This is a genomic window from Actinoplanes sp. NPDC026623 (assembly GCF_040638275.1).
Classification (GTDB): Bacteria; Actinomycetota; Actinomycetes; order Mycobacteriales; family Micromonosporaceae; genus Actinoplanes.
In genome coordinates, this window is sequence record NZ_JBEZXZ010000052.1 from 1 (window position 1) to 48257 (window position 48257).

39 protein-coding genes are annotated in these 48257 nt (G+C 71.3%); 14 read left to right on the top strand and 25 right to left on the bottom strand.

Annotated features, from left to right (window positions below; all coding sequences use genetic code 11):
- The 7 genes from AB0F10_RS17690 to AB0F10_RS17720 form a co-directional block, all read right to left on the bottom strand.
- A partial coding sequence (locus AB0F10_RS17690; RefSeq protein WP_360625551.1) for a helix-turn-helix domain-containing protein occupies positions 1-396 on the bottom strand: 396 nt, incomplete at its 3' end.
- 202 nt (positions 397-598) lie between these two features.
- Positions 599-1705 carry a sugar-binding protein gene (locus tag AB0F10_RS17695; RefSeq protein ID WP_360625441.1) on the bottom strand — a complete coding sequence of 369 codons (1107 nt, stop codon included), beginning with the start codon at positions 1703-1705 and terminating at the stop codon, positions 599-601.
- 72 nt (positions 1706-1777) lie between these two features.
- On the bottom strand, positions 1778-3076 hold the full coding sequence (gene mmsB / locus AB0F10_RS17700) for a multiple monosaccharide ABC transporter permease (RefSeq protein ID WP_360625444.1): 1299 nt from the start codon (positions 3074-3076) through the stop codon (positions 1778-1780).
- The gene (mmsA, locus tag AB0F10_RS17705; protein WP_360625447.1) at positions 3073-4620 is read right to left on the bottom strand and encodes a multiple monosaccharide ABC transporter ATP-binding protein; all 1548 of its coding nucleotides are present in this window, start codon (positions 4618-4620) and stop codon (positions 3073-3075) included. The genes mmsB and mmsA overlap by 4 nt, the downstream gene beginning before the upstream one ends.
- A 186-nt stretch (positions 4621-4806) precedes the next feature.
- Positions 4807-6990: an MMPL family transporter gene (locus AB0F10_RS17710; protein ID WP_360625450.1), complete on the bottom strand. Its 2184-nt coding sequence runs from the start codon at positions 6988-6990 to the stop codon at positions 4807-4809.
- 1 nt (position 6991) lies between these two features.
- The gene (locus AB0F10_RS17715; RefSeq protein WP_360625453.1) at positions 6992-7531 is read right to left on the bottom strand and encodes a helix-turn-helix domain-containing protein; all 540 of its coding nucleotides are present in this window, start codon (positions 7529-7531) and stop codon (positions 6992-6994) included.
- Positions 7532-7605: 74 nt separating this feature from the next.
- A complete protein-coding gene (locus tag AB0F10_RS17720) occupies positions 7606-8022 on the bottom strand; it encodes a MarR family transcriptional regulator (RefSeq protein ID WP_360625456.1) in 417 nt (138 codons plus the stop codon).
- A 172-nt stretch (positions 8023-8194) separates the two neighbouring features.
- Between AB0F10_RS17720 and AB0F10_RS17725 the strand changes: the two genes are divergently transcribed.
- The 3 genes from AB0F10_RS17725 (at position 8195) to AB0F10_RS17735 (ending at position 10919) form a co-directional block, all read left to right on the top strand.
- Entirely contained in the window at positions 8195-9904 is a 1710-nt protein-coding gene (locus AB0F10_RS17725; protein WP_360625553.1) for an ABC transporter ATP-binding protein, read from the top strand.
- Positions 9905-10012: 108 nt separating this feature from the next.
- Positions 10013-10336, top strand: coding sequence for a hypothetical protein (locus AB0F10_RS17730; protein ID WP_360625459.1), 324 nt, complete (start codon positions 10013-10015; stop codon positions 10334-10336).
- A 10-nt stretch (positions 10337-10346) separates the two neighbouring features.
- The gene (locus tag AB0F10_RS17735; protein WP_360625462.1) at positions 10347-10919 is read left to right on the top strand and encodes a nucleotidyl transferase AbiEii/AbiGii toxin family protein; all 573 of its coding nucleotides are present in this window, start codon (positions 10347-10349) and stop codon (positions 10917-10919) included.
- A gap of 137 nt (positions 10920-11056) precedes the next feature.
- Here AB0F10_RS17735 and AB0F10_RS17740 read toward each other — a convergent pair whose 3' ends face one another.
- From AB0F10_RS17740 to AB0F10_RS17770, 7 genes are all read right to left on the bottom strand, one after another.
- A complete protein-coding gene (locus AB0F10_RS17740; RefSeq protein ID WP_360625465.1) occupies positions 11057-12409 on the bottom strand; it encodes an NAD(P)/FAD-dependent oxidoreductase in 1353 nt (450 codons plus the stop codon).
- 22 nt (positions 12410-12431) lie between these two features.
- Entirely contained in the window at positions 12432-14309 is a 1878-nt protein-coding gene (locus AB0F10_RS17745) for a propionyl-CoA synthetase (RefSeq protein WP_360625468.1), read from the bottom strand.
- A 49-nt stretch (positions 14310-14358) separates the two neighbouring features.
- Positions 14359-19737 carry a pullulanase-type alpha-1,6-glucosidase gene (pulA, locus tag AB0F10_RS17750; RefSeq protein WP_360625471.1) on the bottom strand — a complete coding sequence of 1793 codons (5379 nt, stop codon included), beginning with the start codon at positions 19735-19737 and terminating at the stop codon, positions 14359-14361.
- Positions 19738-19911: 174 nt separating this feature from the next.
- Positions 19912-21171, bottom strand: coding sequence for a Gfo/Idh/MocA family oxidoreductase (locus AB0F10_RS17755; protein WP_360625474.1), 1260 nt, complete (start codon positions 21169-21171; stop codon positions 19912-19914).
- Positions 21172-21219: 48 nt separating this feature from the next.
- Complete coding sequence (locus AB0F10_RS17760) at positions 21220-22071, bottom strand: class II fructose-bisphosphate aldolase (protein WP_360625477.1); 852 nt, start codon at positions 22069-22071, stop codon at positions 21220-21222.
- Between the two features lie 10 nt (positions 22072-22081).
- Positions 22082-23002 (bottom strand): 1-phosphofructokinase family hexose kinase, encoded by a 921-nt coding sequence (locus AB0F10_RS17765; RefSeq protein ID WP_360625480.1) that lies wholly within the window; start codon positions 23000-23002, stop codon positions 22082-22084.
- Positions 23003-23006: 4 nt separating this feature from the next.
- A complete protein-coding gene (locus tag AB0F10_RS17770; protein ID WP_360625483.1) occupies positions 23007-23822 on the bottom strand; it encodes an endo alpha-1,4 polygalactosaminidase in 816 nt (271 codons plus the stop codon).
- 245 nt (positions 23823-24067) lie between these two features.
- Here AB0F10_RS17770 and AB0F10_RS17775 point away from each other — a divergent pair, with 245 nt between their 5' ends.
- Together AB0F10_RS17775 and AB0F10_RS17780 are read left to right on the top strand one after the other, a co-directional pair.
- Entirely contained in the window at positions 24068-24979 is a 912-nt protein-coding gene (locus AB0F10_RS17775) for a sugar kinase (RefSeq protein ID WP_360625486.1), read from the top strand.
- 408 nt (positions 24980-25387) lie between these two features.
- Entirely contained in the window at positions 25388-25819 is a 432-nt protein-coding gene (locus tag AB0F10_RS17780; RefSeq protein WP_360625489.1) for a DUF6232 family protein, read from the top strand.
- Between the two features lie 53 nt (positions 25820-25872).
- Here the strand turns inward: AB0F10_RS17780 and AB0F10_RS17785 are convergent, their stop codons facing one another.
- The 7 genes from AB0F10_RS17785 to AB0F10_RS17815 all read right to left on the bottom strand — a co-directional run bounded on the left by AB0F10_RS17785 (position 25873) and on the right by AB0F10_RS17815 (position 32669).
- Positions 25873-26076: a DUF397 domain-containing protein gene (locus AB0F10_RS17785; protein WP_360625492.1), complete on the bottom strand. Its 204-nt coding sequence runs from the start codon at positions 26074-26076 to the stop codon at positions 25873-25875.
- Between the two features lie 58 nt (positions 26077-26134).
- Positions 26135-27136, bottom strand: a complete 1002-nt coding sequence (locus AB0F10_RS17790) for a helix-turn-helix transcriptional regulator (RefSeq protein WP_360625495.1) — start codon at positions 27134-27136, stop codon at positions 26135-26137.
- Positions 27137-27298: 162 nt separating this feature from the next.
- Positions 27299-28117 carry a carbohydrate ABC transporter permease gene (locus tag AB0F10_RS17795; protein ID WP_360625498.1) on the bottom strand — a complete coding sequence of 273 codons (819 nt, stop codon included), beginning with the start codon at positions 28115-28117 and terminating at the stop codon, positions 27299-27301.
- A complete protein-coding gene (locus tag AB0F10_RS17800) occupies positions 28117-29061 on the bottom strand; it encodes a sugar ABC transporter permease (protein ID WP_360625501.1) in 945 nt (314 codons plus the stop codon). The genes AB0F10_RS17795 and AB0F10_RS17800 overlap by 1 nt, the downstream gene beginning before the upstream one ends.
- Positions 29061-30380 carry an ABC transporter substrate-binding protein gene (locus AB0F10_RS17805; protein ID WP_360625504.1) on the bottom strand — a complete coding sequence of 440 codons (1320 nt, stop codon included), beginning with the start codon at positions 30378-30380 and terminating at the stop codon, positions 29061-29063. The genes AB0F10_RS17800 and AB0F10_RS17805 overlap by 1 nt, the downstream gene beginning before the upstream one ends.
- A gap of 34 nt (positions 30381-30414) precedes the next feature.
- Complete coding sequence (locus AB0F10_RS17810) at positions 30415-31302, bottom strand: sugar isomerase (protein WP_360625507.1); 888 nt, start codon at positions 31300-31302, stop codon at positions 30415-30417.
- A 74-nt stretch (positions 31303-31376) separates the two neighbouring features.
- Positions 31377-32669 (bottom strand): alpha-glucosidase/alpha-galactosidase, encoded by a 1293-nt coding sequence (locus AB0F10_RS17815; protein ID WP_360625510.1) that lies wholly within the window; start codon positions 32667-32669, stop codon positions 31377-31379.
- Between the two features lie 126 nt (positions 32670-32795).
- Between AB0F10_RS17815 and AB0F10_RS17820 the strand changes: the two genes are divergently transcribed.
- A complete protein-coding gene (locus AB0F10_RS17820) occupies positions 32796-33572 on the top strand; it encodes a DeoR/GlpR family DNA-binding transcription regulator (protein ID WP_360625513.1) in 777 nt (258 codons plus the stop codon).
- Here AB0F10_RS17820 and AB0F10_RS17825 read toward each other — a convergent pair.
- Complete coding sequence (locus AB0F10_RS17825; protein ID WP_360625516.1) at positions 33559-34398, bottom strand: siderophore-interacting protein; 840 nt, start codon at positions 34396-34398, stop codon at positions 33559-33561. The genes AB0F10_RS17820 and AB0F10_RS17825 overlap by 14 nt on opposite strands.
- A 43-nt stretch (positions 34399-34441) precedes the next feature.
- Positions 34442-36541: a glutaminase domain-containing protein gene (locus AB0F10_RS17830; RefSeq protein ID WP_360625519.1), complete on the bottom strand. Its 2100-nt coding sequence runs from the start codon at positions 36539-36541 to the stop codon at positions 34442-34444.
- Between the two features lie 175 nt (positions 36542-36716).
- Here AB0F10_RS17830 and AB0F10_RS17835 point away from each other — a divergent pair, with 175 nt between their 5' ends.
- Both AB0F10_RS17835 and AB0F10_RS17840 read left to right on the top strand, forming a co-directional pair.
- Positions 36717-37955 carry an FAD-dependent oxidoreductase gene (locus tag AB0F10_RS17835; protein WP_360625522.1) on the top strand — a complete coding sequence of 413 codons (1239 nt, stop codon included), beginning with the start codon at positions 36717-36719 and terminating at the stop codon, positions 37953-37955.
- A complete protein-coding gene (locus AB0F10_RS17840; protein WP_360625525.1) occupies positions 37952-38143 on the top strand; it encodes a hypothetical protein in 192 nt (63 codons plus the stop codon). The genes AB0F10_RS17835 and AB0F10_RS17840 overlap by 4 nt, the downstream gene beginning before the upstream one ends.
- A 5-nt stretch (positions 38144-38148) precedes the next feature.
- On the opposite strand, the gene AB0F10_RS17845 is transcribed toward AB0F10_RS17840, so the two are convergent.
- Positions 38149-40488, bottom strand: a complete 2340-nt coding sequence (locus AB0F10_RS17845; protein ID WP_360625528.1) for an FdhF/YdeP family oxidoreductase — start codon at positions 40486-40488, stop codon at positions 38149-38151.
- Between the two features lie 167 nt (positions 40489-40655).
- Between AB0F10_RS17845 and AB0F10_RS17850 the strand changes: the two genes are divergently transcribed.
- Both AB0F10_RS17850 and gabT read left to right on the top strand, forming a co-directional pair.
- On the top strand, positions 40656-42092 hold the full coding sequence (locus tag AB0F10_RS17850; RefSeq protein WP_360625531.1) for a gamma-aminobutyraldehyde dehydrogenase: 1437 nt from the start codon (positions 40656-40658) through the stop codon (positions 42090-42092).
- A gap of 2 nt (positions 42093-42094) precedes the next feature.
- Positions 42095-43378: a 4-aminobutyrate--2-oxoglutarate transaminase gene (gene gabT / locus AB0F10_RS17855; protein WP_360625534.1), complete on the top strand. Its 1284-nt coding sequence runs from the start codon at positions 42095-42097 to the stop codon at positions 43376-43378.
- Here gabT and AB0F10_RS17860 read toward each other — a convergent pair.
- The gene (locus tag AB0F10_RS17860) at positions 43352-44557 is read right to left on the bottom strand and encodes a saccharopine dehydrogenase C-terminal domain-containing protein (protein ID WP_360625539.1); all 1206 of its coding nucleotides are present in this window, start codon (positions 44555-44557) and stop codon (positions 43352-43354) included. The genes gabT and AB0F10_RS17860 overlap by 27 nt on opposite strands.
- Positions 44558-44792: 235 nt before the next feature.
- Here AB0F10_RS17860 and AB0F10_RS17865 point away from each other — a divergent pair, with 235 nt between their 5' ends.
- Genes AB0F10_RS17865 through AB0F10_RS17880 form a run of 4 tightly spaced genes read left to right on the top strand, consistent with a single transcriptional unit; the run spans position 44793 to position 48220 of the window.
- A complete protein-coding gene (locus tag AB0F10_RS17865; protein WP_360625542.1) occupies positions 44793-45248 on the top strand; it encodes an Lrp/AsnC family transcriptional regulator in 456 nt (151 codons plus the stop codon).
- Positions 45245-46630: an aspartate aminotransferase family protein gene (locus AB0F10_RS17870; RefSeq protein ID WP_360625545.1), complete on the top strand. Its 1386-nt coding sequence runs from the start codon at positions 45245-45247 to the stop codon at positions 46628-46630. Before AB0F10_RS17865 ends, AB0F10_RS17870 begins: the two co-directional genes overlap by 4 nt.
- Positions 46627-47988, top strand: a complete 1362-nt coding sequence (locus AB0F10_RS17875) for an FAD-dependent oxidoreductase (RefSeq protein ID WP_360625556.1) — start codon at positions 46627-46629, stop codon at positions 47986-47988. Before AB0F10_RS17870 ends, AB0F10_RS17875 begins: the two co-directional genes overlap by 4 nt.
- A 22-nt stretch (positions 47989-48010) precedes the next feature.
- Positions 48011-48220 carry a hypothetical protein gene (locus tag AB0F10_RS17880; protein ID WP_360625548.1) on the top strand — a complete coding sequence of 70 codons (210 nt, stop codon included), beginning with the start codon at positions 48011-48013 and terminating at the stop codon, positions 48218-48220.
- Positions 48221-48257 lie beyond the last annotated feature (37 nt).

The following is a 48257-nucleotide window of genomic DNA, read 5'->3' on the forward strand; positions in this document are numbered from 1 at the left end:
GCGGGCCAGCGGGCCGACGGCGTCGGCGGACGACAACCCCGGCGGGCGGCCGACCTCGCGCAGGTCCAGGACGCGGCCGCCGAGGCCGATGCAGGCGGCGCGGAGCCGGTCGGCCTCGATGCTCAGCGCCTGCGCGTAGACGCCGCCGGCGCGGGGGCTGACCACCAGCGAGGGCCGGCCGGCCCGGCGCGCGGTGGTCGGCGCCTCCTCGGTCACCAGCCCGGTGGCCGTCAGGTCGGCGGCGAGCGCCCCGATGGTGCTGCGGTTGAGCCCGAGCCGGATGGTCAGTTCGGCGCGGGAGGTCGGGCCGTGCAGGTGGACGTAGCGCAGCACGGCGCCGAGGTTCTGGCGGCGGATCTCCTCCTGGCCGGCGCCGGGCGCCGCGGGCGCGGGGATCTCCGGGTCGTGGCCGGCCGGGTGCGGGCCGGACCGCGCGGGTGTCGACACGGTCAGAACCTGCCTTCCGGATCGGTGCGGCGGGACGGGCCCGCGTGGTAAGTCGGGGTTCGCGGCGAATGCGCCGGTGCTCTCAACGACGAAGGGTCCCCGGAGACCTGCTCCGGGGACCCAAGGGTCGTCAGTGACTACCCTGCGTTAATTACTTGGCGGCGGTGAGCGGCGCGAGCTTCGGGTCGTTCGCGTACGCCTCGGCCGCGTTCGCCTTGGTGACGGCGACCGGGGGGAGCAGGTACGTGTCGACGACCTTGCTGCCGTTGTTGTACGACTTGGTGTCGTTCACCTGCGGGGTGCCACCGGTCTGGAGCGCCTTGACCATGTTGATCGACTCGGCGACCAGGTTGCGGGTGTCCTTGTTGATGGTCATGTACTGCTCGCCAGCCATGATCGACTTGACCGACTCAACCTCGGAGTCCTGGCCGGTGACGACCGGGACCTTCTTGCCGGCACCCTTGATCGAGGTGATGATCGCGCGGGCCAGCGTGTCGTTCGGGGAGAGGACGCCGTCCAGCTCCTTGTTGCCGTAGGTCGAGGTCAGCAGCTGGTCCATGCGGGCCTGCGCACCCTCGGCCTTCCAGCCCTGGATGGCGGTCTGCTTGACGTCGGTCTGCTTCGAGGCGACGACCAGGTTGCCCTTCTCGATCTCCGGCTTGAGGACGTCCATCGCACCGTTGAAGAAGACACCGGCGTTGTTGTCGTCCGGCGAGCCCGAGAAGAGCTCGATGTTGTACGGGCCGGCCGGCTTCTTGGCCTTCAGTCCGTCCAGCAGGGCCTGGCCCTGGAGCTGGCCGACCTTGAAGTTGTCGAACGCGACGTAGTAGTCGAGGTCCGGCGTGTTGGTGATGAGGCGGTCGTACGCGATGACCTTCGCGCCGGCGGCGTGCGCCGCGGCGACCTGGGTCGAGAGCTGCGCGGCGTCGGTCGCGCCGATGATGATGACCTTGGCACCCTTGGTCACCATGGCGGTGATCTGGGCCTGCTGGTCGGCAACCGTGGTCGACGCGCCGGCGTACTGCACGTCGCTCTGGAAGCCGGCCTCCTTCAGGCCGTTGGTGAACAGGTCACCGGCGAGAACCCAGTTCTCCGAGGTCTTGGCCGGGAGGGCCACACCGATGAGGGAGTTGGCCGCGAAGCCCTTGGCCGGGGCGTCCGAGCCGGACTTCTCGTCGTCACGGCCGCTGCCGCAGGCCGTCAGGGCCAGCATCGAGATGGCGCCGATGGCGACCGTCTTGGCGAAGAAAGTACGCATGAGGGGGTGATGCCCTTCTTAGAGAGGTAAAACGGGGTGATGGGTGGTGCGGGTGAGAGGGATCGGTGACCGTCAGCCGGACACCGTCGTCGTGGCGGGCTCGCGGTCCGCGTCGGACGATGTTGCCGGTTTGGCAGGTGCCTCCCGGCGGAATGGGCGCGTGATGCTTCCGATGACGGAGAAGCGCCCCTGGCTCTTGTTGTAGACGTCGAGCGCGACGGCCAACAGCAGGACCAGGCCCTTGATGATCTGGACGCGGTCGGTGCCGACGCCCAGGAGTTGCAGGCCGTTGTTGAGCACGGCCATGACGAGACCACCGACGATCGAGCCGCTGATGGTGCCGATTCCGCCGGAGACCGCCGCGCCACCGATGAAGACGGCCGCGATGGCGTCGAGCTCCCAGCCGTTGCCGTCCTGCGGGCCGGAGGCCGCCGAACGCGCCACGAAGATCATGCCGGCCAGTGCGGCCAGGACGGACATGTTCATCATGACGTAGAAGTTGACCCGCCGGAGTTTGACACCGGACAGCTCTGCCGCCCGCGAGTTGCCGCCGACCGCGTAGATGTGGCGGCCGCCTGCGGTGTTACGGGTGTAGAACGAGTAGATGATGATCAGCGCGACCAGGATCAGGCCGGAGATCGGGAAGCTCGTGCCGACGCGGCCGCTGGCGAAGCGCATCGCGACGAAGAGGATGATGCCCACCATCACGGCCATCCGCAGGATGGAGATCCACAGCGGGGCGACGGTGGCGTCCATCGCGCGGCGGGTGCGCCGGCTCTGCACCTCACGCCAGACCACGGCCACACAACCGGCGATGCCGAGCAGCAGCGTCAGGTTGTTGTAAGTGGTGTCCGGCCCGATCTCGGACAGGAAGCCCGCACCGATCACCCGGAAGCCCTCGGGCACCGGGATGGTGCTCGCGTTACCGATCAGCTGGTTGCCGCCGCGGAAGATCAGCATGCCGGCCAGCGTCACGATGAACGCCGGCACACCCACGTAGGCGACCCAGAAGCCCTGCCAGGCGCCGATGACGGCACCGATCGCGAGTCCGAAGAGGATGGCGAGCGGCCACGGGAAGTTCCACTCCGCCATGGACTTGGCGACCAGGATGCCGGCGAAGGCGGCGATCGAGCCGACCGACAGGTCGATGTGCCCGGCCACGATCACCATCAGCATGCCGATGGCCAGGATCAGGATGTAGGAGTTCTGCTGGAACAACGCGATGAGGTTGTCCGAGCGCAGGGTCAGGCCGTCGGTCAGGATCTGGAACAGCGCGACGATCGCCACGAGGGTGAAGATCATCCCGAACTGACGGGCGTTGGAGGTGGTGCCTCCGAAGAGGTTCTTCTGAAGGTCCTTGAATCGGCTCATCGCGTCTGCATCTTCTTCGTCGAGGTCATCTGCTTCATGAGGGTCTCCGGGTCCGCGTCCTGCCGGGGAATGTCGCCGGTGATGGACCCTTCGAACACGGTGTAGATGCGGTCGCAGAGCCCGATGAGCTCAGGCAGCTCCGAGGAGATGACGATGACGCCCTTCCCCTGGTCGGCGAGCCGCTGGATGATGCCGTAGATCTCGTACTTCGCGCCCACGTCGATGCCGCGGGTCGGCTCGTCGAGGATCAGCAGGTCGGGGTCCGTGAACATCCACTTCGCCAGGACGACCTTCTGCTGGTTGCCGCCGGAGAGCTTGGAGACGCCCTCGTCGACGGTGGGCGCCTTGGTGCGCAGTTCCCTGCGGTAGCCCTCGGCCGCCTTGTACTCGGCGACCTCGTCGATGACGCCGTGGCGGGTGATCTTGGACAGCTTGGCCGCCACCGTCGACGTCTTGATGTCGTCGAGCAGGTTGAGGCCGATCGCCTTGCGGTCCTCGCTGACGTACGCGAGGCCGTGCGCGATGGCGTCCGCCACCGACTTGAGCACGATCTCCTTGCCGTCCTTGATGATCGTGCCCGACTCCCAGAGCCCGTAGGAGCGGCCGAAGACGCTCATCGCGAGCTCGGTGCGGCCGGCGCCCATCAGGCCGGCGAAGCCGACGATCTCGCCGCGGCGCACCACGAAGTTCTCGTTCTTGCAGACCTGGCGGTCGGCGGAGATCGGGTGCCGCACGTTCCAGTCGCGGACCTCGAAGAAGACCTCGCCGATGTTCGGCGTGTGGTCCGGGAACCGGCTGCTGAGCTCGCGGCCGACCATGCCCCGCACGATCCGGTCCTCGTCGACGCCGTCCGCCTTGATGTTCAGCGTCTCGACGGTGCGGCCGTCGCGCAGGATGGTGATCTCGTCGGCGATCGCCTCGATCTCGTTCAGCTTGTGCGAGATCATGATCGAGGTGATGCCGCGCTCACGGAAGCCGCGCAGCAGGTCGAGCAGGTGCTGGGAGTCGGCCTCGTTCAGCGCGGCGGTCGGCTCGTCCAGGATGAGCAGCTTGACGTCCTTGGCGAACGCCTTGGCGATCTCCACGAGCTGCTGCTTGCCGACGCCGATGTCCTTGATCAGGGTGTCGGGGTCCTCCTGCAGGCCGACCCGCGCCATCAGGTCCAGCGCCATCCGGTTGGCGGACTGCCAGTCGATCGCGCCGCGCTTGCGGGGCTCGTTGCCGAGGAAGATGTTCTCGGTGATCGACATGCCCGGGATGAGGGCGAGCTCCTGGTGGATGATCACGATGCCCGCGTGCTCACTGCCGCGGATGTCGTGGAACCGGGTCTCGGCACCCTGGTAAACGATGTCACCCTCGTACGTGCCGAACGGGTAGACGCCGCTGAGCACCTTCATCAGCGTGGACTTACCGGCACCGTTTTCGCCGCAGATGGCGTGAATCTCGCCGGCGCGAACCACGAGGTTCACGTCGGAGAGGGCCTTGACCCCGGGGAACTCCTTGGTGATGGAGCGCATCTCCAGGAGGATGGGCGCGTCGCTCATAGCTCGCACCACCTCACAAATGTCATGGATGCCTCCGGGAGGGTCTCGCCTTCAACATGGTTTTGTTGCCGAAGGCAACCTATTCAGGGCAGAAGATGATTCGCAAGTTTTCTAGATCACCGTTCCGGTAACAATCCGGCAATGACGAGCCGGGGCGCGCATATGCGGGCCCCGGCTCGGGTGGTTTCAGACGGTCACAGGTTGTTGTTCTGGTTGTTCGGCCAGCTGCTCACGCAGCCGCTCGCCCTCGATGTCGACGTTCGGCAGGGCCCGGTTCAGCCAGCGGGGCAGCCACCAGGCGGACCGTCCAAGGAGTGAGATGACCGCGGGGACGATTGTCATCCGGACGACGAACGCGTCGATCGCGACGCCGATCGCGAGCGCGAAGCCCATCGACTTGATCACCGGGTCGTCGAGCAGCACGAAGCCGGCGAAGACCGACGTCATGATCAGCGCGGCGGCGGTGACCACCCGGGCGCCGTGGCCCATGCCGCTGATCGTGGCCGCCTGCGCGTCGGCGCCATGGACGAAGTCCTCGCGCATCCGCGAAACCAGGAACACCTCGTAGTCCATCGCCAGGCCGAACAGGATGCCGATCAGCAGGATCGGCAGGAAGCTGATCAGCGGGCCCGGGGTGTCCAGGCCGATCAGGTTGCTCAGGTGCCCCTCCTGGAACACCAGCACCGTGACGCCGAAGGTCGCGCCGACGGTCAGCAGGAAGCCGAGCGCGGCCTTGAGCGGCACCAGCACCGAGCGGAACACCAGCATCAGCAGCAGCACCGACAGCCCGACCACCAGCAGCAGGTAGACCGGCATCGCGTCGGACAGCTTCTCCGACACGTCGATGCCGACCGCGGTCTGCCCGGTCAGGGCCACGTCAGCGCCGCTCACCCCGGCCACCCGCTCGCGCACCTCGTGCACCAGCTCCTCGGTGGCCGCGTCGAGCGGGCCGGTCTTCGGGATGACCGCCAGCAGGGCCGTGAGCTTGTCGCCGCTGAGGTTCGGCGGGGTGACCGCGAGCAGGTCCGGGGTGCCCTGCAGCACCTGGGTGACCTGCTGGACGGCGGCGGCCGTCCGCTCCGGGGTGTCGCTCGAGACGACCAGGGCGAGCCGGCCGTTGAAGCCCGGCCCGAAGCCCGAGGTGATCAGGTCGGCGGCGTCGCGGGCCGCCGTGCCGGCCGGGGCCGCGGTCGCGTCCGGCAGCGCCACCCGCATGTCCATGGCCGGCACCGCCAGGGCACCGAGACCCAGGACCCCGACCAGGATCACCGGTATGCGCAGCCGGATCACCAGGCGGGCCCAGCGGAAGCCGAAGGCCTCCTTGCCGGCGGCGTTCGCGGCCGACCGGCCCGCGCTCGACCGCAGCCGGCGGGGCAGCACCCGGACGCCGGCGAAGCCGAGCAGCGCGGGCAGCAGCGTGACGGCCACCAGCACCGCGACCGCGACGGTGCCGGCCGCGGCCAGGCCCATGACGGTGAGGAACGGGATGCCGACCACGGCGAGCCCGGCGAGGGCGATGACCACGGTGACGCCGGCGAAGACCACCGCGGAACCGGCCGTGCCGACCGCGCGGGCGGCGGCGTCCTCGGGCTCCAGCCCGTCGACCAGGTTCTGCCGGTGCCGCGAGGTGATGAACAGCGAGTAGTCGATGCCGACCGCGAGGCCGAGCATCAGCGCCAGCACCGGCGCGGTGCTGGTGAGGTCCACGACGCCGCTCAGCGCGAAGAGGCCGGCCATGCCGGCGCCGACACCGATCAGCGCGTTGAGCATGGTCATCCCCGCGGCCACCAGCGAGCCGAACGTGACGACCAGGACGACCAGGGCGATGAGGACGCCGATGCCCTCGGTGCCGCCGACCTCGGGCTCCGAGTTCATCACCTCGCCGCCGTGCTCCACCCGCAGTCCGGCCGCCTCGGCGGCGGCGCCGCTCGCCTCGTACGCGGCGCGCTGCTCCTTGGTGACGGCGTCCGCGCGCTTGGCGAACTGCACCTGGATCAGCGCGTGCCGGCCGTCCTGGGACAGGGCCCGCACCGCGTACGGGTCGACCGCGCCGATCGCGCCCGGCAACTGCGAGGCCTCCTTGACCAGGCCCTGCACCGCCGCCATGCGCGCCGGGTCGGCGAGCGTCGCGCCCTGCGGCGCCGCGACGACGATGGTGCCGGTGGCGCCGCTGGCCTCGGGGAACTCCCGCTTCAGGGCGTCGATCGCGCGCTGCGACTCGGTGCCGGGCATGGTGAAGTTGCTCGCCGTCGGGCCCTTGAAGGCCAGCGCCGCGCCGCCGAGCGCGGCGAGCAGCACGAGCCAGAGGACAACCACGAGCTTGCGTTGCCGGAACGAGGCCCGGCCGAGTCGATACAGCAGGGTTGCCATCTCAGTCCTTGTCGTTGGGGGTGATCAGGGCACGTTCGGCGACGGCGACGAGCGCATCGCGCATGTCCTCGCCGGCCTTGTCGATGACGACGCCGGCGATGCCGCCGAGCACCACCTCGGCGGCGATGCAGTCCGCCGGGTCGGACGACCGGCCGGCGAGCGCCGAGCACAGGTTCTCGATGAGCGGGCGCAGGTGCGCGAACACCGGCTCCTGCAGGAACCGGGCGGCGTCGCTGTAGATGAGCCCGGCCTCCTGGCGGTGCCGCAGCACCAGGTCCACGAAGCCCTCGATCGCCGCCGCCCGGGCGGCCCGGGCGTCGAGGCCGGCGAGCCGGGCGTCGAGCGCGGCGAGCTCGCGCGCGGCCGGGGCGATCAGGGCGGCGAGGATCGCGTCCTTGCCGGCGAAGTGGTAGAGCAGCGTCGCCTTGGAGCAGCCCACCTCGGCGGCGATCTCCTGCAGCGAGGCGCCCTTGAACCCGACGTGGGCGAACTGGGCGGCGGCGACGGCGAGGATCTCGTCGCGGGTACTCCTGCGGGGCATGCGTTTCAGCATGCCTGACCGATCGGTCAGATCCTGTCCGATCGGTCAGGAAAGTGACCGAGGCAACTCCGGACTCAGTCGCGCAGCTCGCGCAGGATCCGGGCCAGCTCCGCGCGGTCGCTCCCGCTGAGGCCGGCGAAGAAGCGCTCCGCCGCGGCCTGCCGGGCCGCCTTGATCGCCGCGCCGGCGGCCGCGCCGGACTCGGTGAGCGTCACCAGGGTGGCGCGGCGGTCGGCCGGGTCCGGCGCGCGGGCGACCAGGCCGCGCTCCTGCAGGTCGTCGACGACCTCGGTGGCGGAGCGGGCGGCGATCCGCAGATGCTCGGCGAGCGCGCCCGGGCGCATCGAGCCGTGGCGCCACAGGACGTTGAGCGCCCGGCCGTGCGACGGCGAGACGTTCAGCGGCTCGAGGGTCTCGCGGTTGAGGTGGCGCAGGTTGCGGGCGACGGACCAGAACAGCTCGGACAGGCTGTCATCGTCGGCGGGGCTCACCGGAATACCGTATCAGCGATTGCGGTTGTAACCTCATGTTGAGGTAACCTCAGCTAATTCCCGTACCGGAAGAAGGTCGTCGCTCTTGGAATCACCACCCGCCGAAAGCGGCCGCAGAGGCCGCGCCCACACCGTCACCGCCGTCGAGCGCCAGCAGGCCGCCGAGGTCTCGCTGCGCCGCATCGGCCGGCTCTTCACCGCGCACCGCCTGCAGCTCGCCGTCGTCACCGCGATCATCGTGGCCTCCTCCGTGATCGCCATGGCCGCGCCCTTCCTGCTCCGCGAGGTCATCGACCACGCGCTGCCCCGGCAGGACCTGCCGCTGCTGGCCGCCCTGGTCGCCGGCATGGTCGCCGTCGCCGCCGTGACCTCCACGCTCGGCGTCGTGCAGACCTGGATCTCGACCACCGTCGGCCAGCGGGTCATGCACCGGTTGCGCACCGACGTCTTCGCGCACCTGCACCGCCAGTCCGTGGCGTTCTTCACCCGGACCCGGACCGGCGAGGTGCAGTCCCGGATCACCAACGACATCGGCGGCATGCAGTCGGTGGTCACCTCGACCGCGACCTCGATCGCCTCGAACCTCACCACCGCCGTGGCCACCGCCGTCGCCATGGCCGCCCTGTCCTGGCAGCTGTCCCTCGTCTCGCTGATCGTGCTCCCGCCGGCCATCCACCTGACCCGCCGGGTGGCGCGCATGCGCCGGGAGATCACCGCGCGGCGCCAGCGCGAGCTCGCCGACCTCAACGTGATCGTCGAGGAGGGACTGTCGATCAGCGGCGTGCAGCTGAGCAAGACCATGGGCACCGGTCCCGCGCTGGTCGAGCGGTTCACCGCCTCGTCCACCCGGCTCATCGACCTGGAGCTGCGCTCCGAGCTGGCCGGTCGCTGGCGGATGGCCGCGATGACCGTCGTCTTCGCCGCGATCCCGGCGCTCATCTACCTCAGCGCCGGGCTGCCGCCGACCGCCGGCACGCTGAGCATCGGCACGCTTGTCGCGTTCACCACGCTGCAGGCCGGGCTGTTCCGCCCGCTCATGGGCCTGCTGGGCGTCGGCGTCTCGCTGACCAGTTCGCTCGCGCTCTTCGCGCGCATCTTCGAATACCTCGACCTGCCGGTCGAGGTGGACGATCCCGCCGAGCCGGTGGTCCTGGACCGGCCCGTACGCGGGCACCTGCGCTTCGAGAACGTCACTTTCGCGTACCCGGGCGGCGAGACCGCCGCGGTCGCCGGCGTCACCCTCGACGTCCCGGCCGGCACCTCGCTGGCCCTCGTCGGCGCCACCGGCTCCGGCAAGAGCACCGTCGCCGCGCTGATCGCCCGGCTCTACGACCCCGACTCCGGCCGCATCACGGTCGACGGCATCGACGTCCGCGACCTGCGGCTGGCCGACCTCGCCGGCATCGTCGGGGTGGTCAGCCAGGAGACCTACCTGCTGCACACGACCGTGCGGGAGAACCTGCGCTACGCCCGGCCGGACGCGAGCGACGAGCAGATCGAGCAGGCCGCGCGGGCCGCGCAGATCCACGAGCTGATCGCCGGCCTGCCGGACGGCTACGACACCGTCGTCGGCTCGCGCGGGCACCGCTTCTCCGGCGGCGAGAAGCAGCGCATCGCGATCGCCCGGACCCTGCTGCGCGACCCGCGGATCCTGGTCCTGGACGAGGCGACCAGCGCGCTGGACACCTCGACCGAGCGGGCCGTGCAGCGCGCCTTCGACGAGTTGGCCCGCGGCCGCACCACGGTGACGATCGCGCACCGGCTGTCGACGGTCCGCGACGCCGACCAGATCGTGGTCGTCGACCGCGGCCGGATCCTCGAGTCCGGCGACCACGACAGCCTGGTCTTCCTCGGCGGCCGCTACGCGGCCCTGGCCGCGTGACGATCCGTCTTGATCGCCCGCTGACGCACACCGGCACGTCCCGGGCCAGCCCTGCCGGTCGGGATTCCGCAATCGGGGCCGGGACCGCCGCGGGCTACGATGGTCGGCATGACCAGCGAGGTGCTCCCCACACGGTTCAGCACCGCGGCGGACCGTATCCCCCGCTGGGACGAGCTGTGCGGGCCCGCGACCGGCGTCGTGGTGCTGCCGAACCGTTTGTGCTGGTCGGGACCGGCCGACTTCGATGTCGCGGACCCCGCCGAGCGGCTCACCCTCTACACGCTGCTGATGAGCTGCGGGCAGCGCGCCGACGTCGCCGCCTACGTCAACGCGGCGCTGCTGCGCCGCGACTGGCCGAACGTGAAACGGCTGACCACCCGGGAGCTGACCGGCGTGTGGGAGCAGCAGTTGCCCGAGCTCGTCCAGGCGTGACCACGGCGCGATGGACGACTTCCATCGGGCGCTGACCGAGATCGTTTTCCAGTCCGGAGACGACCTGGGTCTCGTTCTCGCCGGCGGTTACGCGATCAGCGCGCACAACCTGACCAGCCGCCCATCGCAGGATGTCGACTTCGCGACCGCGGCCGCCGTACCGATGCCGGTGATCGTGGACCGGCTGTCCGCTGCGTTCCGCGACGCCGGGCTCGCCGTCGCCGTCGTCGAAATCGCACCCAGGATGGCCCGGCTGACCGTGACCGCCGCTACACGGTCATGCGAGATCGACCTGCTCAAGGAAGCGATCGGCCCGCCGGTCCGGATGGACATCGGGCCGGTCCTGGCGCTCGACGACGCGGTCGGGATGAAGGTCGCGGCGTTGCACGACCGGGCGACACACCGCGATTTCATCGACGTGCACGCCGCGGCGACCCGGGGCGGATATCCGCTACGTGACCTGGAACGTCTCGGTCGTGTCCACCAGCCGGCGCTGAACCTGGCCGACCTGGGCGAGCCGTCTCGCCTCGATCGAGCTACGGGGCACTCGCCGGTTCCTCGACTACGGGCTGAGCCGCGATGATCTGGACGGCCTGATTCGGTGGGCGCACCAGTGGGCCGGCGACATCGAGTCACGCCTGTCTCATGAGCCCGATCCGGGAACCCCCAGCGGTACCGATTGGGGCACCTACCTCGACACGTAACGGTTCGGCGGCGCGGTCAGGGTTGGTCGGGGTCTGGTTTGCGGCGGTCGAAGGGGTCGCCGTATTCGCGGACCGCGGTGCGGGCGAAGGCCTGCTGGAACGTCGACACCCGCTCCGAGCGGCCCCGGCCCAGGAAGCTGACCGCCCAGTGCAGCACCGCCGTGAGCCGGTTCTTGAAGCCGACCAAGTAGAGCAGGTGCACGGCGAGCCACATCAGCCAGCCGAGGAAGCCCGACACCCGCAGCCGGCCGACGCTCGCCACCGCCGAGAAGCGGGAGATCGTCGCCATGCTGCCCTTGTCGAAGTAGCGGAACGGCTTGCCGGTCTCGCGGCCGTCGAGGCGGCGCTTGATCTGGTCGGCGACGTGCCGCCCGCTCTGGATCGCCACCTGCGCGACGCCGGGCAGCGCGTCGAGCGACATCATGTCGCCGATCGCGAAGATCTCGGGGTGACCGGGCACCGAGCAGTCCGGGTTCACCTGGATGCGGCCCGCCCGGTCGGTGCCGGCGCCGGTCGCCGCGGCGAGCCGGGCGGCCAGCGGCGGCGCGGCCACGCCGGCGGCCCACATCTTGGTCATCGACTCGATGCGCTGTCGTCCCCGCTCGGTCTCCACCTCGATGCCGGTCGCGTCAACGCCGACCACCCGGGTCTTCAGCTCGACCTCGACGCCGAGCAGGTGCAACCGGCGCAGGGCCCGGGTGGACAGGTGGTCGCCGAAGGTGTTGAGCACCGCGCCGAGCGCGTCGATCAGGATGATCCGGGCCTTCCGCGGATCGATGTGCCGGTACTGCCCGGGCAGGGTGCGGTGGGCCAGTTCGGCGATCTGGCCGGCCATCTCGACGCCGGTCGGGCCGGCGCCGACGATCACGAAGGTCAGCCAGCGCTCGGCGTCGGCGGGGTCGGGCTGCAGGTCGGCGAGCTCGAACGCGCCGAAGATGCGGGCCCGCAGCTCCAGCGCGTCGTCGATGCTCTTCATGCCGGGCGCGTGGTCGGCGAACCCGTCGTTGCCGAAGTAGGACTGTGACGCGCCCGCGGCGACGATCAGCGTGTCATAGCCGACCGTGTAGTCGATGCCGGGCGCCTCGACCGACAGGGTCTTCGCCGCGACGTCCACGTCGGTGACCATGCCGAGCTTCACGTCGACGTTGCGCTGGCGCTTGAGGATCTCCCGGATCGGCGGGGCGATCTCGCCCTCCGACAGGATGCCGGTCGCCACCTGGTAGAGCAGCGGCTGGAACAGGTGGTAGGCGGTGCCGTTGATCAGGGTGACGTCCACCGGGGACCTGCGCAGCGACTTCGTGGCGAAGAGCCCGCCGAAGCCGGCTCCGACGACCACCACGCGGTGTCTGCGATCGGATCGTTCAGGCATCGGGCGGCTCCGATTGTCGCGATCAGCCGGTCAGTATCGGACGCAGCGCGTCCAGGACCGCGGGGTCCTCGATGGTCGACGGTACCGGCTCCGGCACGCCGTCGGCGATGCCACGCATGGTGCGGCGCAGGATCTTGCCGGAGCGGGTCTTCGGCAGCCCCGGCACGACGTCGACCCGGCGGAACGCCGCCACCGGGCCGATCCGGTCGCGGACCATGGCCACCAGCTCGGCGGCCAGCCGGTCCGGCTCGACCTCCGCGCCCGATTTCAGCACCACGAAGCCGCGCGGCGCCTGACCCTTCAGCGGGTCGCCGACGCCGATCACCGCGCACTCCGCCACCGCCGGATGCGCGGCGAGCACCTCCTCCATCGCGCCGGTGGACAGCCGGTGTCCGGCGACGTTGATGACGTCGTCGGTGCGGCCCATCACGTACAGGTAGCCGTCGGCGTCGAAGCGGCCGCCGTCGCCGGTCAGGTAGTTGCCGGGAAACGCCGACAGGTAGTCCCGCACGTACCGCTCGTCGTCGTGCCACAGGGTCGGCAGGCAGCCGGGCGGCAGCGGCAGGCCGATCACGATCGCGCCGTCCTCGCCCGGCGGCACGTCGGCGCCGCCGGGGTCCACCACCCGTACCCGGTAGCCGGGCACCGGGACCGACGGCGTGCCGGGCCGGGTCGGCAGCGCCTCGAGGCCGCGCGGGCTGGCGGCGATCGGCCAGCCCGTCTCGGTCTGCCACCAGTTGTCGATCACCGGTACGCCGAGCCGCTCCCCCGCCCACGTGTACGTCTGCGGGTCGAGGCGCTCGCCGGCGAGGAACAGCAGGCGCAGGCCGGACAGGTCGTAGCCCTCGATCAGCTTGCCGTCGGGGTCCTCCTTCTTCACCGCCCGGATGGCCGTCGGCGCCGTGAACATGACGTTGACCCGGTGCTGCGCCGCCACCCGCCAGAACGCGCCGGCGTCGGGGGTGCCCACCGGTTTGCCCTCGTAGAGGACCGTCGTGGCCCCGGTCAGCAGCGGCGCGTACACGATGTAGGAGTGGCCGACGACCCAGCCCACGTCGGACGCGGCCCAGAAGACGTCGCCGGGGCCGCAGGCGTAGATCGCGCTCATCGACCAGCGCAGCGCGACCGCGTGGCCGCCGTTGTCGCGGACCACGCCCTTGGGGCGTCCGGTGGTGCCGGAGGTGTAGAGGATGTAGAGCGGGTCGGTCGCCGCCACCGGCACGCAGCCGGCGGGCTCGGCGCCCTCGACGGCGTCGTCCCAGGTCAGGTCGCGGCCGGGCACCAGGTCGGCGGTCAGCTGCGGGCGCTGCAGGATCACGCAGTGCCGGGGCTTGTGCTCCGCCAGGTCGATCGCCCGGTCGAGCAGCTCCTTGTATCCGACCACCCGGGCCGCCTCGACGCCGCAGGAGCTCGCCACGATCACCCGGGGCCGGGCGTCGTCGATGCGGGCCGCCAGCTCCGGTGCGCCGAAGCCGCCGAAGACCACCGAGTGGACCGCGCCGAGGCGGGCGCAGGCCAGCATCGCGATGACGGCCTCGGGGACCATCGCCAGGTAGATGACGACCCGGTCGCCGCGCTCGACGCCGAGCCGCCGCAGGGCGCCGGCGAAGAGGGCGACCCGGTCGCGCAGCTCGGTGTAGGTGTAGGTGCGCAGCCGCCCGGTCACCGGGCTGTCGTGGATCAGCGCCGGCTGCTCGCCCCGGCCCGCGGCGACGTGCCGGTCGAGCGCGTTGTGGCAGGTGTTGAGCCGCGCGTCCGGGAACCACCGGTACAGCGGGGCGGCGCTGTCGTCGAGGATCCGCCCGGGCGCGACGTCCCAGTCGATGGCCTCGGCGGCGTCGCGCCAGAAGCCCTCGGGGTCGCGGAGACTGCGGTCGTACGCCTGCCGGTAGTCACCCATGTTGCGATGGTGACCACCGGCAGGCCGGCACGTCCAGTAGGACACCCGATCAGTTCTGCACGAACACCGCCGTCGTGCGGGCCGGCACCCGGAAGGTGCCGGTGGCCCGGTCGAACGAGGCCGGCTCGTGCTGCGCCGGGTGCAGGCCGATCGCGGCGCCGCGCAGCGCCGGTACCGTCTGGGTCGCCTCGGCCGGGGTGGCGTTGAAGACCACCGTGACCGACTTCCAGCGGTGGTCCAGCCCGCGGCCGTCCAGGTGCATCGTGATCACGCCCGGGGTCTCGGCCGCGCCCGACAGCGGGAACGACAGCCGCTTCTGAACCTCAGCCGCCGTCGGCAGCCCGAAGACCGGCGACGACTTGCGGATCTCCAGCAGCTCGGCGTAGCGGGCGTCGGCGAGGTTCACCGCGTCGCAGGCCGGCACCAATGACTTGTCAGCCAGCAGCGGCTTGGCGTACTGCCACTTGGACTCGTTGTCGGCGGCCGGGGGCAGGCCGCGGCCGAAGCCGTTGCCCTTGGCGCAGTCCCAGGAGATCTGGTTGAACCAGTCGCCGGAGTTGAACGAGTTGCGGTCGAGCGACTTCGAGCGCAGCCGCTCGCTGCCGGCGGTCACGAAGCCGACGCCCTGGCCGAGCGCGGTGGTCGCCAGCGCCACCGACTGCATCCTGGCGCGGTCCAGCGCCGGCGTCGCCTGCGGCAGCTTGTACGCGAGCGCGTCGTACAGGATCTCGTTGTCGTGCGCGTCCACGTAGGTGATCGCCTCGCCCGGCGCGGCGGTGTAGCCCGTCGGTGAGCCGTTGTAGTCGACCTGCGCCCCGGTGACCGGCGTGCCCGCGCTGGAGGTGAACCGGTACGACGCCAGGTTGCCGCTCAGGCCCACCTTGATCTGGTCCTGGTAGTGCAGCAGCCGGGCCTTCTGCTCCGCGGGCGTGCCGTTGACCGGGTCACCGTTGGGGGCGGTGAACAGGCCGGAGGCGAAGCCCTGGATGCGCGGGTTGCCGTCGAACGGGCCGCCGCCGCGCACGGCGTCGCGGAGCCGGTCGTTGAAGGTGCCGATGCCGGTGCCGGCCATGTTGGCCTGGGTGGCCTGCACGAAGCGCGCGTCGCCCGCGACCTCGCCGAAGTCCCAGCCCTCGCCGTACAGGTAGATCTTCCGGCCGTCGACGCCGTCACGCGCCGGCGTGAGCTTGTCGAGGGCGGCCCGCACGGCCAGGATGTTCGCCTTCGGGTGGTGGCCCATCAGGTCGAAGCGGAAGCCGTCGACCTTGTACGCCTTGGCCCAGGTGACGATGGAGTCGACGACCAGCTTGCCCATCATCGTGTTCTCGGGCGCGGTGTTGGCGCAGCAGGTGGAGTTCGCCACCGTGCCGTCCTCCAGCAGGCGCTGGTAGTAGCCGGGGACGATCTGGTCGAGCACCGAGTGCGGGTCGGTGCCGGCCGCCGACGTGTGGTTGTAGACGACGTCCATGACCGACCGCAGGCCGGCGCCGTTGATGCCGGCGATCATCTGCCGGAATTCCTTGGTCCGGGCCGCCGGGTCGACGGCGTAGCCGCCCTCGGGCGCCGTGTAGTGCAGCGGGTCGTAGCCCCAGTTGAAGCCGTCGGTGGCGGCGACCGCCGTGACGCACTTCTGCTGCTCCTCGGAGTCGGGCGGCAGCTTCGCCAGGTCGCAGGCGGGTTGCTGCTGCTGCGAGCGCACCTCGGGGACGGTGGCGAAGTCGAACACCGGCAGCAGGTGCAGGTGCGTGGTGCCCGCCGCGGCGAGGGACTTCAGGTGCTTCATGCCCGCGGTCCGCGGGTCGGCGAAGGCCTCGTAGGTGCCGCGCCGCGCGGCCGGGACGGTGTCGTCGGCGATGGAGAAGTCCCGGACGCTGAGCTCCGAGACCTGGATCCGGCCCGGGTCGTAGGCGGGCTTGCGCAGCCCGGACCAGCCGGCCGGCGCGAGCGCCGGGTCGTCCAGGTCGGTGATCCGGCTGTGCGTCGAGTCGGCCGACAGGTCGAGCGAGTACGGGTCGGTGACCGACGCCGTCACGAGCTTGCCGGCGGCCGGCTGCCACGCGGTGACCCGGTAGCGGTAGTACTTGCCCTTCCAGTCCTTCGGGCCGCTCGCCGACCACACGCCGGTGGCGCCGTCGCGGGTCATCGGCACCGCCTTCGCGGTCGCCGCCGGGTTGTCGAAGAGCTCCAGTTCGACCGTGCGGGCGGTGGGCGCCCACACCGCGAGGGTGGGCCGCCCGCCGCTGAAGAGCGGGCCGAGCGTGGCCTTCGACGCCTTGGCGTACACGTCGTCGAGGGCGCCGGCGAGCTGCACGCCGGTGGCGGAGAGCAGCTTGCCCTGCGCGTCGCGTTCGGTGACCGCGACCTGCCCGCGCAGCACGTTCTTGAGGTTGGGCACGTCGCCGAGCCGGAACGCCGGGTACTGCCACAGGTGTGGGTTCTTCGCGCGCTGCGCCTCGGTGAGCCCGGTGCGCCGGGCGCTGAGCCGGATGCTCTGGTGCGCGCCGGCCAGGTCGCCGTCGAGGATGCTCATGCCACCCTCGGGGGCGTACACCAGGTCGTAGACGCGGCCGTCGGTGCCCGCGCCGACCGGCTCGAGCGTCGAGCCGGTGCCGGTCTTCCAGGCGATCGTCTCCCGGTCGATCCAGACCGCGTTCGACTTGCTGAGGTCGGCGATGCCGCCGCCGGCCTTGCGGACCATCGGCAACAGCCGGTCCGCCTGGCCCGAGAGCACCCAGATCTCGCGACCCGCCTTGGCGAAGTCGAGCTGCTGGTCGTCGGGGAGATCCTTGGCGTCTCCGTTGTGGATGATGTAGTTGAGGCTGGTGGCCCCGGCGGCCAGCGGCACCCGGAACGTCGCGCCGAACGCGTCGGTCGCGGCGGGCTGCAGCGGCGCGCCCCAGTCGGTCGGGTTCGCCGCGCCGGTCCAGACGTGCATCCCCCAGCCGGCGTAGTTGTTGTCGGCGCGCCGGTAGTGCACGACCGCCGTGTTCGGCTCGGGGTCGGGGGCCGGGCCGGTGGTGGCGATCGCCGGGTCGCCCTGCTTGAGCCAGATCTCGGGGGCCCTCGCCGGGTCGATGAAGCGGTCCGCCGAGACGTCCTTGACGCCGTTTTTGTCCACCACGATGAACCCGACGTTCTTCGCGCCGGGCTTCAACTTCACCCAGGCGAAGCGCCCGTACGCGTCGACGCCGTCGAACGGCTGCCCGGCGGGCCAGTCGGTGGCGGCCGACGGGTCGATGTCGCCGAAGGCGTACAGCCCCCAGCCGTCGTAGTCGCCCGCGGGACGCTGGTAGTGCACGATCGCGTGGTCGGGCCCGGCGGTGGTCGCCGGCGTGCCGACCCTGATCTGCGTCGAGGTGGTGGCGAGACGGCCCCGGCTGTCGCGCACCACCGCCTTGTACTTCACCACGGTGCCGCCGGCCAGCCCGGTCAGGTCGTGGTAGATCCGGTACGGCGCGCGGTCGGCGGTGCCGAGCGGCTTCCAGGCCCCGCCGGCGACCTGCGCGGCGAAGGTGACCGAGGACAGGTGGTCGCCGGTGGTCTCGGCGGTGAGCTCGGCGCGGGCCGGCACGAAGGCGTCGGCCGCGGGCGCGGTGAACTTCACGGTCGGCGCCGCGGACGGCACGGTGATCGGCGTTCCGGCCTTGAGCACCACCGTCGACAGCGCGGGGACCCGGACGGTCAGCTTGCCGTCGGCGCCGGTGGCGGCGGGTGCGGCGCCGCCGTAGATGCCCTGGAAGGAGGCGTTCGGCGTCCAGGTGTCGAGGGTGACGGTCTGCGCGGTGGTCGCGTTGTTGGCCGCGACCACGTACTCGACGCGCTTGTCGCGGTCGATCCGCGAGGTGGCGAAGACGCCGGGGCCGTCGGCCGCGTACCGGGTGATCTGCAGGCCGTCGACGAGCGCGGGGTGGCCCTTGCGCACGTCGCCGAGCGCCCGGATGGTCTGGTAGAGCGGGTGGGTGGTCTCGTAGTTGGACACCGCGTGGGTGCGGTCGGTGCCGATCAGGTCGTCGTCGAGGTAGTCCGCCGTCCTGGTGGCGAACATGTCCTGCCGGGAGTCCTTGTCGCCGCCGGGGCCGGTGAAGCCCTGCTCGTCGCCGGAGTAGACGACCGGCTGGCCGCGGGTCAGGAACATCAGCTCGTGGGCGAGCTGGTCGCGGCGCAGGTAGGTGGCGGGGTCTGCCGCGCCGCCCTGGATGAAGGAGCCGATCCGGCCCATGTCGTGGTTGCCGAGGAACGTCGGCAGCCGGTCCGCGCCGGTGCCGGGTGCGGTGTAGAGGTCGTCTGCCGCGTACAGCTCGGACAGCGCCTTCGCCGAACCGCCGTCCGCGGTGAACGACTTGGCGGCCGCCTGGAAGGAGAAGTCCAGGGTCGCCGGCAGGCCGCCGCGGCGCACGTAGGTCGACTCGACCTCCTGGTCGGCGCTGTACACCTCGCCGAACATGAAGAAGTTCTTCTTGCCGGCCTTGCGGGCGGCGGCGTCGATGCCGTCTGCGAACTGCGGCCAGAAGTCCAGGTTCGTGTGCTTGACCGTGTCGAGGCGGTAGCCGTCGATGCCGGTCTTGGCGATCCAGTCGCCGTAGATCTTCGTCATCCCGCGTACGACCTCTGGGCGCTCGGTGAACAGGTCGTCGAGGCCGAAGAAGTCGCCGTACTCGCTGTTCTCGCCGACGAACGTCGAGTCGCCGCGGTTGTGGTACATCGCCGGGTCGTTGAGCCAGGACGGCGACTTGACGTGCGCGTCCTTCGGGTCGATCACCGGCGTGTACGGGTACGACGTGTCGTTCAGCTTCGGGAAGTCCCGGTCACCGTCGGCGTAGTTGCGGTCCTCGAACGGCCGGCCCTGCGCGTCGGTGTACGGCGAGGTCGCCTTGTCGACGTAGTCGTACTTGTCCTCCGCGTACCGGATGACGTCCGCGGTGTGGTTGACGATGATGTCGAGGTAGATCTTCATCCCGCGCCTGTGCGCGAGCTTGACCAGGCGCTCGAGGTCGGCGTTGGTGCCGAAGTGCGGGTCGACCTGGGTGAAGTCGGTGATCCAGTAGCCGTGGTATCCGGCCGAGATGTCGTCGCCGCGGCCCTGCACGGGCCGGTTCTTGAAGACCGGGGCGAGCCAGATGGCGGTGGTGCCCATCCCCTCGATGTAGTCCAGCCGGTCGATGATGCCCTGCAGGTCGCCACCGTGGTAGAAGCCCTTGTCGGTGGGGTCGTAGCCGGTCTTGAGCCGGTCACCGGTCAGGCCGCCGTCGTCGTTGGCGGGGTTGCCGTTGGCGAACCGGTCCGGCAGCACGAAGTAGAACTGCTCGGTGGGTCCGGGCCGCTGGTCGAAACCCCAGCCTGCCAGCGCCGCGGCGGTCGGCTCGGCGCCGCTCGCCGCGCGCGCGGGCACGGCGGAGGCAACCGGCAGCAGCACGGCGAGGATGAGCATGACGACGAGACTCAGACGACGTCTGAGCAGCAGAATTTCCACATTGAGGCCTTCCGATGGGTGGCGACGACGCACGCTAACCCTCGGCGGATGACCCTTGCAAGACTTTGCAGCAACTGTCGCTTAATTACATCGCATCGTGCCAGTAACAATATGGACATAGGGTGCCGGTGCTCAGAACTGCGTCCCGTCCGGGCGCAGGCGGACCACCCGGCCGCTGAGCCGGGCGTGTTCCGCGGCCCAGACCACCCGGTGGGTGGCGAGGCTCTGCGCCGCGTCCGAGGACACCAGCGCCGGGTCGCCGGCCGCGACCGCGGCCAGGAACGCCTCGGTCAGGCCCCGGTCGCCGCCGCCGTGCCCGTCGGCCGCCGACGGGCCACCGGCCTCGACCGCCAGGACCTCCTCCGCGCCGGTACGGAAGTCGACGTACCGCAGCCGCTCGCCGTCGCCGTCGAGGTAGCCGTGCGTGCCCATGAGCCGGGTGCGGCGATGCTCCGCCGGCGTGAACGCGCTCATGGTGAACGAGCAGGTCACGCCGCCCGGGAAGGCCATGATCACCTCTTGGTGGTCGACCACGTCGTTGCCGGCGGCGTACACGCACCTGCCGTACGGCCCGGTGCGCAGCGCGTGCAGCACGGCCGCCTCGGTCGCCTCCCCGGTGACCGCCCCGAGCGGCCAGAAATGCCGGTCCGGGTCGGCGAGGGCGGCGAGATAGAGCCGCTTGGCCGAGTACGGGCAGGCCGGCTCCAGCGGGCAGTCGAGGCAGCGGTCGGCCGCGCCCTCGGGCCGCTGGTCGGCGCGGAAATGGGTAAGCGCGCCGAACGAGCTGATCCGCTCCGGGATCGCGCCGATCAGGTGCACCAGCCAGTCGATGTCGTGGCAGGACTTGGTGAGCAGCATCGGCCCGGACTCCGCGGTGCTGCTCCAGTTGCCACGCACGAACGAGTGCGCGTGGTGCCACCAGCCGACCGGCTCCAGGTGCTGCACGCTGACCAGCCGGCCGATCCGGCCCTCGCCCAGCACCCGCCTCAGCAGCCGGGTGTACGGGGTGTATCGCAGCACGTGGCAGATCGCCACGATGGTCCCGTTGCGCAGCGCCGCGGCGGCGATGTCGGCGGCCTCCGGCTCCGTCGGCGCCATCGGCTTCTCGAGCAGCAGGTGGTAGCCGAGGCCGGCGAGCCGGATCGCCGGATCGCGGTGCAGCCGGTCCTGGGTGGCGACGATCGCGGCGTCCGCGAGCCGGCCCGCGCCGGCCAGCTCCGCCCAGTCCCCGAAGACCCGGTCCGCGGCGATGCCGAACTCCGCCGCCGCGGCCAGGCGGCGCCCCGGGTTGGGCTCGGCGACGGCGACGACCCGGCCCAGACCGGCGGCGACCGCGTGCCGCGCGTACGTCTGGCCGCGCAGTCCGGCTCCGACCAGGGCGAGCGTGACCACCGGGCCATTATCGGCGCGGCCGGGGCCGGGCGGAAGATCGCGCACCGCTCAGCGCGCCGCGGCGGTCGTGCCGGCCAGCAGGCGCAGCGCGGCCGCGACCGTGCCGGCCATCGCGGTCCGGGCCGGCGCCAGGTACCGGCGCGGATCGACAAGCGCGGCGTCGCGGTCCAGGCTCTCGCGGACCGCGCCGGTGAACGCGCTGTTCAGCGCCGTCCCGATATTGATCTTCACCATGCCGTGCCGGACGGCCGCGGCCAGTTCGCCGTCCGGCACGCCGGACGAGCCGTGCAGCACCAGCGGCACCGGCACCGCGGCCCGCAGCCGGCTGATCAGGTCGTGGTCGAGCCGCGCCGTCCGGGTGCGCATCGCGTGCGAGGAGCCGACCGCGACGGCCAGCGCGTCGACGCCGGTGGCCGCTACGTACGCGGCGGCCTCGCCCGGATCGGTACGCGCGCCGGGCGCGTGCGCGCCGTCCTTGCCGCCGATCGCGCCGAGCTCGCTCTCCACCCACAGGCCCCACGGCCGCGCGCGCCGCACGGCCGCGGCGGTCGCGGCCACGTTGTCGGCGTACGGCCTGTTCGACGCGTCGTACATGACCGAGCCGAAGCCGTGCGCCGCCGCCTGGTCGAACAGGTCGTCGCTCTCCACGTGGTCGAGGTGCAGGGCAACCGCCACGGTGGACGCGGCGGCCACGGCGCGCGCGGCGGCGGCGATCGGGGCGAGCCGGCCCTGGTGGAAGCGGACCGCGTTCTCGCTGATCTGCAGGATCACCGGCAGGCCGGCCTCCTCGGCGCCGGTGACGATCGCCTCGGCGTGCTCGACGGTGATGACGTTGAAGGCACCCACGCCGAAGCCTGCGGCGCGGGCCGCGGCGACGATCTCGGCGGTCGGTGTGAGCATGGCGTTCCTCTCAGGCGGCGTGCACGCGTACGGCGGGCAGCAGGCGTCGGTAGGTCTCGGGGTCGACGGCGCCGGCGAGCGGGGCCGCGACGGCGGCCGCGGACAGCGCCACCGCGTCGGCGAGCAGTTCGGGCCACGGCGTGCGGTCGCGCAGCCCCCGGGCGAGGGCCGCGACGCAGGCGTCGCCCGCGCCGGTCGGGTTGCCGGTCAGCCGTTCGGGCGGGACGCCGCGCCAGGCCTCGTCGCGGGTCAGCGCGAGCAGGCCGTCCGGCCCGCGCGAGACGACCACGGCCCGGGCACCGCAGGTCAGCGCGTGCGCGGCGGCGTCGACCTCCCGGCACCCGGCGCCCGCCGGGGTCAGCAGGGCGCTCAGCTCGGCGGCGTTCGGCTTGACCAGGTCCGGGCCGGCGGCCAGGCCGTGCCGCAGCGCCTCGCCGCTGGTGTCGAGCACAGAGGGCACTCCCCCGGCCGCGGCGAGGCGCACCAGGCTCGCGTACGCGTCGACCGGGACGCCCGGCGGGAGCGACCCGCAGAGCGCGACCACGTCGGCGTCGCCGAGCAGGCCGCGGAAGTGCGCGACGAAGGCCGCCCACTCCGCGTGGGTGACCGGCGGACCGGGTTCCCAGAAGCCGGTCGCGTCGACGTCGTCGGCGACGGTGACCGTCCGCCGGGTCTCGCCCGCGATCGGCAGGAACGCGGCCGGCACCGCGTCGTCGGCCAGCAGCGCGGTCACCCGGGCACCGGCGGCGCCGCCCAGCAGGCCGGTCGCGAGGACCGGCTCGCCGAGCGCGTGCAGCACGCCCGCCACGTTGAGCCCCTTGCCGCCGGGCCGCAGGCCCACCGCGGAGACCCGGTGGGTGCCGTGCGGAACCAGCTCGCCGACCCGGTAGGTCACGTCGAGCGCCGGGTTCAGGGTCACCGTGACGATCACGGGATCAGCAGGCGTTGTAGACGTAGGTGCCGCTGCCGGGCGCGGTGACGTTCACGTCGCGGCGTACCACCGAGACCTTCGCGCCGATCGAGTTGCACGCCTTCCGGAAGCCGCCGCTGGTGTACTCGATGGCGATCACGTTGTTGCCGTAGACGTCGGTGTAGTCGCCGCACTCGTCGTACTGGCCGCACTCCTCGGCGATGGCGAAGTCGAGCCCGGCCGCCTTGCCCTGGCCGCCGAGGGTGGTGGTGTTCTTCTGCGCGATCGCCAGGCCCTTGGCGTGCGCGTGCGGTGCGAGCAGCTGGAGGTAGGCGACCGCCTGCGCCTTGGTGAGCAGCTTGCCGAACCGGTCGAAGGTGTCGATGTTGTCCGGCTCGACCGCCCGGTAGCCGGCCGCGGCGCAGCCGTCGATCCAGCCGTTGACGACGCCCGCGAGCGCGGTGCGCTTCGCGGCGGTGCGGATGTCGAGCACGATCTCGTTCCAGTCGCCGTCGACGACGTACTTGCCGGACGAGTCGCGCAGCAGCAGATCGTCGTGGTTCTGCTGCCACCAGGCGACCTCCTGCGGCTGCACCTGGAACGCGTTGACGTAGCAGATGTTGTAGAGCCCGGCGGCGGGCGCGGCCTCGCGGTCGCGGCTGACCACCTGCACGCCGGAGGGTGGGGTGTAGGCGGCGCCGATCTGGTAGTCGAACTTGGCGTTGACCGGCGGCAGGGTGACCGCGGCCGTCGCGGCGTCGGCGTTCAGGGCGCCGGCGACCGCGAGCGTGAGGATGGCGACGGCTGTGAACAGGGCGTTGCGGACTGTACGGGTGACCACGGCTGAGACTCCCAGGGGTGCTCAGGGATCTGCCCCGCCTCGGGCGCTGGGGTGCGCCCTGGCGACCTGGTGCCGGACTGGGGATTACCGGCTGGGCTGGATCGTTGTCAGCGATTCAACTGATCGAACGCGCAGGTGTCAACAGTCGTTTGTGCGCGTATGGTGCTGACAAGCCTCATTCCTGCGGCAAAAATGGGCAAGTGTGCAACTCAGATTGTTCATTTGAACAACATCGAGGGAGAGCCATGGACCTGCTGGTGGTCGGCGACGCCAACCCGGACCTGGTGCTGCGCGGCGACGTGCGGCCCCGATTCGGCCAGGCCGAGCAGCTGCTGACCGGGGCCGACCTGGTCCTGGGCGGCTCGGCCGCGATCACGGCGGCCGGCTGCGCGCGGCTCGGCCTGGACACGACGCTGCTCACCGCCCTCGGCGACGACGTCTTCGCGACCATCACCCGGCGGCACCTGGAGGAACGCGGCGTCGCGCTGCTGCTGCGCCCCGCCGACGGCACGCCGACCGGGCTGAGCGTGATCCTCACCCCGGCGGACGACGACCGGGCCATCCTGACCCTGCCCGGCACCATCCCGGCGCTGCGCCCGCAGGACGTCACCGACGCGCACCTGGCCGCCACCCGGCACCTGCACGTGTCGTCGCTGTATCTGCAGCCGCGCCTGGCGTCCGGCCTGGCCGCGGTCTTCGCGCGGGCCCGGGCGCTCGGCGTCGGCACCTCCCTGGACACCAACTGGGATCCCACCGGCCGATGGGCGTCGATCACCGAGATCCTCGAGCACACCGACGTCTTCCTGCCGAACGCCGGCGAACTGCGCGCGGTGACCGGGCTGAGCGATCCGGACGAGGCCGCGGCCCGGCTGGTCGCGACCGGCACGACCGTGGTGATGAAGAACGGCGCGGCCGGCGCCCGCGCGTGGTGGCCCGGCGGCGGGTGCGCCGCGCCGGGCCGGCCGGTCGAGGTGGTCGACACGACCGGCGCCGGCGACAGCTTCAACGCCGGGTTCCTGGCCGGGCGGCTCGCGGGCCTGCCGGTCGCCGAGGCGCTGCGGTGGGCGACGGCCGCCGGTTCCCTCAGCACCCGGGCGGCCGGCGGCACCGCCGCCCAGGCCACCCGCGACGAGCTCCTCCCGGCCCTTCGGCACTGAATGCACCCGGGGGTTATCTGCTATGTGGCAGATAGCTGTGCGGCAATGAGAATGGTCGCCGCCGCCCGGACGGATTCCTTGATCGTCGAATAACCGCAGCTCACATTCCTGATCATTTCCGTGACGAATGCCGGGCCCCCGATCCGGCCGGGCTATACCTCGAGAGTTTGACTGACTGGCGGGGCACGATCCGCCTTTTCTATCAGCTACAACGCAGACAGAGGCTACCGATCAAGGATCGGCTGGCTACATACTGTTGCCAACGAGAGGTTCGACCCGCGAACGAAAAGACGGCACCCAGCTCGCAACTGGGCGCCGCCTGGTCCTACCTCCTGGAGGGGACTTCACTCGCATTCATCCTCACGCAGAGCCCCTCCTCCTGCAAGCCCTGAAGGGGGTGGGGTTGCCGTGGCCGTCTTCTATCGTGGCCGGGTCTTCTATCGCGGCCGTCGAGCGTTGATCACGCAGCACACATTCGAGGCGACGTATGTCGGCCGGCTGCGGTACGCGCTCAAGGATGTGGCGGAGGTGCACATCGTCCGGCACGATCACGAGGCCGGCGCGGGCGAGCGGGTCCTCGGCCTGTCCGCTCTGATCGCGGCGTTCCTGGTCGTGCCGATCGTGGGTCCCGAGTCGAGGCTCATCGCCGGGTTGGCGATCGCCGTCCTCCTGATCGGGTCGGCGACGACCACGCGCCGGCGATTACCGGTGCGGTGGCAGTTGGCGGCCACCTACGGCGGCCGGCCCGTCACGCTATTCGAATCGAGGGATCAGACCGAGTTCGATCAGGTCTGCCGCGGCCTGCAACGTGCCCTCGAACATCGGAGCGATCTCTCCTAGCAATGGCGTGGGAATCCGCCTGCCCGGCGGATATCCCACGCCATTACCGGCACCTATAACGTTTGGAAGCCGCCCCTGGAGATCTCGTCGATGAAATGCGCCCATGCGACACGATCGAAGCTGAGGTGCGGCAGGCTGATGTCCTTGGAGTCCCGCATCAGGATGCGGTCACCGTCCACGGCGATCTCGACGCAGCCGGTATCGGCACAGAATGTGCTTCGACGCCACGACTTTGTGTCGTCAACTGTTTCTGACAAGGATCCTTACCCTCTCATACGCGGGAAAGCCGCGACGGAACCGGCGGCCGTCGCGGCGTCATCTTTGACCGACCGCCGGTTGGCGATCTAGCCGTACTCGGAACCCCAGCGCTGCGTGGTTGATGAGTCGCAGCGAGGCCTCCTCGGGAAGCGATAGCTTCCAGAGGCTTTCGAACGCCTCCCGGTACGGACGAATCTCTTCCGCGTCGTGGTCGATGCGGTCTGTGGTGATGCGCTCGCGATAGAGGACGGTGTCGTCCGCGTCCTCGTCGCTGAGGCTCATCAACTGGAAGTTGCCGAACGTGCCGATGATCGCGCCCTTGCTCGCGTCGAAGGGCACGATCCGGACGAAGATGCGCGGGTGAACGGCCAATGCGGCGAGGTCTTCCAGCTGCTCCGCCATCATCAGGTCACCGCCGACGGTGCGCCTGACGACGCTCTCGTCAATCACCAGGTGGTACTGAGGACCGTCCGCGCGCTCGAGGACGTCCTTGCGGCGGCGCAGCCGAACCTCCAGGCGGACCCGGCGCTCCTCCGCATCGAGGTGGCCGAGGGCCTCCCCGATGATGTGTTCGGCCAGCGCCGCGGTCTGCACGATGCCGGGAAGCAGATGCGACTGATAGGCGCGGATCTGGGTCGCCACGACCTCGAACTGCAGCAACCGCCGGAGTCCGGGCGGGAGGTACTTGCGGTGCTCGGGCGGGGTCGCCCAGCGTTCGCGCCGGGCGAGGCCGGCGTCCGCCGCGAGGGCGGCCACGGTGTCCGCCGCGGTGACGCCGTACAGGGCCAGCAGTGCCCGAATGTCCGTTTCTGACACTGCTACTTCGCCGGTCTCGATCCGCTGAACCTTGGACAGCGACCAAGTGAGGCGCTGGGCGACATCGGTTTGGGTCAGATCGGTTTTCCGCCTCGCCCGCCGCAGTCCGCTCCGGACCCGCTCCCTCGCGACGGCGGGGGTGTCGCCGTCGCGCGAAATAGTCATGTCCTCACGCCCGTCGTGCTCGTCGCCGTTGGCGGTGGCTGGAACGCGACCGCTGACACCTGCGTCTGCGGCGCACATGAGACACCTCGACGGGCAACGGCTACGTTGCTATCTGCAACATAGCACCTACTCCTACACCATGCGGCGCCGACGCGCACCGTCCTGTCGCCAATGGTCGCAGGAGTTTTATCCGTGATCCGAACAACGGCTGAAACTCAGAAGGGTTACGCCCTTCGCACCTCATCCCTTCAGGCCGGTGAAGGTCATGGTCGCGATGAAGCGCTTCTGGGCCACCAGGAACGCACATATCAGGGGCATCGTGGCGATCACGTTGCCGGCCATCAGCTGCGACCATTCCGTGCGCCGGGTGCCCTGGAAGCTCGCCAGCCCGACCTGCAGGGTGAACCTGCTGTCGTCGCTGATCGCCACCAGCGGCCAGAGCAGGTCGTTCCAGCTCGACAGCAGCGTGAAGACGGCCAGCGTCGCCAGCGCGGGCCGGGCCAGCGGCAGCACCACGCTCACGAACGTGCGCAGCGTGCCGCAGCCGTCGAGGCGGGCCGCCTCCTCGAGCTCGACCGGCAGCGCCAGGAAGAACTGTCGCATCAGGAAGATGCCGAACGCGGAGGCGAGCCACGGCACGAACGCCGCGGCCAGGGTGTCGACGATGCCGGCCCGGGCGAACATCAGGTAGGTGGGGATCATCAGCAGCTGGATGGGGATCATCACCGTGGCGACGACCGCGAGGAACGCCAGGCCGCGGCCGACGAACCTGAGCCGGGCGAAGCCGTAGCCGGCCAGCGAGCACAGGACCAGGTGCGCGGCCACCGCGATCGCCGACACCAGCACGGTGTTGCCGAACCAGCGGACGATGTGCGATTCGGAGAGCAGCGCGGTGTAGCCGTCGAGGTGCAGGCCGGACGGGATGAACTTGGGCGGGAATTGGTTGATCTCGCTCCTGGTCATGAACGACGTCAGGACCATCTGCACCAGCGGCAGCACGAAGATCAGCGACAGCGGCATGAGCAGCAGGTGCCAGGGGCTGAACGGCAACCGGCGCATCAGAAGGCCTCCGATCCTCGGCGGCGGCTGTACCAGATGACGCCGATGGTCAGCAGCATCGTCACCGCGAACAGCAGGTACGCGACGGCGGCGCCGTACCCCAGCCGCTGGGTCTGGAAGGCCAGCTCGTAGATGTAGTAGACGACGGTCTGCGTGCTGTTCATCGGGCCGCCGCGGGTGGTCGTGTAGATCAGGTCGAACAGCTGCATCGCGATGATGGTCTGCCAGATCGCGGTGAAGACGGTGACCGGGCGCAGCTCGGGCAGGATGATGTGGCGGAACACCCGCCACTTGCCGGCGCCGTCGACGGTCGCGGCCTCGACCAGGTCCTGCGGGATGTCCTGCAGGGCCGCGAGGTAGATGACGGTCGTGAAGCCCACCTCGCCCCAGAGCGCGATGACGCAGATGACCAGCAGGGCCTGGCTCGGGCTCTCCAGGAACTGCTGCGCGGGCAGCCCGAGCCGGCGCAGCACCTCGTTCGCGGCGCCGAACTGCGGGTTGAAGACGTAGCTCGCGAGGATGCCGGTCGCGGCGGCCGACGCCACGTACGGCACGAAGATGCAGGTGCGGTAGAAGCCGATCAGGCGGATCTTCTGGTTCAGCGCCACCGCGATGAGCATGCCCAGCAGGATCGACGCGGGCACGAACAGCACGGTCAGCACCAGCGTGTGCTGCGCCGCCGCCATCGCGTCCGGGTCCTGCGCGATCCGCTGGTAGTTACGCCAGCCGACGTCGGTGGCCGGCGCGATGCCGTTCCATTTGGTGCGGGAGATGAAGAACGCCCAGACCGCCGGGAAGAGCGAGAGGCCGACCACGATCAGCGTCGCCGGACCGGCGAAGCCCCAGCCGGTGAGGTTGCGCCGGACCGCGCGGCCGCGCCGGCCGCCGGCCCGGATCGCGACGTCCGGGCGGGTACGGGGCGTCGCCGCGAACGTGAGCGCCATCAGTCCTCCAGGACGGCGGCCGACTTGCGGGCCGCCTCGTCGAGGGCCTCCTTCGGTGTCGCCGCGCCCTGCAGCACCTTGGCGATGGCGTCGCCGACGTTGCGCGACATCGCCTCGTAGCCGGCCATGGTCGGCCTGGCCTGCTTGGCGTTGGCCAGGTTGTCGAAGAACTTCTGACCGCCCGGGTACTCCTTGGCGTACGCGGCGAACTCGGGGGTGTTCTGCTCGACGGAGCGCAGCGGCAGGTTGCCGACCGCGAGGTTCCACTTGGCGTCGACCTCGGCGCTGGTCAGCCACTTGACGAAGGCCCGCGAGGCGCCGGCCCGGTTGGCGTCGTCGTGGTCGAAGAGCACCCACAGGTCCGGCCCGGAGACGGTCTGGTGGTCGCCGTTGACGCCGGGCAGGGCGGCCACGCCGTAGTCGAGCTTCGCGTCCTTGATGTCGAGCAGCGCCCACGGGCCGGAGAGCAGCATCCCGACGTGGCCGCCGTAGAACAGCGGGCCGTACTTTTCGTCGGTCTGGTCCAGGTACATGGACTTGTCGTCGACGGCCATCGCGCGCAGCGTCTCGAGCGCCGCGACGCCGGCCTCGGAGTTGAACGCCGGCTTGGTGCCGTCGAGGATGCTGCCGCCGTTCTGCCAGAGCAGCGGCCACAGGTGCCAGGTGGTGTCCTCGTTGCCGGAGACCGAGTACGCGGTCCCGTACGTGTTGGTCGAGGCGTCGGTGAGCCGGCGGGCCGCCGACCGGAAGTCCGCCCAGGACCACTCGTCGCTCGGGTACTCCAGGCCCGCGGCGTCGAACAGCTTCTTGTTGTAGATCAGCGCCAGGTTGTCGACCAGGGCCGGAATCCCGATCACCTTGCCGTCGACGGTCGCGACCGCGCGGGCGGCGGCCGGCATCTCGGTCCAGGCGAACGACGGATCCGCCACGAACGCGGTGAGATCCTGGGTCCGGCCGCTGGCGCCGAGGTCGCCGGCCCAGTTGCCGTACGCGTACGAGATGTCGGGGTAGCTGCCGCCGGTGAAGCCGGCGGAGAGCTTGGTCAGCAGGTCCTCCGTGGTCGGCGCCCCCGGCGAGGTTTTGATCGTCACGTTGGGGTGCGCGGCGTGGTAGTCGGCCGCGAGCCGCTCGGCGACCTGCTCGGCCTCCGAGGTCTGGCCGGTCCACCAGGTCAGCTCGACGGCGGCGGCGGGGTCGTAGCCGGCGGCGGCGTCCTTCCCGTCGTCGCTCGGCCCGCCGGTGCAGGCGGCCAGGAACAGCATTGCCGCGCTTGCCGCGGCCAGCAGCCGGATCGGCCGGCCGCGCAGGTAGGTGGTCATGCTTTGGCCTCTCGTCGGGTGTCGCGGTTGCCGATCAGGCTGCGTCGGTGAGAACGACTGAGCGGGTCAGTAGGCGGGGGCGGTCGGGGTCGAGGCCGCGGTAGGCGGCCAGGGCGAGCGCGAAGCGCTGGGCGAGGATCAGCTGGGCGAGCGGGTCGCGATCGTCGCGGTAGACGGTGGCGCCGGCCGAGCGGCCGGTCCGGTCCAGCCCGATCGGCACGGCGCCGAAGGAGAAGACCAGGCTGCGCGGGCCGGCGACGGCGACCGGCCCGTGCCGGAAGTCCATCGCCGGGTACGACTCCGTGTGGGCCTGCGCCGCCTCGCGGGCCTTGAGCGCCGCCTCGTGTGCGAGCCCCACGGTCCAGCCGGTGCCGAGGAAGACCAGGTGGTCGATCGTCGCCGGGTCGGCGGGCAGCGGCGCGGCCAGCGCGGCCCGCCCGTCCGCGACCAGGTGGCCGAGGTCGGCGCCGAACGCGGCCCGGGCCAGCGCCAGGACCGTGGTCGGGAAGCGGGTCTGCACCACGCTGCGCTCGTCGGCGAAGTCGAGCAGCAGCCGGCTCTCGGAGAGCGTGTCGACCGGCATCCCGGCGACCGCGGTGACGGCCACCCGGTGGGTGCCCGGCGGCACCTGCCGCAGCGCGTCGAGCACCTCGGTGGAGGTGCCGGACCGGGTGATCGCCACGACCCGGTCGTAGTGGCGGCGCGGCACGTATTCGGAGGCACAGACCGCGTCGGTCTCGCCGAGGCCCGCCTCCTCCCGCAACTCGGCGATGCTCTGTGCCACGAACCACGAGGTGCCGCAGCCCAGGACCAGCATCCGTGCCCCCGGTGCGGCGAGTTCGCGGCGGGCCTCGGCGGTCAGCGCGAGACCGCGCTCCCAGACGGCGGGCTGGCTGGCGATTTCCTCCGACGTGTCGTTCATGTTCGTGGATTATGCTCGTTTGTTTTCGCTTCACAAGACTTCATGTCCAAACGAGCAATCCACAATGCACGCTTCTAGCGGAGCGCCTCGGGGATGAGCTCGCCGTGCGCGGCGGTCAGCTCGTCGCACAGCTCCCAGATGCGATCGAGGCTCAGCGTCGCGGCGGTGTTCGGGTCGACCATCGCGGCCTGCCGCACCATCCGCCGGTCGCCGGTCACCGCCGCCCGCACGGTCAGCTCGCCGACGTTGACGAACCCGCGGTTCAGCGCGGCGCACTGCGCCGGCAGCGCGCCGACGCGCTCCGGGCGTACGCCGAGCGCGTCGACCACGCACGGCACCTCGACGGCGTAGCCCTCGGGAAGATTGCTGATCAGCCCCCGGTTGGCCACGTTGCCGTGCACGCGGCGCAGGGTTCCGGTGGTGATGCTGTGGATGACCTGCGGCGCGTACTCGGTGGCGTCGCGGCTGACGTCGAGCGGCTCGCCGGCCAGCATCGCGCGGCGGGTCTCGTGGTACTCGTCCACGTTGTCCGCGCTGATCCGCAGGTAGTCGCCGACCGGGATGCGCAGCCGGGCGATCTCGGCGTCGTCGCGCAGGTACCAGGGCAGATACTCGCTCGAGTGCTCGCTGGTCTCGGTCGGGAAGTAGCCCAGCCGGCGGTACATGTCCATCCGGACCCGGCGGCGCAGCTCCGGCTCCCGCTCCAGCAGCTCGTCCAGCCGCGGATAGAGGCTCTCGCCGCGGTGCTCGAGGCGCAGCAGCCAAGCCTGGTGGTTGACCCCGGCCCCGGTGTAGTCCACCTCGGAGTGCGGCACGCCGAGCAGCTCGCTCAGGTCGCGCACGGTCCAGTAGACGGAGTGGCACAGGCCGACGGCCTTGAGCTCCGGCGCGATCGCCGCGAGGTAGGCGACGTTCATCGCCATCGGGTTGGTGTAGTTGAGCAGCCACGCCTGCGGGCACAGCTCGCGCATGTCGGCCGCGATGCCGGCCAGCACCGGGAACGTGCGCAGCGCGCGGAAGATGCCGCCGACGCCGAGGGTGTCCCCGATCGTCTGGCGCAGGCCGTACTTCGCGGGGATCTCGAAGTCCCGGACCGTCGCGGCGTGCATGCCGACCTGGATGGCGTTGATGACGAAGTCGGCGCCGTCGAGGACCACCCGCCGGTCCAGGCTGGTGGTGATCACCGGCCGGGCCCCGAGCTGCTGCGCGGTGCGCCGGGCGATCGCCTCGGCGGTCTCGAGCCGCTCGGGGTCGATGTCGTGCAGGGCGAGCGTCACGCCGCGCAGCTCGTCGAACGTCAGGAGGTCGGCGAGCAGCTCACGGGTGAAGACGACGCTGCCCGCGCCGAGAAAGGCGATCGTGGTCATGGCGGGATTGTTCGTCGACGTGTACGAATCGCGCAAGGAAATCTGGCGTTTCGCTTGGAAACGAACTATGGTGACTGCGCGTTTGCTCAAGTTGTCGCCGTCAACCGACGTTTCCGATGAGGACCGATGCCCCAGAGTTCCCTGCGCCGCGCCGACCGGGTGTCGGCCATCCTGGAGCGCGTGGCCAGTCACGGCTCGGTGGACGCCGGGCACCTCGCCGGCGAGTTCCGGGTCTCCTCCGCCACCATCCGCCGCGACCTGCAGGTCCTCGAGGACCAGAAGCTGCTGTCGCGCACGCACGGCGGCGCCGTCGCGGTCGACGTCGCGTACGAGTTGCCGGTGCGATACCGCGTCGGGCAGCACCGCGAGGAGAAGGCCCTGGTCGCGCAGAAGGTGGCCGCGCTGCTGCCGAAGGGCCCGCTGACCCTGGGCCTGACCGGCGGCACGACCACGCACCTGCTGGCCCGGCTGCTCGCGGAGCGCGTCGACCTGACGGTGGTGACCAACGCCCTCAACATCGCCGCCGAGCTGGCGCTGCGGCCCCGGCTCAAGCTGATCATGACCGGTGGGGTGTCCCGCACCCAGTCCTACGAGCTGGTCGGCCCGATCGCGGACCAGGCGCTCGCCGGGCTGAACATGTCGGTCGCGGTGGTCGGCGTGGACGGCATCAGCGCCCGCGGCGGCCTGACCACCCACGACGAGATCGAGGCGAACACCAACGCGACGATGATCCGCCGCGCGGACCGGGTGATCGTGGTGGCCGACGGCTCCAAGGTGGGGCGCGTCTGCCTGGCCAGCATCTGCGCGATCACCGACGTGGCGACCCTGGTGACGGACGCGAGCGCGGACCCGGCCGGGGTGGAGGCGATCCGCCGCTCCGGCACCGAGGTCATCGTGGCGTGACGGCCTCCTGCTCGCGCTCGACCTGCTGGTTCCACTCGCGCTTGGTGGACTGCCAGCCGTCCTCGTTCAGCCCGCGCCGCCAGTAGCCGGAGATCGACAGCTGGGACATCGGCAGGCCGAGCTCGACCCGCAGCAGGGCCCGCACGTCCTTCACGAAGGTCGCCTCGCCGTGCACGAACGCGTGCACCTCGCCGGCCGGGAAGTCCAGCGCGCGCACGGCCGGCACCAGCAGCTCACCGTGCGGCCGGGCGCCGCGGTGCAGCCAGGTGATCTCGGCGTCGGCGGCCGTCTCCAGCTTCTGCTCCTCCGCCGGGTCCTCGACCTCGATGAACGCCTTGACCAGCGCGCCGGCGGGCATGCGCTCGAGGGCGGCGGCGATCGCCGGCAGCGCGCTCTCGTCGCCGGCCAGCAGGTGCCAGCCGGCGTCCGGGTTCGGCGCGTAGCCGCCGCCCGGCCCCATGAAGCGGACCGGGTCGCCGGGCCGCGCGCCGGCGGCCCACGGCCCCGCGATGCCGGCGTCGCCGTGCACGACGAAGTCGATCCAGAGCTCCGGCACCTCGGGCAGCCAGCGGCGGACCGTGTACGTCCGCACGACCGGCTGCTGCTCGCGCGGCATCGTCTCGCGGATCACGGCCAGGTCGAACGGCTCCGGATAGCCGACGCCGGGCCGCGGAAAGTAGATCTTGACGTAGTGGTCGGTGAACTCCCCGCAGCTCACGTCGGCGAGACCGGCACCGCCGACCACGACCCGGACCATGTGCGGCGTGAGCTGCTCGACGCGGGTGACTTCCCCGATCCGGGCGGCCCGGACAGGCCTGTTCGTCATGAATCCACTTCCCTACTGGGTAGTCGTCCCGGTAAGGCTACCCTTATGAAACGGTCAGCAGGGCGAAGCACCCCCCGACCACCGGCCGGGCCTGGAAGCCCTGCTGACGATTGGTGACGACGTCATACCAATCCGTGAGCGGGACGCGCTGGGCGGTCGTGTCCGCGAAGGCGTAGAGGCCACCGATCAGCAGGTCGCGGACCTCCCGGTGATCTTTCAGCCAGGCGGCGGTCCACATCTCCCAGTCCGCCTTCGTGTACGTGTGCCGGATGTCGAGCGGCACCCCTTCCGTGGCGGCCCGCCGCAGATACCAGGCCGCCTCGGTGCGGGCCACCGACGCCGGCACCAGGCCGAGGCCGAGAAGCTCGTCGGCGTAGCCGTTGTACTTCAGGCTCCAGGTGCCGTCCAGGTCGTACGCGAGCTTGAGGTGTTCGCCGGACGGGTCGGTGGCCAGCGCCTGCCACCGCGCGATGTACTCGCGCGCGGTCGCCAGGTAGGTGGTGGTGCGGCCGGCGTACCCGGCGATCAGGCTCATCGCGCCGATGCCGACGATGCCCTTGAGCGCCAGGTTGACGCTGTGCGCGATGAAGCCGGTGAAGTCGTCGGTCTGGTTCTGCAGGTCCGGGTCCAGGGCGTTGGCGACCAGGTAGTCGGCCCACTGCGCAAGGATCGGGTAGTGCGCGCCGACGAACGCCGTGCGCTGCGCCGCGGGGATCCGCTCCAGGTACGCGGCGACCATGATCAGCATGTTGGCCGACTCCTCGACCGGCATGTCCTCCTCGCCGGTGCCGCCGAGGTGCCCGGTCGCGTTCGGATAGCTCGCGCCCAGGTCGTGCGGGGCGAACTCCTTCGGGTACGCGTGGTTCTCGACGTAGTCCAGCAGCGGCGCGAGCAGCAGCCCGAGGTACCCGGGGTCGGCGTAGAGGAAGACCGGCATGCTCGGGTACATCACGTCGACGGTCTGCATGTTGCCGTTGCTGGAGATCTCCTTGAGGAACGCCCACGGCTTGCCGCCGCGGCTGACCAGTTCCGTCGCCGCGTACGCCTGCCGGAAGGCCAGCGCGCACAGCGCCGCGTACTCGGCGCCGCCGGCCCGGGTCGCGTCCGCCTCGATCTTCGCGTCCAGCCGCGCGCCGCGCCGGTCCGCGGCGGCGAAGTCGGCGTGGAACGCGCCGACCATGGCCGGCCAGTCCGGCCAGTAGCTCTTCCACAGCGGCGGCAGGTGCTCGCCGAGGTAGCTGACCGCGGGCTCGCGGATCAGCCCGATGCTGATCACGAACGGCGCGGACCGGGCGGCGCCGACGGTGCCGAGGTCCTGGCCGAACGCGAAGACCGGGTACCGGTCGTCGATCGGGCGCGGCTTGTCGCCGTCGACGGTGTTCAGCAGCGTGCCGTGCGCCGCGCCTCGGGCCCGCACGTCGCCGTCGGGACCGATCTGCCAGGTCAACCCGGCGCGCTGCGGGCTGGACAGGACCACGGTCCCCCACTGCGCGGCGTCGGCGGTCTCGCCCAGCACCCGCGGCTCGCTCTGCGCGAAGCTGAGGCTGACCACGCCGGCCGCGGTGGACTGCTCCCAGGTGATCGGCCGCCGGGAATCGCCGGACGCCCACTCGCCGGAGACGTCGAAGTAGACCGCGACCCGGTGATCGGCGCCGTCGACGCTGCGCGCGGTCACCGAGACGTAGCTGAGCGGCTGCGACTGCCGCCGCAGGTCGCCGGGCGTCACCGGGGACAGGAACGTCACGGTCAGCTCGACGCCGGCCTGCCGCAGCACGAATTCGGACCTGGTAGCCGTCGCGGTCAGCCCGGTCTGCCGCATGGTCGCGAACGGGTGCGGGGTCGGCGAGCCCGGCGAGCCGAGGAACAGGTACGGCGTGCCGTCGATGGTGGCGAGGCCGGTCATCGCGGTGACCCGGCCGGTCCAGAAGGTGGGCCAGCTGCCGGGCAGGTTGTCGGCGGCGAGCCAGGTGCTCAGGTAGGGCGACCGGACCGCCAGGGGCACGGCCGGCGGCCGGAACGGCGCCCGCGCCCGGTCCCGCGCGTGGGCGGCCCCCGTCGGGCCCGCGGCCGGGAGCAGGGAACCGGCACCGGCCGCGGCGCCGAGCTGCAGCAGACGGCGCCGGCCCACGTGCTTGTCACCCATCATGCGAACCCCCAGGTTTCGGCACCTTTGCGAACATAAATCAACGAAATCAACCTAGACTCAACACCATCCGCTCGCCAGGGACGAGCGTCGATGTATGCCCAAACGGGCACATCGGGTATGACCCGAACGCGGCACCGGGAGTCGTGGCATGGTGTCCGGATAGGAGGGTTCAATGACCGTGGACCGCACGTTCGTCATCGCCGGCGCCGGACTCGCCGGTGCCAAGGCCGCCGAGACCCTGCGCGCCGAGGGCTTCACCGGTCGGATCGCGCTGATCGGCACCGAGGACGAGCCGCCGTACGAACGGCCGCCGCTGTCCAAGGGGCTGCTGCTCGGCACGGCCGAACGCGCCGACGCCTACGTGCACCACTCCGACTGGTATGCCGAGAACGAGGTGGAGCTGCGTACCGGCACCACCGTCGCCGCCATCGACGCCGACAAGCAGCGGGTGCGACTGACCGACGGCGGCGACCTCGGCTACGACAAGCTGCTGCTCACGACCGGCGCCTCGCCGCGGCCCCTCGCCGTGCCGGGCGTGGGGCTGGGCCAGGTGTTCTCCCTGCGTACGCTCGCGGACTCGGACCGGATCTCCGCCGCCGTGCGGGCGGGAACCCGGCTGGTGGTCGTGGGATCCGGCTGGATCGGCCTCGAGGTGGCCGCGGCCGCCCGCGGCCGCGGCGCCACGGTCACCGTGGTGACGCCCGACGCGCTGCCGCTGCGCAACGTCCTCGGCGACCGCATGGCGGAGGTGTTCGCCCGGCTGCACCGCGAGCAGGGCGTCGACTTCCGCTTCGGCACCCAGGTCCGGGAGCTGCGCGGCGACACCGACGTGTCCGAGGTCGTGCTGACCGACGGCACGGTCGTCCCCGCGGACGCCGTGCTGGTGGCGATCGGCGTCACGCCGAACACCGGCCTCGCCGACCAGGCCCGGCTGCCGGTCGACAACGGCGTGCTGGTCGACCGGCGGCTGTGCACCGCCGACCCGGACATCTTCGCCGCCGGGGACGTGGCCAACATCGACCATCCGCTGCTGGGCACCCGGATCCGGGTCGAGCACTGGGACACGGCGCTGAACACCGGCCCGGTCGCGGCCCGCGCGATGCTCGGCCAGGACGTGCGGTGGGACCACCTGCCGTACTTCTTCACCGACCAGTACGACCTGGGCATGGAGTACGCCGGCTGGGTGCCGCCCGGCGCCGCGGCCGAGGTGGTCGTGCGCGGCGACGAGCAGGGGCGCGAGTTCATCGCGTTCTGGACCGTCGGCGGCCGGGTCGCGGCCGGCATGAACGTCAACGTGTGGGATGTTGCCGGTCAGATCCAGGATCTGGTCCGGGCGGGCCTGCGGGGCGAGAGCGCCGACCCGGCCCGGCTGGCCGACCCGGACGTTCCACTGTCGGAGGTGTTGCAATGAGCGAGGCGTTGACCCGGCTGCTGCGCTGGGAGGAGTCCGGAGCGACCTGGCGGGTCCTCGTGCGCACCCCTGACGCGGTCGAGTTGTCCCTGCTCACCTGCGACGCGGGCGAGGAGGTCGACCGGCTGCTCACCGCCGACCCGGCCGTCCTCGAGCACATCGGCGACCGCAGCCGCTCCGAGCAGTAACGCGGCTACGGCGCGGGCGCCGACGCCGTGACCTCCACGATCAGGTGCTTGGTCAGGGGCTGGTCGCTCTGCGAGCTGTTGTCGCTCAGCGCGCACAGCACGTTCAGCTCCGGCATGTATCCGGTGACGCTGCCCCGCGGGGTGTCGTAGCCGATCACCCGGTAGCCCCAGACCGTCCGGGTGCCGCCGTCGCGGGCGTGACTGGTGATGTCGATCAGGTCGAACTCCCGCAGCCCGCGCTCCGCCATGTCCTCGGGGTTCATGAAGAGCAGCGTGCGCAGGTTCTTGACGCCGCGGTAGCGGTCGTTGTCGGAGTAGATGGTGGTGTTCCACTGGTCGTGGGAGCGGACCGTGGACAGCATCAGCCGTCCCTCCGGCGGCACCACGTCCGGCATCGGCGACGGGTGGAACTCCGCCTTGCCCGACGGCGTGAGCCAGACCCGTTCGCGGGCCGGCTGGGCCAGCCGGAAGCCGAGCGGCTCCCGGGCCCGGCGGTTGAAGTCCTCGAAGCCGGTCAGCGCCCGGGCCATCACGTCGCGGATCCGGTCGTAGTCCTCGGCGTACAGCTCCCAGGGCGTCGCCGACCCGGGCAGGGTAGCCCGGGCCATGCCGCACAGGATCGCGCACTCGGAGCGCAGCTGCGGCGAGGCGGGCTTGCGCTTGCCGTACGACAGGTGCACGTAGCTCATCGAGTCCTCGACCGTGATGCCCTGCTCGCCGGTCGCCCGCACGTCCTTCTCCGTGCGGCCCAGGCACGGCAGGATCAGCGCGCGCCGCCCGTGCACCAGGTGGCTGCGGTTGAGCTTGGTGCTCACCTGCACGGTCAGATCGGTGTTGCGCAGGGCCGCGAAGGTGGCCGCGGTGTCCGGCGCCGCCAGGGCGAAGTTGCCGCCGAGGCTGACGAAGACCTTCACCGCGCCGGTCGCCATCGCCTCGATCGTGGCGACCGTGCCGAGCCCGTGCTCGCGCGGCGACCGGATGCCGGTGGCCGCGTCGTGCTTGGCCAGCCACTCCTCGGTCGGGTGGTGGTTGACGCCGCAGGTCCGGTTGCCCTGCACGTTGCTGTGCCCGCGGATCGGCGACGGCCCGGCGCCGGGGCGCCCGATGTTGCCGCGCAGCAGGAGCAGGTTGATGATCTCGCGCATCGTGTCGACGCTGTGCTCCTGCTGGGTCAGGCCCAGGCACCAGGCGATGATCGTGCGCTGCGACGCGATGTAGCGGCCGGCCAGGTCCCGGATGATCTCCTCGGCGACCCCGGACTGGTGCACGATCTCGTCCCACCCGGTGCCGTCGACCACCTTGCGGTAGGCGTCGTAGGCGTCGGTGTGCGCCTCGATGAACTCCTGGTCGACGGCGTCCTGCTCCAGCACCACCTTGGCCAGCCCGCGCAGCAGGGCCAGGTCACCGCCGATACGCGGCCGGACGTTCATGGTGCCGGTCCTGGTGGCCCGGAAGGTGCCCATCGAGACGAAGTCGTGCGGCACGATGGTGCGCTTGCTCGCCGCCTCGATCAGCGGGTTGACGTGCACGATCTCGGCGCCGCGCCGGGACGCCTCGGCCAGCGAGGTGAGCATCCGGGGCGCGTTCGAGGCGGCGTTGACCGCCATCAGGATCAGCAGGTCCGCCGACTCCCAGTCGTCGAGGTCGCAGGTGCCCTTGCCGGTGCCGATCGCCGCAGTCAGCGCCCGGCCGCTCGCCTCGTGGCACATGTTGGAGCAGTCCGGCATGTTGTTGGTGCCGAACTCGCGAACCCACAACTGATAGAGGAACGTGGCCTCGTTGCTGAGCCGCCCGGAGGTGTAGAAGGCCGCCTCGTGCGGGCCGGCCAGGCCGCGCAGCGCGTCGCCGACCAGGGCGTAGGCATCGTCCCAGGAGATCGGCACGTACCGGTCGGTCTCCGGGTCGTAGCTCAGCGGCTCGGTGATCCGGCCCTGGTTCTCCAGGTCGAAGTCGTTCCACGCGTTGAGCTCGGTGACGGTGTGCTCGGCGAAGAACTCGCCGCTGACCTTCTTGTGGGTCATCTCCCACGTCACGTGCTTGATGCCGTTCTCGCAGACGTCCAGGTGCAGGCCGTTGCGGTCGTCCGGCCAGGCGCAGCCGGGGCAGTCGAAACCGTCCTTCTTGCCGCTGAGCTTCAGCTGGTTCATCTTGAGGATCGCGTGCGGGGCGGCGAGGGGCTCGCGGGCGGCGGCGATGATACGGCCGACGCTGCGGGTGGCACCCCAGCCGGCCGACGGGTGGTCGTCGTCGCGCCGGGAGAAGGCCCCGCCGCGGTTGGGGCCGCGCCCGGTCGCCGGCGTCCCCGGCGAACCCTGACCCTGCCGGTCTCCGTCGATCTCAGTCATGTCTTTCTCCCTCACCCGCTACCCGCCTGTCACCACGCTTGCACGCCGGTCGGCAGATCACCAACCTCAGGATGTTGGCGACGGAAACAGTGGTCATTGGCTCTTGTCTGCTGCGGATTCGGTGGAAAGATGTCTCCGCGAGGCGTGATATCTCTGCGGGAGGCCGGATGACCACCAAGCGGGTGCTGACCAACTTCATCGGCGGGACCGCCGCCCCACCGGTCGAGGGCCGATACGAGGATCTCATCGACCCGTCGACCGGCGAGGTGTTCGCCTCGGCGCCGGTCTCCGGGCCGGCCGACGTCGACCGGGCGATGGAGGCGGCCGCGTCCGCGTTCGGCAAGTGGCGGGACACGACCCCCGCCGAGCGCCAGCGCGCCCTGCTGCGCTTCGCCGACGCCGTCGAGGCCCGCGCCGACGACCTCGTCGCCGCCGAGTCGCAGAACACCGGCAAGCCGCTCGGGCTCACCGCGAGCGAGGAGCTTCCGCCGGCGATCGACCAGATCCGGTTCTTCGCGGGCGCGGCGCGGCTGCTCGAGGGCCGCTCCGCCGGCGAATATCTGACCGGCTACACCAGCTACGTGCGGCGCGAGCCGGTCGGCGTGTGCGCGCAGGTCACGCCCTGGAACTATCCGCTGATGATGGCGGTGTGGAAGCTGGCACCCGCGCTGGCGGCCGGCAACTCGGTGGTGCTCAAGCCCTCCGACACCACGCCGGTCACCACGATCATGCTGGCCGAGATCGCCGCCGAGTTCCTGCCGCCCGGCGTACTCAACGTCGTGGCCGGCGACCGCGACACCGGCCGGGCGCTGGTGTCGCACCGGACCCCGGCGATGGTGTCCATCACGGGCTCGGTGCGTGCCGGCATGGAGGTCGCCTCCACGGCCGCCGCCGACCTCAAGCGCACCCACCTCGAGCTGGGCGGCAAGGCCCCGGTGGTGATCTTCGACGACGCCGACGTCGAGGCGGCGGCCGCCGCGATCGCCGAGGCCGGCTACTTCAACGCCGGGCAGGACTGCACCGCCGCCACCCGGGTACTGGCCGCGCCGGGCGTCTACACCGACTTCGTCGCGGCGCTGGCCGAGCAGGCCCGCGGCACCCGGACGGGCCCGCCGAGCGACGAGGACGTGCTCTACGGCCCGCTGAACAACGCCCGGCAACTGGAACGCGTCGGCGGCTTCATCGACCGGCTGCCCGACCACGCCGGCCTCGAGGCGGGCGGCGCCCGGGTCGGCGAGCGGGGCTACTTCTACTCGCCCACCGTCGTGTCCGGGCTGCGGCAGAGCGACGAGATCGTCCAGGACGAGGTGTTCGGCCCGGTCATCACCGTCCAGCGGTTCACCGACGAGGACGAGGCGGTGCGCTGGGCCAACGGCGTCGAATACGGCCTGGCCTCCTCGGTCTGGACCGCCGACCACGGCCGTGCGATGCGGATGACCCGGCGGCTCGACTTCGGCTGCGTCTGGGTCAACTGCCACATCCCCCTGGTGGCGGAGATGCCGCACGGCGGGTTCAAGCACTCCGGGCACGGCAAGGACCTCTCCGTGTACGGCCTGGAGGACTACACCCGCATCAAGCACGTCATGCACAGTCTCGGCGGCTGACGATGACCTCCGAGGAGCTGCACAAGCGCCGCGGTGCCGCCGTCGCCCGCGGGGTCACCTCGATGATCCCGTCCTACGTGGACCGCGCGGCGGGCGGCAGCCTGCACGACGTCGACGGCCGGGAGTGGATCGACTTCGGCTCCGGCATCGCGGTGACCAGCGTCGGCAACTCGGCGCCGCGGGTGGTGGCCGCCGTCCGCGAGCAGGTCGAGCGGTTCACCCACACCTGCTTCATGGTCGCGCCCTACGAGTCCTACATCGCCGTCTGCGAGCAGCTCGCCGCGCTGACCCCGGGCACCTTCGACAAGCGGGCGGCGCTGTTCAACTCCGGCGCCGAGGCGGTGGAGAACGCGGTCAAGATCGCCCGGCACGCGACCGGGCGGCAGGCCGTGGTGGTGTTCGACCACGCGTACCACGGGCGGACCAACCTGACGATGGCGCTGACCGCCAAGTCGATGCCCTACAAGCACCGGTTCGGCCCGTTCGCACCGGAGGTCTACCGGGCGCCGATGTCATACCCGCTGCGCGACGGCGGCCTGTCCGGCGCGCAGGCGGCGGCGCGGGCGATCGACGTGATCGAGAAGCAGGTCGGCGCCGCCAACGTGGCGGCGGTGCTGATCGAGCCGATACAGGGCGAGGGCGGCTTCGTGGTGCCGGCGCCCGGCTTCCTGCCGGCCCTCGCCGCCTGGGCGCGCGAGGCCGGCGCGGTGTTCGTCGCCGACGAGATCCAGACCGGCTTCTGCCGCACCGGCTCGTGGTTCGCCTGCGAGGACGAGGGCGTCGAGCCCGACCTGGTGACGACGGCCAAGGGCATGGCCGGCGGGCTGCCGCTGGCCGGGGTGGTCGGCCGCGCCGAGCTGATGGACGCGGTGCATCCCGGCGGGCTGGGCGGCACCTACGGCGGCAACCCGATCGCCTGCGCGGCGGCGCTCGCCGCCATCGAGACGATGCGCGAGCTCGACCTGAACGCGGCGGCGCGGCGGATCGAGGCGTGGTTCCGGCCCCGGCTCACCGCGCTCGCGGCCGGCGATCCCGGCATCGGCGAGGTGCGCGGCCGGGGCGCGATGCTGGCGATCGAGCTGGTCAAGCCCGGCTCGGTCGACCCGGACCCGCTGCGCACCGCGGCGGTCGCCCGGGCCTGCCACGGCGCGGGGCTGCTGGTGCTCACCTGCGGCACCTACGCCAACGTGCTGCGCTTCCTGCCCCCGCTGGTCATCTCCGCCGACGAGGTGACCCGGGGCCTCGACATCCTCGCCCGGTCACTGCTCGCGCATCAGCCAGGGTGAGCCGTATTCCACCAGCTTGTCGAGGAAGGGCACGGCGTCGAAGGCCTCCGGGCCCAGGACGCCGGCGCCCCGCCACGATCCGGTGGCGAGCAGTTCGAGCGCGATGACCGGGTTGACGGCCGTCTGCCACACGACGGCCTGCGACCCGTACTCCCGCATGGACCATTCGTTGTCGACGACGTGGTAGAGGTACACGGTCAGCGGATCGCCGTCGCGGTCCGCGCCGGTGACCAGCGTGCCCGCGCAGGTGCTGCCGGTCATCCGGTGCCCGAGCCCCGCCGGGTCGGGCAGGCAGGCCGCCACCACGTCGCGCGGCGACACCGAGACCCCGCCGACGCTGACCGGCGCCGTGCGGTCCAGCCCCAGCTTGTGCAGGGTCTTCAGGACGTCGATGAACTCCTTGCCCAGCCCGTACTTGAAGGTGACCCGCCGCGCGTCGACCCAGCGCGGGATGAGCAGCACCTCCTCGTGCTCGACGTGCACGCACTCGACCTCGCCGATGCCGCCGGGGAAGTCGAAGATCTCCGGCTCGCTCAGCGGCTCGGTGGTGAACCAGCCGCGGCCCGCCTCCCAGATCACCGGCGGGTTGAGGCACTCCTCGATCGTGGTCCACACCGAGAACGAGGGCGCGAAGTCGTAGCCCTCGACGACCAGGTTGCCGCCGTCGCGGATGCCGATCTCGTCGATGCGGGAGAAGAGGTGATCGGCGGCGTAGCGGGCGAAGACGTCGGACAGGCCCGGCTCCACCCCCATGCCGACCAGCGCGAGCCGGCCCGCGTCCAGCCACCGCCCGGCCGCGGCGAACTGCTCGTCGCCCAGCTTGACCCCGGTCAGCAGGTACGGCTGCTCGGCGTGCGGGTGGGACAGCGACATGGCCATGTCGAGGTAGTCGGCGCCGGCCGCGTACGCGCCGTCGAAGATCGGCATGACGAAGCGCGGGTCGACGGCGTTCAGCACGTGGGTGATGCCGTGCTCGCGGCAGAGGGCCGCCACCGCCGTCGCGGACGACGCGTCGAGCCGGGCGGCGGCGAAGCCCCGCGATTCCAGGCCGGCGACGGCCGCCTGCGCGCGGGCGAGGTCGCGGTCGGCGACGACGAAGCGCTCGTAGAAGTCGCGGCGGGCGGCGATGCCGGCGGCGGCGGCGCCCACGCCACCGGCACCTACGAGCAGTACACGCATGGCAACGCCCTTCCGCGTAACAAGCACCGAAAACGTGTTACGAGCACGGTAGCGCAACGGAAACGCTTGTCAATCGACCAAAAATCTGCGATAAACGAAGGTTCAAGGCCTCGTATCGCCAACCCCGGGAGACCGCGCCCCGCCGAGGAGGTCAACGCGACGGAATCACTGGATCAATCGGAACTCGCCAACGGATTCCGTTGCCAATCACCCGATCCCGGGCCAGAATCGCTGCGTGACGGACCTGGCCCTGGACGATGTCAACAAACAGATCATCGAGCACCTGCAGCGCGACGGACGGATGTCCTACGCCGGGCTCGCCAAGATCATCGGGTTGTCGGAGGCCGCCGTCCGGCAGCGCGTCCAACGCCTGCTGGACGGAGGCATGATGCAGATCGTCGCGGTCACCGACCCGCTGATGCTGGGCTTCGCCCGGCAGGCGATGGTCGGCGTCAAGGTGACAGGCGACCTGCGCCCGGTGGCCGACGCGCTCGCCCAGATACCGGAGGTCGACTACGTCGTCTACTGCGCCGGCGGCTACGACCTGCTCGTCGAGCTCGTCTGCACCGACGACGAGCACCTGCTGGCGCTGCTCAACGACTCCATCCGTTCGGTGCCGGGCGTCACCGGCACGGAGACCTTCATGTACCTCAAGCTCGCCAAGCAGACCTACGCGTGGGGGACCCGATGAACGAAGACCCGCGAGACGGCGACCTGGCCGCCTCCGCCCGCGACCACCTCTGGATGCACTTCACCCGCATGTCGTCCTACACCGGCGCCGGCGCGGCCGAGGTGCCGGTCATCGTGCGCGGCTCCGGCCCGTACGTGTGGGACCAGCAGGGCAGGCGCTACCTGGACGGGCTCTCCGGGCTGTTCGTGGTGCAGGCCGGGCACGGCCGCACCGAGCTTGCCGAGGCGGCGTCCAAGCAGGCCTCGGAGCTCGCGTACTTTCCGCTCTGGTCCTACGCGCACCCCACCGCGATCGAGCTCGCCGAGCGGCTCGCCGGGCTGACCCCCGGCGACCTGAACCGGGTCTTCTTCACCACCGGCGGTTCCGAGGCGGTGGAGAGCGCGTGGAAGCTGGCCCGCAGCTACTTCAAGCTGACCGGCAAGCCGATGAAGACCAAGGCGATCTCGCGGGCCATCGCCTACCACGGCACGACGATGGGCGCGCTGTCGCTCACCGGCCTGCCGCTGATCAAGCAGGAGTTCGAGCCGCTCGTGCCGGGCGCGCTGAAGGTGCCGAACACCAACTACTACCGGCGCCCCGACGAGTCGATGACCGAGGAGCAGTTCGGCATCTGGGCCGCGGACCGCATCGCCGAGGCCATCGAGTTCGAGGGGCCGGACACGGTCGCCTGCGTGTTCTTGGAGCCGGTGCAGAACGCCGGCGGCTGCTTCCCGCCGCCGCCCGGCTACTTCCAGCGGGTCCGCGAGATCTGCGACCGCTACGACGTGCTGCTCGTCTCCGACGAGGTGATCTGCGCGTTCGGCCGGCTCGGCGAGTACTTCGGCTCCACGGCCTACGGCTACACCCCCGACATCATCACCTGCGCCAAGGGCCTGACCTCCGGGTACGTGCCGCTGGGCGCGATGATCGCCTCCGATCGCCTGGTCGAGCCGTTCCTGAGCGGGTCGAACGCGTTCTCGCACGGCGTCACCTTCGGCGGGCACCCGGTGGCGTCCGCGGTCGCCCTCGCCAACCTCGACATCTTCGAGCGCGAGGACCTCAACGGCCACGTCCGGGCGAACTCGGCGCTGTTCCGCTCCTACCTGGAACGCCTGACCGACCTGCCGATCGTCGGCGACGTCCGCGGCGACGGCTACTTCTTCGGCATCGAGCTGGTCAAGGACAAGGCCACCAAGGCGACGTTCGACGCCGGCGAGTCCGAGCGGCTGCTGCGCGGCTTCCTGTCCCGCGCGCTGTTCGAAAGCGGGCTGTACTGCCGCGCCGACGACCGCGGCGACCCGGTCATCCAGCTCGCTCCCCCGCTGATCTGCCAGGAGGAGCACTTCGTCGAGATCGAGCAGGCGCTGCGGTCGGTGCTCACCGAGGCCTGGACCCGGCTCTGAGCGACCCGGATTCGTACTGGCTGGCCGCCGCGCGCGAGCCCGCGGCCCGGCGCCCGCCGCTGCCCGGCGACCGCGACGTGGACGTCGCGATCGTCGGCGGCGGGTACACGGGGCTGTGGACCGCGTACTACCTGGCCCGGGCGGATCCCGGCCTGCGGATAGCGGTGCTGGAGGCCGAGTACGCGGGCTTCGGCGCGTCCGGCCGCAACGGCGGCTGGTGCTCCGGGCTGTTCCCGGTGCCGGTGGGCACGCTGGCCCGCTGGTACGGCCGCGACGCCGCGGTGTCCATGCACCGCGCGCTCGCGGCGACTGTCGACGAGGTGGGCCGGGCCGCCGCGGCGGAGGGCATCGACTGCTCCTACGCCAAGGGCGGGACGGTCACGCTCGCCCGCTCTGCCGTCCAGCTGCGCCGCGCCGAGGCCGAGGCGCGGGAGGCCGACGAGTACGGCCTGGACGTGCGGCTGCTGGACGCCGCCGCGGCGAGGCGGGTCTGCGGCGCGTCCGGCGTCGTCGGCGCCACCTTCAGCCCGGACTGCGCCTCGCTGCAGCCGGCGGCCCTGGTCCGCGGCCTGGCCACGGCGGTCGAGCGCCGCGGCGTCGCGATCCACGAGGGCACCCGGGCGCTGCGGCTGTCGCGCGGCTCGGTGCTCACCGACCGCGGCACGGTACGCGCGGACGTCGTGGTCCGGGCCCTGGAGGGCTACACCGCGGGGCTCGCCGGGCACCGCCGGGCCCTGGCGCCGGTGTACTCGCTGATGATCGCCACCGAGCCGCTGCCGCCGTCGGTGTGGGAGCGGATCGGCCTGGCCCGGCGTGAGACGTTCAGCGACCACCGCCACCTGATCGTCTACGGTCAGCGCACCGCGGACGACCGGCTCGCGTTCGGCGGGCGCGGCGCGCCGTACCACTTCGGGTCGCGGGTACGCCCGCGGTACGACCGGGAGCCGGCGGTCTTCGACGCGCTGCGCCGGTCGCTGACCGAGCTGTTCGGCATCGACGTGCCGGTCGCGTACCGGTGGGGCGGGCCGCTCGGCGTGCCCCGGGACTGGATGCCCTCGGCCGGGCTGCGCGACGGCCTCGCCTGGGCGGGCGGCTACGTCGGCGACGGGGTCGCCGCGGCCAACCTCGCCGGCCGGACGCTCGCCGACCTGATCACCGGGGCCGGCGGGGACCTGACCCGGCTGCCCTGGGTCGGGCACCGGTCCCGGCGCTGGGAGCCGGAGCCGCTGCGCTGGCTCGGCATCAACTCCGTGCGGCACGCGACCGCCCTGCGGGACGGCTGGGAGCGCGCCCGCAGGTTTCCGGCGGATAAAGGTGCAGACCGCGGACTACCGGCCGATGGAAGGAGCCGAGAGTAGATCATCTGGACGGGAGCACAGCATGGCGGTAGAAGGCATCGACCCGGCGAATCCGACCGGTTCCGCCGCGCGTATCGAGTTCCAGCGGCACCAGGAGGCGCTGGCCTCCGCCCTCGCCGAGAAGGCGGCCCAGAAGGTCGCCGCCACGGACAAGGAAGCGATCACCAAGTCCGACACCGAGGCGCTGAAGGACCGGCAGGAGTCCACCGGCACGCTGGATCTGTACGTCTGATCCACCGGTACCCCGCGCGCAGGGCGGCGAGCATGCT

Excerpts from the sequence above, each read along its gene's own strand:
- AB0F10_RS17870 (WP_360625545.1), top strand. The coding sequence starts at position 45,245 with ATGAACGAAGACCCGCGAGACGGCGACCTGGCCGCCTCCGCCCGCGAC.
- mmsB (WP_360625444.1), bottom strand. The coding sequence starts at position 3,076 with ATGAGCCGATTCAAGGACCTTCAGAAGAACCTCTTCGGAGGCACCACC.
- AB0F10_RS17805 (WP_360625504.1), bottom strand. The coding sequence starts at position 30,380 with ATGACCACCTACCTGCGCGGCCGGCCGATCCGGCTGCTGGCCGCGGCA.
- AB0F10_RS17735 (WP_360625462.1), top strand. The coding sequence starts at position 10,347 with ATGGACGACTTCCATCGGGCGCTGACCGAGATCGTTTTCCAGTCCGGA.
- AB0F10_RS17710 (WP_360625450.1), bottom strand. The coding sequence starts at position 6,990 with ATGGCAACCCTGCTGTATCGACTCGGCCGGGCCTCGTTCCGGCAACGC.
- AB0F10_RS17760 (WP_360625477.1), bottom strand. The coding sequence starts at position 22,071 with ATGCTCACACCGACCGCCGAGATCGTCGCCGCGGCCCGCGCCGCAGGC.
- AB0F10_RS17775 (WP_360625486.1), top strand. The coding sequence starts at position 24,068 with ATGGACCTGCTGGTGGTCGGCGACGCCAACCCGGACCTGGTGCTGCGC.
- AB0F10_RS17745 (WP_360625468.1), bottom strand. The coding sequence starts at position 14,309 with ATGGGTGACTACCGGCAGGCGTACGACCGCAGTCTCCGCGACCCCGAG.
- AB0F10_RS17840 (WP_360625525.1), top strand. The coding sequence starts at position 37,952 with ATGAGCGAGGCGTTGACCCGGCTGCTGCGCTGGGAGGAGTCCGGAGCG.
- gabT (WP_360625534.1), top strand. The coding sequence starts at position 42,095 with ATGACCTCCGAGGAGCTGCACAAGCGCCGCGGTGCCGCCGTCGCCCGC.
- AB0F10_RS17880 (WP_360625548.1), top strand. The coding sequence starts at position 48,011 with ATGGCGGTAGAAGGCATCGACCCGGCGAATCCGACCGGTTCCGCCGCG.
- AB0F10_RS17740 (WP_360625465.1), bottom strand. The coding sequence starts at position 12,409 with ATGCCTGAACGATCCGATCGCAGACACCGCGTGGTGGTCGTCGGAGCC.
- AB0F10_RS17810 (WP_360625507.1), bottom strand. The coding sequence starts at position 31,302 with ATGAACGACACGTCGGAGGAAATCGCCAGCCAGCCCGCCGTCTGGGAG.
- AB0F10_RS17825 (WP_360625516.1), bottom strand. The coding sequence starts at position 34,398 with ATGACGAACAGGCCTGTCCGGGCCGCCCGGATCGGGGAAGTCACCCGC.
- AB0F10_RS17730 (WP_360625459.1), top strand. The coding sequence starts at position 10,013 with ATGACCAGCGAGGTGCTCCCCACACGGTTCAGCACCGCGGCGGACCGT.
- AB0F10_RS17800 (WP_360625501.1), bottom strand. The coding sequence starts at position 29,061 with ATGGCGCTCACGTTCGCGGCGACGCCCCGTACCCGCCCGGACGTCGCG.
- AB0F10_RS17815 (WP_360625510.1), bottom strand. The coding sequence starts at position 32,669 with ATGACCACGATCGCCTTTCTCGGCGCGGGCAGCGTCGTCTTCACCCGT.
- AB0F10_RS17695 (WP_360625441.1), bottom strand. The coding sequence starts at position 1,705 with ATGCGTACTTTCTTCGCCAAGACGGTCGCCATCGGCGCCATCTCGATG.
- AB0F10_RS17850 (WP_360625531.1), top strand. The coding sequence starts at position 40,656 with ATGACCACCAAGCGGGTGCTGACCAACTTCATCGGCGGGACCGCCGCC.
- AB0F10_RS17715 (WP_360625453.1), bottom strand. The coding sequence starts at position 7,531 with ATGCCCCGCAGGAGTACCCGCGACGAGATCCTCGCCGTCGCCGCCGCC.
- AB0F10_RS17860 (WP_360625539.1), bottom strand. The coding sequence starts at position 44,557 with ATGCGTGTACTGCTCGTAGGTGCCGGTGGCGTGGGCGCCGCCGCCGCC.
- AB0F10_RS17835 (WP_360625522.1), top strand. The coding sequence starts at position 36,717 with ATGACCGTGGACCGCACGTTCGTCATCGCCGGCGCCGGACTCGCCGGT.
- pulA (WP_360625471.1), bottom strand. The coding sequence starts at position 19,737 with ATGCTCATCCTCGCCGTGCTGCTGCCGGTTGCCTCCGCCGTGCCCGCG.
- AB0F10_RS17845 (WP_360625528.1), bottom strand. The coding sequence starts at position 40,488 with ATGACTGAGATCGACGGAGACCGGCAGGGTCAGGGTTCGCCGGGGACG.
- AB0F10_RS17795 (WP_360625498.1), bottom strand. The coding sequence starts at position 28,117 with ATGCGCCGGTTGCCGTTCAGCCCCTGGCACCTGCTGCTCATGCCGCTG.
- AB0F10_RS17790 (WP_360625495.1), bottom strand. The coding sequence starts at position 27,136 with ATGTGCGCCGCAGACGCAGGTGTCAGCGGTCGCGTTCCAGCCACCGCC.
- AB0F10_RS17830 (WP_360625519.1), bottom strand. The coding sequence starts at position 36,541 with ATGGGTGACAAGCACGTGGGCCGGCGCCGTCTGCTGCAGCTCGGCGCC.
- mmsA (WP_360625447.1), bottom strand. The coding sequence starts at position 4,620 with ATGAGCGACGCGCCCATCCTCCTGGAGATGCGCTCCATCACCAAGGAG.
- AB0F10_RS17820 (WP_360625513.1), top strand. The coding sequence starts at position 32,796 with ATGCCCCAGAGTTCCCTGCGCCGCGCCGACCGGGTGTCGGCCATCCTG.